A 57,671-nucleotide genomic window follows, 5' to 3' on the forward strand; every position below is an offset into this window, starting at 1 on the left:
TCGCTATAGAAGTCACTCCAAGACAGTTCACGTCCATCATGACGAGATGCGTAAAACGGAGATTTGTGAAGTGACAAGTAATGAAAAACAGAAAGTATATCTTGCTTTTTCAGATGCGCTATTAATTTGTCACGTGTATCTATATCCTTACAAATGATATAGAACATGTGTGCATTGTTAGTCGCATACTCCGGTATTAGGGGAAGTTTGATATGTCCTTGTTCTTTTAGTGGGAGAAGGTTTTCGAAGTATGTATCCCAGATCAGTTTCCTTTTGGACTGAATTACATCCATCTTCTCAAGTTGAGCATATAGGAAAGCCGCAATCAGATCGGACGGTAAAAAAGAACTGCCAACATCAACCCATCCGTACTTGTCTACTTCGCCTTTAAAGAATGCAGTTCTATTGGTACCTTTCTCCCAGAGTATCTCAGCCCGCTTTTCAAACTGCTTATCATTGATAACCAGTAATCCGCCCTCACCCGAAATTACATTTTTTGTCTCGTGAAAAGAAAAGGCAGCAAGATGTCCAATGGTTCCTAGAGGCTTACCTTTATAGTAACTGTCAATTGCCTGGGCTGCATCTTCCACAACAAACAGGCTATAGCGTTGGGCAAGCTCCATAATTTTATCCATGTCACAAGCAATACCAGCGTAGTGTACAACAACAATGGCTCGTGTGCGTGGCGTGATTAGCTGTTCGAGTGATTCGGCATCCATATTGGGATGGTCGGACTGGCTATCCGCAAATACTATTTTTGCTCCACGAAGGACAAAGGCATTGGCAGTTGATACAAACGTATAGGAGGGAATTATCACTTCGTCTCCAGGCTGTATATTTAATAGGAGGGAGCACATTTCCAGTGCATCTGTGCAGGAAGTTGTTAAAAGGCACTTGCTCGAGAATTTCTCTTCAAAAAAATGGTGACACTTTTTGGTAAAGTGACCGTTGCCCGATATCTGACCAATGTATATGGCCTGCTTAATATACTCCAGTTCATTGCCAACAAAGGCAGGCTTGTTAAAAGGTATTTTCATTTGAATCTAAGTCTGAATTTGTTAAGCGGAAATATACTGACGCCCGTATCATCGAATTGTGCATCCAATATCTTGATTAGCCCTGTGCTACAAACTACAACTGGTCTGTCGTTATCGAAAAAAATAATTTTGCCAGAATCCCTGTTCATTATGTGTACATCTGGATACAATTCAGCATCGTATATCCTGATTTTCTTCCCTTCAAGACGGGTAGACGCACCTAAATAAGGATAACCAACAGCATGTATAAATCGGACAATGTCGGATGAGTCTTGAGTCCAATCGATCCGGTAATCGTCCTCGTCTCTCCATAAGCTGTAGGTTGCTTGCGTCTCATCCTGAGGTATGAAAATAAGTTTACTTTCGTTCGCTACTGCTCTAAATATATCAGCGGTTACAGATGAATATAAATCGGAAATGATTTCAATCGCATCTTTGATTTTAATAGGATATTGAATGTTTACAGATTGCTGCGTTATAATTGGCCCGCGATCGTATTGATCTGATGCCTTTATTGCAGTTAACCCAATTGTTTTCTCGCCGTTGATTAATTGATTTACCAAAGGAGCAAAGCCTCTGTATTTGGGAAGAAGAGAATCGTGTAATACAATGAGTTCTGTATTTTCAGTTGGTATTAACCAACGCCAGGAGATTGCCAGGCTATATTTACTTGTAATTGTATAGTTTTCCTTTTTTCTGAAAAATTTGATCGTATTTTTTTCGCAGAGTGCAATGATCTCGCCCGAATAGTCGTTCTCAGTAGCCTTGTCTTCGCCAACAATAACAGAATCAAGAATACGGTGTAGATCCTTTTCTATAAGGTGTTCTAAAACCTTATACCCTTTATAGGTCATCAATAAAAGGGTAATCATTTACTGAATGTTAATGGTGTCTTTAACGATAAACAAAGGTCTGTCTTTGATTTTATCAAACGACTTTCCCAGGTAAAGTCCCAGCATGCCCAGAATCATAATGATCAAGCCACAAAGAAACCATATCGATATAATTAAGCTTGTATATCCAACCACGGTTATTCCTCCTGCTATATAGTTCACAAGTACATAACCCCCCATCATAGCGGAAATAAGTGAAATAAGAAAGCCAAGTTTTATAGTAAGTCGCAGAGGTTTATCTGAAAAAGATATAATAGTGTTCATCGCAAGTTTGATCAGCTTATTCCAGGAGTAGCTGGTTTGACCGTATTTGCGCTCGCTGTGTTCAACCCGTATTGCCTTTTTTGAAAAGCCCACCCATTGTATCATGGCAGGGAAGTAGCGGATTTGATCTTTCATGTCCAAGACAGCTTGTATAGCCTTGCGATGATATATACCAAAATTAGCAATAGAGCTGTCTTGTTTTGTTTCGGTAAGATATCCGAAGCAAGAATAGAAGAGCTTAGATGATAGTCTCTTGAAGAACGTATCCCTTCTCTCTTCTCTTTGTGCAAAGATGATTTGGTAGTCACCTTTTTTGACTTCGTCATATAGTCTTGCGATCTCTTCAGGCTGATCTTGCAGGTCACAGTCCATTACAACGACCCATTCACCTCTACATGAGCTAAGTCCGGCGGTAATGGCATAGTGTTGTCCAAAATTTCGGGACAGGTTAATTCCCTTAACTCTTTTATCCTGTAAAGCGATTTTATTGATCAGCTCCCACGAGTTCTGTGGGCACTGATCATTAACCAGGATAATTTCAAAATCAACAGAGATTTTCTCTAGTGTGTCAACTAAACGTTGATGCAATTCAATCACAAAATCTCTTCCCATATACACGGGAATAACAACTGAAATCATTTGATTCGAATTTTCTGAAAAGTAGATATAATTCCCGTTACTTTAAATTACTCTCGATTGAAGGTTTATAAGTTGCTGAGTTGTAAAGTCTTTTTGTTCCCGTGGGGGAAGATATAGTCATGAAAAAAAGTTTGAACTCTAAAGCTAGAATAGTCTGGAAAGGAGTAGACATAAAAAAAGTGAACACGAATTGCTTCAATGTTCACTTTTATGTGTCGGGGTGGCAGGATTCGAACCTACGACCTCTTGGTCCCAAACCAAGCGCGATACCGGGCTACGCTACACCCCGAGATGGTATCTTTCGTTTATCGAGGCGCAAAGATATACTTTTTATTGTTACCTCAATCAATTGAATCCAAAATGATTTGAATTCTTTTTTATTTTTTGTGATCCCGGCTGGAATCGAACCAGCAACCTACTGCTTAGAAGGCAGTTGCTCTATCCAATTGAGCTACGAGACCTTTTACTTTTTCTCTCTCGAACATCAACCTTCCCGAATGAGATCAGGATGTTCTATCCAATTGAGTTACGAAAAACCCTTCTATTTTTCGTGAGCTTTCCTTTCGGTAACTCTTTATCTTTTTCTCTTTCGAACATTAACCTTCCCGATTTTTCCGAGAAGCCTTTTGAAGTGCTTTGGTTATTCTGAATGACTGCGGTACATGCCCAGCAGCATTTTCGAAACCTTCTCATAGCGATCGTATAGATCCTGAGCCTGCGACAGTGGTATCGAGTTTAATTCTCCCAATACCTGTAAGATCGCCACACACTCAAATACAGCACTTCTTGCTATCGTGATGTAGTGCTTTTTATCAGCACTCGTCATACGGCCGGTTCCTTCCGCAAGATTTAACAAGATGTCCATGCAAGCTTTCTTCCACTGATCCTTGATATAGGGATCAAGCTTCTCGTTTGAGAAGATGATTTTCAGGGAATCCGTTACCAGATTTTTTGCGATCTGGTATACTTCTAGTTTTTCAAAATCAAACATGGTGCTGTTTTAGTCACATCACAACCGCGTTAGCGGAGAGGGGGGGATTCGAACCCCCGGTACCGGTTGCCCAGTACCGCAGTTTAGCAAACTGCTGGTTTAAGCCACTCACCCACCTCTCCAGGATTCAGCTTATCATCGGCCTTCAGGCTTAATCTTTTTTCAAAAGAAGCACATTTTGATTAAAAATGGCCCTTTTTCAAAAAGGAAGTGCAAATATATAAGTTGCCCGTAAACTATCGCAACGTGATCGAAAATTGTTTTTCAAAACCTGCTAATGTTATGAACTTTTTTAAGCTCAGCATTGGTGTGTCAATCTTGCTCTTGTCGCTATACCTCACGCTGACTTAACGTTATAACATTAAGAATGTATACATAAACTGATTTGTACAAGATAGCGATTATGGAGTGTTAATCTGTTGACTGCCAAGAAATTTCCTGCTCGTGACAATCAATAATAAACTCTCTTCTTTTCAGTTTTCAAGAGGGAACCAGTCAAGGTTGCAAAGCCTCCTACAAGTGCTCCGATAAATGCTGTCGCGAGCATGAGCCAGATTTTTTCTTTCACGGGAAAAATCAGCGCTACTTTTTGTGCGAGGTCTGCTGAAGCATTTACATCGATCACCCAGGCTTTGGTGAACCAGAGAAGTCCGATAGCGAGGAAGCCCGCCAGGAAATTCGCTTTCGATTTTAAAAGATATCCCATGATAAAGGCCGCAATGGCCAGGCTATACCACGGAAGAAATAACTCCGCTATATAGGCCAGGATAAATATAGCGATGACTTGAAGAATGAATTTCATTTCGCTGCAGGATTGAGATTAACTGTAATTGTTTTTTCTGCTTTGTTGTTCGCTGGTGATTGCAGAAAAAGCAGATTGTGATATTTACCAGAGCACCACGCATCGACCATATCTATATAGTGTGCACTTCCCGGGTTGCCCGATTGTCCGCCGGGATATACTCCCCATGCTTTAGCACCGGTCTTCTCCAGGCTCACTATCATTCTCCACGAAGGTCCATGTGTCTTGGAATGTGCATTAACGATGTCGTGGTTACCACCGGTGAGTACGTGCGCACTCAACGGTTCGAGTCGCAGTAAATGACCTATATAACTGTCTTTATACATCGACCACTTCACGGGTTCTTCTGCGTTACTTTTTGCAGCAGTGGTATCTTTTGATGCATGTTCCTGCTTCCACTTGTCGATGTCTTCAACACTTAGTGCAAAAGCTTTTCGGAGTACATCCCTTGCCGTCTCTTTTTCGGGCGTGCCTTGTATATCAAAGAACGTAAGGTCCGGTTTCTCCCTGATAAGCCGAATGGTGTTATAGGTTGTCGGGCGCGTGAGTGTGATTTTGTTCTTCTCCAGTTCATCCCAGATCAATGGCATCAATACATCCCACCAGGCTTCGTAGTATGAAGCTCCTTCGGAATCTTTATCATTGATATAGTTCCACGACTTTAAGATTTGAAATGCTTTTGCCTGTTTGGGGGAAAGGTTTGCTGAGTCCAATTGACTTAAAAACACCGGGAGACTTTCAGCTGCTTTCAAATTATAATTATCGTTTTGCAGCTTCATCATGTCTTCTATCGTGATACCTTTTGATTCATTCAATACCGTATTGATCCTTCGATTACGATACGCTTCATAATGCGAAGCCGTTATATAGTAAGGATACGTTGCATCCACCGGGTATTGATTTGCCGAACTCACAAAACCGCGCACCGGATTTTTATACTGTACATTCTGATCATTCGGAATATAAGCCTGCCATCCGTTGGAGGTTTTGCTGCCATCGAGTATAAATTTACCTTCGAAGATTCTGCGTACCGGAAATTTACCCTGAACACGCATTGCTATATCTCCGGCAGCGGATGCAAAGACAAAGTTCTGCGGAGGTGTTGAGAAATGATTCAACGCATCCAGATAATCGTTGTGATTTTTAGCACGATTCAATTTATAGAACGTCATCAGTTCTTCCGACTCATCGTGCGCCATCCACCGGAAAGCGTGTTGTACAAGATTATTCTCGGCATGGAAATCTTCATCGTACGTAATAGGCCCCCAATGAGTATATATTACCGTATCATAAAATATTTCTTTATCGCGGATCTTGATGGCTTCAACAACTTTTTTAGTATCAGTCCATTTGCCATCCAGCAAATACTTATCCTTCTTGTCATTCTCAAACTCAATAGCAAACCAATCCACGAGATCACGTTGAGCATTGGTAACACTCCATGCCACTGAATCAGTAAAACCGATAATGATAGCAGGGGAGCCCGGTAATGACGCGCCCATGGCATTGGTACCCGGTGCGTGTAACTGAACAATATACCAGAGCGAAGGCAGCGATAAATTAAGATGTGGATCACCACAGACAATAGGAGCACCCGTAGCAGTCTTGCGGCCACTCACAGCCCAGTTGTTACTACCCGTGGTAGGGTCGGAGGCAGGTAGTTTTTTAACATTGATATATTCATCCGGAACACTGTGTGGTATAGTATCAAACGCGATCGGTTTAAACTTCCACCCATTGACATTATCAACGATCGGATCGCCAATCGGTTCGCGGTCCGGGTATAGCAGCTCGACTACATCTTTGCCATATAGTTTTAACGCATTGCTCATCTCGATATCTTTATCGCCCATGCAAAGTGTTTTTGCCATGTTCTTGAGTAACAGTGCGCACTTTAAAGTAGTCCATGGCTCGGGTTTATAGTCGAGGAGTTTATACTCGAACGGCATTGTCTTATCCGTAAGTGAAGCAATGTATGCATTAACCCCCTCGGTATATTTCTCGATCATGGTTCGGGTAGTCGGGTTCTTCATCATGCCCGCCAAAGCTTTTTCAGCACCGTATACCATGCCGAGTCTTCGGTTGGAGCGATCACTCTCCAGCGCCACTTCTCCTACAATCTCCGATACTCTTCCTGCAGCAGCGTGCGTCTGAATTTCCATTTGCCACAGGCGATGCATTGCAGTGATATAGCCTTGGGCGAGGTAAAGATCAGCATCGTTTTCAGCGAAGATGTGTGGGATCATCAAACTATCGAATACAACGGTAACCTTACCCGTCAGACCGGGAATAGCAGGTTGTTCGGGTATACTATCGCCTTTTGCTTCGATGTTCTGCCAGAAGCCGTGAAAAGGATCGAGGAACCTGCCGAGTGGAGGAAGTCGATTTCCCTTCACAATATGGCTGTTATCCAAGAGGTAAATGAGTCCCGCAGTGATCAGAAAGCAGAGAAGGAACTTAAAAACTTTCATGTACAGTTTAGGTTTGAGTGCTTGAAAGTAAAAACCTTTTTCTAATTTTCGGAGCACAATTCCGTGAAAACTCAACAGTAAATCGTTTGAAACAGATTCTTGCAAGATATACCAAGGAACAGGTAAAGAAGGCTGGCACTATAAAAGCCATATTTTTTGATGTGGATGGCGTTTTGTCGGAAGGAAAGATCATCTATGACGAGACCGGCAAGGAGATCAAGAATTTTAATGTGAAGGATGGTCAGATCATCAGTCATCTGCGCAAAGCAGGCATCATTACAGGGGCTATTTCAGGACGAGAATCCGGAGCAACTACAAAACGTTGTGCTGAATTGAAGATTGACTTTTGTCACCAGGGTATTCTTGACAAAGCCTCAACATTCGAAAAACTGGTGAAGCATTATAAACTCAATGCAAAGGAAGTTGCCTTCATCGGGGATGATATTAACGATCTTGTTGTTTTCAGACTGGCAGGTTTCAGTGTTTGTCCGGCAGATACATTTCAGTATATAAAAGATGAAGTTGACCTGGTAACATTTGCCAAAGGCGGTAAAGGAGTATTGCGCGAAGTAGCAGACCTCGTGTTGTCGGCACGTGGTGAGTTTGAGAAGATTATTAAAGGGTAAATTATCAACATGGAAATATTCAAGGATAAAGTTCAGATCGCAGATAAAGTTATACTTGGTGGTAACAAGATGGTATTGTTTGCCGGCCCTTGTGCTGCCGAGAGTTACGAGATCTGTATCGGGACAGGAAGTAAAGTAAAAGAGCTCTGTGAGAAGCTCGACATTCAATATGTATTTAAGTCGTCATTCGATAAAGCGAATCGTACGTCATCAGGTTCGTATCGCGGACCATCGAAAGAAGACGGACTTGAAATTCTCGCGCGTGTAAAGAAAGAATTAGGTGTACCGATTGTAACTGATGTTCATGAATCGTATCAATGTGCAGAGGTTGCTGAAGTAGCCGATGTATTGCAGATACCAGCGTTCTTGTGCCGCCAGACAGATTTACTGAAAGCAGCTGCGCGTACCGGCAAAGCAGTAAAGATCAAGAAAGGTCAGTTCATGGCTCCAGAAGACATGAAGTATGCAGTTGATAAAGTGAGAGGCGAGAACAACAACAATGTATTTCTGACCGAACGGGGAGCAAGCTTCGGCTATCATACTTTGATTGTAGATATACGTTCACTCCCCATCATGCGTCAATATACTCCGGTAATTTTCGATGTTACACACTCGGTACAACAACCCGGTGGTAAAGGCGGATCATCCGGAGGACAACGTGAGTTCGCGCCCTTCCTCGCGCGTGCTGCAGCCGCAGCGGGTGTAGATGGTTTCTTCATCGAAACACACCCGAACCCGGAAGTAGCATTAAGCGATGGACCTAACATGATACCGCTTCACGAGATGGAAGAATTCCTGAAGATGCTGAAGCGTTATTGGGAGCTTGGGAAAGTTTGACGTTAGTCCATTATCAGTTAATCGTTTTCTTGAGGTTGAGACTTCGTTGAATGGGAAGTATATATTTCCTTTCATAATAAAGCTAAAATCCAGGAGCACAAAGGACGCGAAGAAGACACCGAGTAACACAAAGGAAATCCCTTCGTGCAGCTTTGTGCCTTCTTTGTGATTTCTCTGTGTTTCTGGATTTTTTCTGCGTCCATCCGCGAAATCTGCGGGCCCCTTCACTAACTGCTGTTTGTAAATCAGAAAAATTTCCACTTCATCTCCGAATATCCTTGTAGACTCGGCCATTCGTTCTACCTTTGCCAATACTCTACAAAGTTAGTGGTTTATGTGTCGATCAGATTCAGGTAATACTTTTTTTTACGCGCATCTTACTGCATGTCAGATAATTGACTGTTCATTCGAACACAATTGTAGCGCTTGTAAACACAGTTGTTGCGGGCAATAAAACCTGCCGCTGAATCATCTCCACCAAGTAACGATCACAAAAGCATTAATATCCTTGAATCACATTTATCCCATAAAAACAAAAGTAAGCAGACATCAGCGCGAACAATTGCTGCAACAGCGTCCGCTGCTGATCTGGTTTACAGGTTTATCAGGTTCCGGAAAATCAACACTCGCGGTTCAACTCGAAGCGCAACTGCACGATGCAGGATTCAAAACATACCTGCTCGATGGCGATAACATTCGTGCGGGACTGAACAAAGACCTGACGTTTACGGATGAAGGTCGCGTAGAAAACATTCGCAGAATAGGAGAGGTGTCCAAGCTGATGCTTGATGCCGGTATCATTGTACTGTCGGCATTTATATCTCCGTTTCATGCCGATCGCGAACAGGTAAAGAATATAGTAGGAAGTGAAAACTACCTGGAAGTATTTGTCGATACGCCCATTGAGATTTGTGAGCAGCGCGATGTGAAAGGACTATACAAAAAAGCACGAGCAGGTGAAGTAAAGAATTTCACCGGTATAGATTCGCCTTACGAGGCGCCTCAGAACCCTGATATAGCTATACCAACCCATCGCTATAGTGTTGAAGAATCGGTCGATCAGTTGATGAACCGTATTTTGCCGAGAGTTACCGCAGAATCGTAAAAGAGAGATATATAGTATAGAGATAATAGTAAACAACGAGATGAGCCACCAATATTATTTAAGTCACCTGAAAGAACTGGAAGCCGAGGCGATCTTTGTGATCCGTGAAGTAGTAGCCCAGTTTGAAAAACCTGCCCTGTTATTTTCAGGAGGGAAAGACTCCATCGTGCTGGCATACCTGTCACGTAAAGCTTTTGCTCCTGCGCGTATACCCTTCCCGTTGGTACACATTGATACCGGACACAACTTCCCGGAGACCATGGAGTATCGCGACTGGCTCGTAAACGAGTTGGGAGTTAAACTGATTGTAGGTTCCGTACAGGAAAGTATAGATAAAGGTCGTGCAAAAGAAGAGACCGGCTATAACGCAAGCCGTAACTCGCTGCAGACGGTAACGCTGCTGGATACCATCGAGCAACATAAATTTGATGCTGCTATGGGTGGTGCCAGACGCGATGAGGAAAAGGCACGCGCGAAAGAACGCTTCTTTTCACACCGCGATGAATTTGGACAATGGGATCCGAAGAATCAGCGCCCGGAGTTATGGAATCTCTTTAACGGACGTAAACATATAGGCGAACACTTCCGTGTATTCCCAATTTCCAACTGGACAGAAATGGATGTATGGCAATATATACACCTTGAAAATATACCCATCCCGAAATTATACTATTCACACGAACGTGAAGTGATCATCCGCGATGGTGCTATACTTTCAACATCACCGTGGTTAAAACTGAAACCGGATGAAGTACCGATGAAGATGACGGTGCGCTTCCGTACCTGTGGCGATATGCCGATAACAGGTGCTGTTGTATCGGATGCCGATACAGTAGAAAAAATTATTGCTGAAGTAGCAGCGTCACGCAAAACAGAACGCGGCACGCGCGCAGATGACAAACGCTCTGAAACAGCCATGGAAGACCGTAAGAAGTCAGGTTACTTTTAATCACTCAAATCATCTGAAGAAAAATGAATTCGTATTTAAATAATCAGCTGCTCCGATTTACAACTGCAGGTAGTGTAGACGATGGAAAGAGTACATTGATCGGACGTTTGCTATACGACAGTAAATCTATATTTGAAGATCAACTGGAAGCCGTGGAGGCATCAAGCGCACGCAAAGGGTTTGACTATGTAGATCTCTCATTACTCACAGACGGTTTGAAGTCCGAGCGTGAGCAGGGTATAACCATCGATGTAGCGTATCGTTATTTCGCTACACCCAAACGTAAATTTATTATTGCCGATACACCGGGCCATATACAATATACCCGTAACATGGTAACGGGCGCGTCTACGGCAAACCTTGCACTCATTCTCATAGATGCACGCAAAGGATTGGTAGAGCAAACGTATCGTCACTCCTTCATAGCATCGTTGCTGAAAATTCCGCACATCATTGTTTGTGTAAACAAGATGGACCTGGTGAATTATAGCGAAGATGTATTCGACAAGATTGTGGAAGAGTATAAAGCGTTCTCATCTAAACTCGAAGTATCCGATATACAGTTCGTGCCGATCAGCGCACTCGCAGGCGACAATGTTGTGAATCGCTCCGAGAACATGGCGTGGTACCAAGGTGCTACATTATTGCACATGCTGGAGACAGCACATATCGAAAGCGATCATAATCATATCGACAGCCGCTTCCCGGTGCAGTATGTAATTCGCCCGCAGTCTAAAGAGTATCATGATTTCAGAGGATATGCTGGACGTGTGGCCGGTGGTATATTCAGACCAGGCGATGATGTAGTGGTGTTGCCTTCCGGGTTTCAATCGAAGATCAAGGAAATATATACCGGTAGCGAAGTGTTGGAAGAAGCATTTGCACCGATGTCAGTAACCATCACGCTGCAGGATGAAATTGACATCAGCCGCGGTGATATTATAGCGAAGCCTAACAATCATCCGCAATCCGAACAGGATATAGACCTGATGCTTTGCTGGATGAACCAGAAACCGATCAATCTCAATACGAAATTCTATGTACGCCACACCACGCGCGATGTAAAAGGTGTGTTGAAGGAGATTCAGTATAAACTTGATATCAACAACCTGCACCGCGTAGAGAACGTTGATCAACTGGTAATGAACGACATTGCCCGTGTGAAAATACGCACAGCGCAACCGTTGTTTTTCGACAGCTACCGTAAGAACCGCATTACAGGAAGTGTTATCCTGGTAGATGAAGGAACGAATGAGACAGTAGCTGCGGGAATGATTGTATAAATTGTAAATTTCCGGATGGATATTCATAATTCGCTGCTGACATTAGCCATTCGCGCATCAGAAGAAGCCTGCAGGGAAATCTTGCAGGTATATCATTCCGGAGATTTTCAAGCTGAATCGAAAGGCGATAACTCTCCGCTAACGCGTGCCGATAAACAGGCACATCATGTTATTGCATCTATACTCGAAACGTCCGGGTTGCCTGTGCTGAGCGAAGAAGGTAAAGCTATACCATACGCGGAACGCAAAGACTGGCAATACTTCTGGATGGTTGATCCGCTGGACGGCACCAAAGAATTTCTGAAACGCAACGGTGAATTTACAGTAAACATTGCGCTCATTCATGAAGGTATAGCCGTGTTGGGAGTTGTTGCTATACCCGTTACCGGTGAAGTGTTTTATGCTACACAAGGTAAAGGTGCGTTTGTAAAACGTGCAAACGGAGTTATGCCACTGGCCAAACGTTTGCCGGTTGATCTGAAACAACCTCATTTACGGGTGGTAGCATCGCGTTCGCATATGAACGATGAGACAAGAACATTCATTGAAGCACTTCAGGAACCCACACTCGTATCGCAAGGCAGCAGTTTAAAATTCTTATTGCTGGCCGAAAACAAGGCCGATGTATACCCGCGCTATGCACCTACCATGGAATGGGACACCGCAGCAGCGCATATCATTATGAACGAAATCGGACTCAAAGTTCTTCAACTCCACGAACGGGAAGAACTCGTATATAATAAAGAGAACCTGTTGAATCCGCACTTCCTGGTGCGATAGGCACACCGTTGTATCCATAGCGCAAGCCTTCTGGCTTGCCGTTGATAAAAAAAATGTTGTTAAGAACTCGTCCTTCCTCGTAATGTTGACATAATAACCTGAACACCGCATCTTTATAGTACGCCTCGCGTTTGGAAGAGCACGGGCATGCCGAACAGGCTATGAGACAATAGTCAGCAAAAATCACACGTATAAAGGTGAAAGCATATTCTGAAGAGGACTTGATCAAATACCTGAAAGAAGGTCACGAAAGTGCTTTCCGGATTGTGTTTGACCAATACTACCGTCCGCTGACACTTTTTGCGATGAAGTATATTGGTGATGTGGAGGAATCGAAAGAGATCGTCCAGGAATTTTTTATCCGCTTCTGGACCAAACACGATGCCATCAACATTCGCTTTTCACTTAAAACATATTTATACCACGGAGTACGCAATGCGTGTCTCAATTTTATAGAGTCCAATAAAGTTGTGCAGCGCCACATGCGCGACTATAATAAAGCCGATCTCTCCAGTGATAATCCGCTTGAGCGCATACTGGTTGCCGAGCAGGAGGAACTTTTCATGCAGGCCATCGATCGCCTGCCTGAAAAATGTCGTGAAATATTTTTCCTCAGCCGTATGGAGAAACTATCCAATCAGGCTATAGCCGATCAGTTGCAACTTTCTGTTAAAACGGTGGAAGGCCAGATATCCATAGCATTAAAACGATTACGCGATCTTCTCATCTCTGTTTTTATGCTGCTGTTTTCGTAGGCGGAAAAATATTTTTATAATTTTTTCTATCGCGTTTAAGGGTTGCTGTAAAATTTCCTGTCTATAGGGCGATTTAATTTTTACCCAAGCCTTAACCCTATGCATCAATTTTACTCCGGACAAAAGTATTTCAGGTGTAGTAAGCAGTTTACGTGTAGCCTCCTGGTTGGCCTGGCGTTTTTGTTCTGTGCTACCGTGCAGGTATATGCACAGCAGGTAACGTTCTACGAAAGCTTCGATGAGACCGATGTAGGTGAGTTACCCGAAGGCTGGACGACCTGGCAAAACGGAGGAGGAGCGCAGATATACTGGGCTGTTTTCAAGTATAATCCGTTTGGTGTTGAAAAATATGTGATCTCTAATATAGAGCCCGGTCGCGATGGTATGACCGATGAAGACTGGCTGATCACGCCACAGATCACACCGGCAGAAGGTGATTACCTGATGTTCGACAGCCGCAGATCTTTTTTTGATACAGGTGATAATTTCGAAATACGAATATCAACCACTACCAACAAAGCCCCGGAGGCATTTACCGAAACACTCGCAACCTATACGGAAGCCGAGATGCCTTTTTACGTAGAAAAGCTCCGCGTTGATCTTTCAGAATATAAAGGTATACCGATACATATAGCATTCGTTCATATCTCAAATGTAGGCTCCGAAGCTGAGTCTGGTATATGGTTTATGGATGATGTGGAGGTACGCCCCATTCAGGCGGCCTATATTGATGATACGTATTTTCGTCAGGCTACATCTCCGCCACAACCTCCGGTAAAGCTTGGTGATGTTGCTTTTCCCGGCATTGTAGAATTTGCCGTGAATGGCGATTACGACAATGTTGATCTTACGTCCATCACCTTTACAACCGAGGGAACAACTGACGTTTCCCTCATTAAGGAAGTAAAGGTATACTATACTACCGATGAGTTTGTGTCTATTGACGATCTCATCGCAGGACTGGTGCCGATGTTCGGTTCACTCGAAAATCCAACCGAAACATTTGAAGTGACAGGGAATGTATCGATGGAATTGGAAAATCTCCATTTCTTTTGGATAGTATATACGCTGGATGATACGCGTGAACTCACCTTCCCGTATCCTCAGATCGATATTACCTTCGAAAAATATATAGCGAACGGGCAGGAATATATACCTTCTGTGCGAACGTATTTCGGAGCCATTGATGTAGTACCGCCAACAGTAGTGAACGATAATTTTGTTGACGCCATTGAGATTACACCGGATGTTGAACGCTATGGCTCTTCAACGTATCCCGCTACATACGAACCCGAGCACGATGTTATAGCCTACTGTCACAACAACGGTTATGAAATGATCCACTCCGTGTGGTGGCACTTTACTGCTCCCGGCAACGGACTGGTTACTGCTGACCTGGCTGAATCGCGATTCAATACCATCGTAGCATTCTTCGATGAGAACATGAATCAGGTAGCGTGTAACGATGACATTAACAGCAACCAGCAACAATCGCGCATCACCGATTATGCGATGAGGAAGGGACAGAAGATATATATCCGCGTAAGCGACATAGGTGGATTTGGCGGTACATCGTATCATGAGTCTGGTGTTGTCATTATGGATTTTACATTTTCGGCACCGGTTGGCACGGAAGACGATTATCGATCAATCGCTCTATCAGCACCGTATCCCAACCCGGCATCAACTACCGCTTCGTTTGACCTTGAGGTACAAAAGCCGGGCGATATCACCATCGATATACAGGACATGCTAGGAAAGCGCGTGATGGAGCAGCAGACGAAATATAGTGCCGGTAAACACACGGTTACGTTCGATGCTTCCGCGTTGCGTCCGGGTACGTATGTAGTTCGTGTGGAAGGACATGGTACGCATCAAACCCGGAAACTGATTATTACCCGATAGAATATATACTATAACGAAAAGCTAAATCTGTTACCCTAACCGTATTGTATGCAAGTGAACAACGATGATGAACGCAAATGGTACCTGGCCACCAAAGTATTAACGAGTGGACTGGATGCAACTGAACAAGCTGAATGGGAGACATTGAAAAACGATCTCACTTTTCAGCAGGAATTTACGTTGATTGAAAAGTACTGGAGTAAACTGGATACCCTGCCGTATCAGCAGATCGATCCGGAAAAAGACTGGAAGATTGTTCGTGATCGAGTTCAGCAACAAGTGCCGTTGCAGCGCCAGCGTGTAGCCATGCCGTGGCTTCGCTATGCTGCCATCATTGTAGTATGCATGGCCGTTTCGTTCTTCGTGGGATCTCGTATGAGGAATGGCTTGTTTTCAAGTGGAAGTCAACAACTCACTACGATTGAAGCACCAGCCGGTTCGAAAACCTATATAACATTGCCCGATAGCTCCCGAGTGTGGTTAAATGCCAAGAGTAAAATTTCATTTGATGAGAACTTTGGTATAGATAACCGATACCTGAAACTGGAGGGTGAGGCTTTCTTTGATGTTGTGAAGAAGAAAACTCCCTTTCGTGTAGAGACACCGTTGTATACAGTAGCCGTATTGGGAACCGCCTTCAATATTAAAGCCTATAGTGATGATGACCATGTGAGTACAACGCTTGTACGTGGACTGGTAAACATTGAGTACACAACTCCGTTTGGCGCAACGCAGATCATGCAACTGAAGCCTAATGAAAAGATAATTGCCTCCCGTACAGATTCGGGCGATGCTTCTGCTAAAAACTATATATTCAATCACGAGCGTGGTATAGATGCCGAGAATGAGACATCATGGAAAGACGGCTGGCTCTCTGTGAAGGGAGAATCGTTGCGTGAACTTGCCCGTAAGATCGAGCGCCTGTATGATGTAAAGATAAATTTTGAGAACGAAGAACTTAAAACGTATCGCTATACCGGTCGCCTGCGCCAGTTGAGTCTTGAGCAGGTGTTAAAAGCGTTGTCGCTGACTTCGCCGGTAGAATTTACGATTGATGAAAAAAATGTTACCCTGCGGGAGAATCAATCCACCAAATCAAAATACCGCTCGCTGCAAGCCCCCTGACTATATATATACTAAATGAACCTAAACCCAATGGACATGAGCATTTTATACTACCATTGTACCTGACAGGTACCACCATAAAATAAAAGGGGACCAAAAGATGCTGTCACATCTTCTGATCCTGAAGGACTGGTAAACAGTCTGCCGCGCTTTTTCAAGCGAAGGCAATACTCCTTTTTGTTAACCAAATCCCATTTAATTCTATGAAAAAAAATAGATACGGCCAAGTCTGTGTCCGGTCGGTATTGAATAAAATAACGGTGGTTATGAAAATCTGGCTTTTTATATTGATTCCTGTTGGTGTAGCAATCGCCTCCAATGTCCATTCGCAGGATCTGAGCATCGAGCTGAAAGATGTAACACTGCGCGAAGCATTTCGCGCCATTGAGAAGGAGTGTGATTACTCGTTCTTCTTCAACGATTCGTTTGCAGACCTGAACAAAAAAGTTTCTGTCTCAGCACGCAATGAATCGCTTCAAAGCATACTTGTGAAGTTACTCGCATCAACCAACCTTACCTATAAAATTATGGAGGGCAACCTGATTGTGATTGCTCCGAAGAATGCACCGGAGCCAATCGTAATCAGGGGAAGGGTTACCTCTGCTACAGACAAGCAACCTTTGCCCGGTGTAAATGTAACGGTGAAGGGTACACCTCGCGGAACCATTACCAACGCCAACGGTGAATATAGTATAGAAATCGAGAAAGGCGCTACGCTTACATTCTCGTTTATAGGCTATGCCCCGGTAGATATAGTGGTGGGTAATCAAAATACAGTAGACGTAGCGTTGAATGAAGACATCACAACACTGAAAGAAGTTTCAGTCGTATCAACCGGCTATCAAGTGGTAGATGAAAGATTGTTTACCGGTTCTGTAGTAAGTCTCTCGGCACAGGATATCAAGACAGAAGGTACTGTTGATCTGAGCCGTATGTTGCAGGGACGCGCGGCTGGTGTATCGGTGCAAAACGTATCGGGTACATTTGGTGCAGCGCCCAAGATTCGCGTTCGCGGTGCTACTTCGATTACCGGTGATAACAAACCACTGTGGGTGATCGATGGTGTTGTATTGGAAGATGTAGTAAATGTATCGGCAGAGCAGTTAACGACAGGTGATCCGAGTACACTGATTGGTTCTTCAGTAGCAGGACTCAATGCCGATGATATAGCGAACATCACTATTCTGAAAGATGCATCTGCCACCGCGTTGTATGGTGCGCGTGCAAAAGATGGTGTGATTGTGATCACCACGAAGAAAGGCCGTGTGGGTAAACCGCAGATAACCTATAGCGGTAATTTTTCAACATACTTGCGTCCAACCTACAATGACTATAACATTCTTAACTCGGTCGATCAGATGTCGGTATATGCGGAAATGGAACGTAAGGGATTACTGAACCATGCAGACGTTGCTAATCTTCCGAACGGTGGTGTATATACCAAGATGTATAACGTCATCAACGATTCGTATAACAACGGCTCAGACGAATTTGATGTCCCAAACGAAGATGCTGCCAGACGTGCCTTCCTACAACGGTATGCCCAGGCAAACACAGACTGGTTCGATATACTTTTTGATAACTCGTTCGTACAGGAACATTCGCTTGGTGTATCCGCAGGTTCGGAAGCTTCGCAGCTATATTTCTCCACCAGTTACTATAATGATAATGGATGGTCGGTTGCTGACAATGTAAAACGCTATACTGCGAATGCTCGTGGTAATTTTAAGATATCGGACAAAATGAGCTTGGGAATTATAGCTACCGGTTCTGTACGCGATCAGCGCGCACCCGGAACTGTATCACGACAGACCAACGTTGTATCCGGTGGCTATGATCGCGACTTCGATATAAATCCGTTCAGCTATGCTTTGAATACAAGTCGCGTGTTAACAGCTTATGATGAGAACGGAAATCTCGAATACTTTACACGCAACTACGCACCGTTCAATATTTTGAATGAAGTACAGAAGAACTATATCGATCTTAATCAGCTTGACTTTAAACTACAGGGTGAATTCAGTTACCAGGTGTTGAAAGAATTGAAGTATGATTTTATAGGTTCAGCCCGTTCGGTAACAACAGTTACAGAACATAAAGTAGAAGAAGGTTCTAATATGGCGGAAGCGTATCGTGCCGATGGATCACAACTTATTCGCCTCGGAAATAAATTTCTGTATGTCAATCCCGATTATCCGAATGTAGATCCGGTAGTGGTGTTGCCGCAAGGAGGTTTCTATAATCGTACCGATGATAAAATGGCGAGTTACTACTTCAAGAATCAACTCACCTGGAATCATACCTTCAACAGTATACATAGTGCCAACCTCGTGGTAGGACAGGAGATACGACAAGTGGATCGTCAGACTTCCTATAGCAATGGGTATGGCTATCAATATAGCAGAGGTGGTGTTCCCTATACCGACTATCTCATTCTTAAGCAGCAGCTCGAAGGTAACTTCAATTACTTCGGCATGGGCAATGGCTTTGAACGATACGCGAGTTTCTATGGAGGCGCTACGTATTCTTATAATAGTAAATATGTACTCAATGCAACGGTGCGTATGGATGGCTCAAATCGTTTGGGCGAATCGCGTACAGCGCGGTGGTTGCCTACCTGGAATGTGAGTGCTGCATGGAACGTAGATACCGAGCGCTTCATGGAAGGCATGCAGAGTATAGATTTCCTCACGGTGAAAGCTGGTTATGGTTTAACAGCAAATACTGGAAATGCAAATAACGCCTCCGTTGTATTTCGCAGTGCTACTACACGCAGACCCTATCTCAATGAAGGTGAATCACTCATTGGTATAGAAAGTCTCGAGAACTCAGATCTCACCTGGGAGAAGCAATATGAACTGAACGTTGGTTTCAATACAGGACTCTTCAACAGGTTTGTGATCACGGCTGACTTTTATAAACGCAATCAATTTGATCTTATCAGCATCATCAAGACATCCGGTATAGGTGGCGAGCCCTACAAAGCGATCAACTATGCCGATATGAAATCACGCGGTGTTGATCTTACGATTGGTGCCACTATTTTTAATCGCACTGACTGGGGGTGGAACACAAATTATGTATTCAGCTATAACAAGAGTGAGATCACTAACCTGCGAAATGAGCCGCGTATTTTCAACCTTGTATTCCCCGAAGGTGGTGCGATGGAAGGATACCCGGTACGCGGATTATTCTCTGTAAAATATGAAGGACTCGATCCGGAGTCGGGGATGCCGTTGTTCATTAATCATGATGGCAACCTGAGTTCGGATGTTTTTCTGCAAAGCTCCAATATACAGCATCTGCAATATGAAGGCTCTGTTGATCCAACGGTAACAGGTGGTCTGTCCAATATATTCCGGTATAAAAATCTGTCGTTAAATATATTTCTTACCTATCAGGCCGGTAACAAGATTCGTTTGAATCCTGCTTTCAAAACACGTTACTCAGATCTCGATGCCATGCCGCGTGAGTTCCTTGATCGCTGGGTATTACCGGGAGATGAACAGCATACCAGCGTTCCATCTATACTGGACTATACTTCACTTAGCAGACTCGGGGCTATATATCCGTATAATAGCTATAACTATTCAACAGCACGCGTTGTAGACGGTGGCTTTGTTCGCATGCGTACCATATCCCTTACGTATACACTTCCTTCGAAATTATTTGCCAATACCGGACTGAACAATGCATCACTTACATTGACCGGAACCAATCTGCTTTTGCTCTACGCAGACAAGCGACTCTACGGACAGGATCCTGAATTCTATTCATCAGGTGGTGTAGCCATGCCGGTGCCGAAGCAGATCACGGCAACTATAAAGATCAACCTCTAACCGAATGAATATAGCTATGAAGAAATATATATACAGTTTGATGGTGGTTGGCATCGCGGTAAGCGGATGTGAAGATTTTCTGTCCAAAGTACCGGACAACCGTACGATACTTGATTCGAAAGAAAAGATTGCCGAGCTTCTTGTTACCGCATATCCGGAAGGAAATTATATACCCTTCTGCGAAGCAATGTCGGATAACGTAGAGGATAACCCCACGCAATCGCAGGATGCCCGTAACACAGATCCATACTTCTGGCGCAACGTGAACGCTACTGCTCAGGATACACCGGAGAATTACTGGAGCTCCTGCTATACTGCCATTGCCGCAGCCAACCATGCGCTGCGTGCCATTGCACAGGCCGGTGATTTACCGGAATACAACGCACAGAAAGGCGAGGCGCTGGTAGCACGTGCCTATGCACACTTTATGCTGGTAACGCTGTTTTCAAAAACATACGAGCCTGGTACGGCTGCGTTCTATCCCGGTATACCATATGTAACCGAACCGGAAACAGAGTCCTTGAAAAAGTATGAACGACACACCGTGGAGTATGTATATAACATGGTTGAGAAAGACCTCACCGAAGGTTTACCGCTCATTGATGATGAGAGCTATGTAACGGACGATGCAGATGCCAACGGTGTACCGCGCTATCACTTTACCCGCGCTGCTACACATGCATTTGCTTCGCGATTCTATTTGTTCAAAAAAGATTACGCTAAAGTAATTGAACACGCCAGCCAGGTTTTTCCGAATGGTGACTTTGCTTCGAACCTGCGTCCGTGGAATACAACGTACCGGACATACGCCATGAATGAGCTGATCACAGCCTATACACGATCATCAGAAAAGACAAACCTGTTGCTCTGCGAGACATTGTCCGATTGGGCTTTCTCCTATAATACACTGAAATATACCACTGGTGTAAATACCAAGGCCGCTATATTGGATAACAACCCCATGCAAGGGAATTATGCTTATTGGGTATACTATAGCTCGTCCACACAGGTATACTTTGTGCCCAAGTTTAAAGATCACTTTGTGCGTACAGGAACGAATGCAAACACCGGTTTCACCTATACCATCGTTCCGCTCTTTACCGCAGAGGAAGTATTGCTGAACCGGGCCGAAGCCTATACTATGCAAAATAACCTGCAGGCTGCACTGGATGATATGAATATACTCGTGAGCAAGCGTATTACCGACTATGTGCCGCAGTATCATAACCTCAACGCCAACAAGATTTATAATTTTTATAAGGAGAGTATAAATCAGAAAGCAACGCTGCTGGCTGTGCTGGATCTGCGCAGGGCAGAGTTCATTCACGAAGGATTGCGCTGGTTTGATATACTTCGTCACGATTTAACCGTGACACATCGCATTCGCGATGGCGAAAGTATACAGCTTACTGCAGGCGATCCGCGGAGAGTATTGCAGTTACCGGCAGAAGCCATCTCGCTGGGTGGACTTGAACCTAATCCACGATAAGTAGTCTTAAAATCCCAAAAGAATTATGGCCTATAAAAATATACTTACACTCTTTATACTGCTGGTGCTTACCGGTTCAGCTTGTAACGATCCGTACAACGATATCGATGGGAAAAATCCAGACTATGTTACCAACGATAACGAACGCCAACCTACCGAATTGGACAATTGGCTGCGCAGTAATTTTACCGTGCCCTATAATATACAGGTAAAGTATCGCTGGGACAATTCTGAACTTGATCCCTATAAAAACCTGACGCCTCCTGCCGTGAACAAGGTGCAAGGTGTAATGGATGTGGTGAAGAAAGTGTGGATCGAAACCTACAACCAGGTTGCCGAGTCCAACTTCATCAAAGAGTATTGTCCTAAACAGTTTGTGCTGGTGGGCAGTGCCAACTATAATTATGATGGATCGATGACGATTGGTACAGCCGAAGGCGGCCGCAAGGTTGTATTGTTTGTTGTAAATGATTTCAACCCGGCCGACAACGGTAATATCAAGCAGTTGATCCACACCGTGCAGCACGAGTTCGGACATATACTCAACCAAAATATAGCCTATCAACCCGAGTTTAAAGAAGTAACAGCCGGTAATTATACAGCGAACTGGAGCTCGGTATCACTCGCTGAAGCGCGGGCACGTGGCTTCATCACCAGCTATGCCATGGCCAGTACAGACGAAGACTTTGTAGAGATGATTGCCACCATGTTGGTAGAAGGTAAAGAAGGGTATGAACGAATTCTTGCCTGCGAAACTAATGCAACCTCGCGCGCATTGCTGAAACGCAAAGAACAATATGTAGTGGAGTATTTCCAGGAAAAGTATAAAATTGATTTTTATGCCTTGCAAACCAAAGTGCAGGAGTCGATCAATGCCATTGCACCGGGTGATCCTGTGGAGGAACCAACACCGCTTTTTGATATATGGGGATACGATAAAGACTCTACCGCTATACGTTTTGATTTTAACTTCTATAGTTATCCTTCCGGATTTGCTACAGCGTTCTTTACAGACTTCAATTTACTGGCACGGAAAGGATATGGATTGGACACATACTTCCGGTTGTTCTACTCCGCTGAAAATCAAATGACGTTGCAGTTGCATTACCATACCAACGGCCCCGGTGAACGCATATACTATGTAGCAAACTATTACTTTGAAGTATACCATGGAGAGAACGATGTATTTGGTTTTGCCTACGTAGGAAATGATGAGAACGGACGGATGCTGGCGGAAGACTACGGTGTCTATAATGTCCTGGATTTCTTTGCAGGGTATACTTACAAGATCGAGTGGGAGCGGACCTCATGTCCGGGCAGCAACCTGGTAGGCTTCTATCCTGCGAGCACTCCGAACGAAGGGTATACGTACGGTATACTGGGTAATTAATAACAACGATCACAACGTGTATGAAAATGACAAAACGATCACTCAATATACTGCTGGCAACTGCAATTACACTGCTTACAGCTGCCTGTGATAATGGCTATGAAACAATCTTCAATGAGTCTCCTGATGAGCGTGTAGAGCAGGCGTTGAATGAGTACAGTGCGTTGATCAACAGTGCGCCTTACGGCTGGAAAGCTTCTCTGTATACCGAAGCCGGTGCCGGATACTTTTATTACCTGGACTTCCAGGAAGATGGTAATGTAAACATGATATCCGATTTCAATACCACAACTGCCGGCAATAGCATGGCTGGTACATGGGTATTGAAAGCCCTGCAGAAGCCTACACTGACGTTTGATACATATTCCTATATACACATGCCGGCTGATCCGGATGGTAATGTGAACGGAGGCACCACGGGCGAAGGATTGCTTTCGGATTTTGAATTCACGTTTGTGCGGTCAGCAGGTGATAGCGTTATCATGAAAGGATTGAAGCACAAGACGGAGCTATATCTGGTTAAAGCAACGGAAGACGAAACAACGGCTATTCTCGGCGATGATATACTCCATATTCTGCAAAGTACCAACGGCTATATAGCAGACAATGCCGGGTTGAAACTCCAGTTGCCCGGAAATATAGTGGTGCCGGTAGCAATTGATGTGGCCCATAAGTTATTTGCTGTGCAGTACCTGTCAACAGACGGAACGAAGATCGAGACATTTATAGCACCGTTCACATTTTCGCTGCAGGGCATTGTATTGAAGACTCCCGCATCCGTTAATGGAAATACATTCCGTGAACTTTATTGGAATGACGATGAGCAAGTATATGTAGCACAACTTGCAGCACCAACAGAACTTTTCAACGATACTGAGCCATTCCTTTTTCATCCATCCGTGCCGCTGCACAGCGTAATAGGACAACGCTATAAGAAAGTATATCTGCCGGAAAACCCGGAAGAAAACAGGTTGCCCGGACAGTCGGATGCTTTTGTGCAGGCTTATAACGAAGCTGCGGAAGGCATGTTGATCGGTCCGTATCAACTTACGTTACACGATATGGCCTTCAGCTTTGATGCGATTAATAAACTGATGTATTACGATGTGATCATCGCGCAGACCCGCGATGGCGTAACAAGCCGGTTTCTTGCGCAGTTCGTATACTCGTATACGATTGATGAGACAGGACACGTAAAGTTCACAGCCATTGGCGGGAACAACAATGCCCAGGTAATTGCTTTCGATCTTCGCGTTATCCTGCAGCACTTTGAAGATGATACCTTCAAGTTGGAATATATAGCCGGAGGATTCGAACTCATCAGCGGCTTTTATAGTCAGGAGAAACCGGAATATTCTTTCGCGGGATATCTCGGTAATTAATATACAATTGACTCAATACACTATTTATAAGATACTTACCAATTCCGGTAGGTTTAGGTTAATGGGAGTCTGTCTGGTGTAAAGCCGGGCAGACTTACTTGAAAAACAATTCTATGAAATCAAGATATATACTTATGATTCTGCTGTCCGGCATGCTGATTTATACCGGGTGCAGCAGCGATGATGAACCAGAAGCATCCATCACAGAACAACAAATCGAAAAGCTGAAAGGCTCCTGGAGGGCCACAACGGTAACCCTTGACGAAGTTCAGCAAGACGATTACGATGCATTTACACTCGCTATCACGGTCAACACGGCTACCAGTGTACACTATGCCATAACAGGTAATCCCGACTACAGTCCATGGGTATCTGAATTCGGGGGACGCTTTTCATTTGACGAACGCGATCCTACAGCATACCTCATTCGCGAAGATGATGTAAGCATACAGTATAGTGTAACGGGAACGACCCTGGTGATGGAATTTACTTACGAAGATGAATCAGCAGGTGGGAGACAGTCCTCTGTATCCGGTAATTGGAAGTTTACGTTTTCCAAAGTCCAATAGTAAAAAAATAAGTATATATATCAGAACTGTCGCTTGAGCGATGACTTGCGAACGATCAGCGTTGTCTTCAGAATTTTAGTCTCGGGTATAAAACAATCCGAAGTATCGTTCATTTGTTTGAATAAAAGATTAACAGCGGTTTTGCCAATTTCTGCCATCGGTTGAGCCAGGGTCGTGAGGCCAGGTTCAACCAGTGCAGAGGTGGGTTCATTGCTGAAACCTACAACCGCGAGCTCGTCCGGTATACGAATGCCTTTTTCTTTCGCTACCTGCATCGTAGCAATCGCAGCCGGATCATTCAGGGCAAACAATCCATCCGGACGATCCGGTACATCCAGCAGATGCTGCGCACAATGCAACGCACTTTCCGGATTCAGATCATGGTATATAATGAGCGATTCATTCAACTCCATATCATGATGCAGTAGTGCGTCTTTATACCCTTGCAGCCTGTCGCGGCAAATCTGTAAATTCTGTGGTCCTGCTATATGGGCAATGCGTTTACAGCCGTTTTGAATCAGGTGCGTTACGCCCTGATAAGCACCATCATAATCGTCCACAATAACTTTGGATGCACAGACATCCGTAGTAACGCGATTGAAATATACTATAGGAATGCCGGCACGTTCAAATTTCTTGAAGTGATCAACGTTCGGAGTCTTTCCCGTGAGAGATGCCAATATACCATCCACCCGGCTCGACATGAGCACATTGGTATTGTCGATCTCCGTTTGATACGATTCGTTTGACTGGCAGATCAGCACATGGTAGCCAGCAGGGTTTGCTATCTCTTGTGCGCCAATAATTACATACGGAAAAAAACTGTTGATGAACTCCGGCACGATGATACCAATCGTGAGACTTTTACTTTTGGCAAGTCCGTACGCAAGCAGGTTCGGTTGATAGTCGAGTTTCTTGGCTACATCAAGTACGGCCTTGCGTGTTTCCTCATTAATGTCAGCGTGTCCATGAAGGGCACGCGATACAGTTGATTTTGAGATCTGAAGCTCGCGCGCTATATCTACAATCGTAGGTTGATGTTTCCGGGAAGAATTGGTAGCAATAGAGATCTCTGCAGCGGGAAGTGTAAAATAATAATCACACCGGGCGCAGTAATAGCGCTGCTTTCCGCGTATAATTCCCGCCTTCGCAATGGCGTCAACTTCGCTGCATTTAACACATTTGATCATCGCCGGAACTGAATATTTCTGAAAAAATAGTCATCTCGAAACATACTTGCAAACCGTTGCAAAGTCAGTCATCCCGTACTCAAAAAATATCGTGACCGGTTGCGAAAGCGTTCCCGGTACTTCCTGTTTCCATATTTCAATCGTTTGATATTGCGCGGAAGGGTGCAACTGGTATTTTTCCGACACCAAATCAAATGCCTATGAAAAAATTGTTTACCCGGTCCACTTACTTCATGGTAACGATGACCATGCTGTTGAGCTGGTCAGATCTATGCGCACAAACCTTTGCCGTAAAAGGAAAGATAATGTCAGAGACAGGCGATCCGCTGCCTGGTGTGAACGTGCTTGTAAAAGGTACTTCAAAAGGAAGTGTTACTGATTCAGACGGTCAGTATGCATTAGACAACGTAACGGCTACAGATATACTCGTCATCTCCTTCATAGGGTATAACACTGAAGAGATTGTAGTCGGAGGAAGGACTTCAATTGATGTTAATCTCACGCCTGATGTACAAACCCTGAGTGAAGTTGTGGTTGTCGGATACGGTACCCAACGCAAAGTGGAAACAACGGGGGCCATTGCTTCTGTAAAAGCCGAAGATATAATTCAGACTCCGGTAACAAACGTAGCACAAGGCTTGCAGGCGCGGATGGCCGGAGTACAGATTACACAAAATTCATCCGCTCCCGGTGGTAACATCAGCGTACGCGTACGCGGTACAAATTCGATCAACGGAACATCCGAACCGCTATATATAGTGGATGGTATACAGATCTCCAACAGCGGAGGCGTTAACGAAGTGAGTCCGCTGTCGACTATAAATCCGAGCGATATTGAATCGGTAGAAGTATTGAAAGATGCATCGGCCACGGCTATATATGGATCGCGTGGTGCGAATGGTGTTGTGCTCATTACCACCAAGCGCGGTCAAAGCGGATCTACGCGTGTTATGTACGATGGTTACTACGGAGTGCAGGAAGTAACGAAGACAATTGATGTGCTGAGTGCATCCGAGTTTGCACAGCTTGAAAACGAAATATATAAGAGTGCTATATATGCTGATCCGGCTGCGGAAGGGCAAGGCGTAAATTACCAGGACCTCATTTTCCGCAAGGCACCTATTCAGAATCACCAGCTTTCGATCAGCGGTGGAAATGATAAAACACAACTCGCGCTATCTACCAATTACTTCAACCAGGATGGTATTATCATCAACTCAAACTTTACGCGCTACTCGTTGCGATTGAATCTCGATCACCGCATCAGTGATCGTATAAAATTCGGAACCAGTATACTGGGCAGTTACTCCATTAACAAAGGTATCACTACAGGTTCTACTGATATAGATGCAGGTGCAATTCTTAACAGCATTGTCGGTGCAGCTATAGGAGCACCACCAACCCTGCAACCGTATCGTGCAGACGGAACGATATATCCGTTCGGAGAGCAGCGCGATGGACGTTACCGCGAAGTAACCAACCCGTTGGGACTTGCAGAAATATTGAATCGCACAGCCGTGAAACGCACCCTGGTAAATCTATACGGTGAAGCCAAGCTACTGGAAGGACTGACGTATCGCGCTTCCTTTAACGTTGACTTGCAAAGTAACCTGAACGATTATTACTCGCCACTCTATATCATTTCTAAAAATGACTTGAATGCCAATTCAGGTACAGCGTCCAAAATGAATTCGAATAATACGGTATTGCTGCATGAAAGTATACTAACATACTCGAAGACATTCTCAGAACAGCATTCATTGAAATTCACAGGTGTATTTGCTACACAAAGCAACCTGTATAACATGAACCGCATCAACGCCAATGGTTTCCCGAATGATGCTACCAAAAACGAAGCGTTGCAATTGGCGGCTAACCGTACCGTTAGCAGCAGCCGCTCTTCCGAACGTCTGGACTCTTATATGGGACGTGTGAATTATGGTTTTAAAGACAAGTACTTCGTAGACTTCACAGCACGGGTTGATGGTTCAAGTAAATTCGGTGCGAATCATAAATATGGTTTCTTCCCGGCCGTAGCAGCCGGATGGCGCATCATTGAAGAGAGCTTCATGCAGAAGGTGAGCGTGTTCAGTGATCTGAAACTCCGCGGTAGCTATGGATTAACAGGTAACTCAGGAGCACTCAGCGCGTACCAATCACTGGCGACAGTTTCTTCATCTGGTAGCGATTATCAATTTGATCACGTATATACTACCGGTATAAATCCGGATCGTATTGCCAACCCCGATCTGCGGTGGGAGAAATCAACACAGCTTAACATTGGTCTTGATATAAGTGTGCTGGAGAACCGACTGAATTTCACAGCCGATGTTTATAAGAAGAATACCAAAGACCTGCTCTATGTAAAATCCCTGCCATTGTCGTCCGGGTATAGCAGTATTACCGGTAACTATGCAGAGCTTGAAAATAAAGGATTGGAACTGGCCGTGAATGCCCGCGTACTGGACGCTGCCGTGCAATGGAACGTATCGGCCAATGCTACATTCAACCGGAACAAAGTACTCGACCTCGATGGCGGAACAACAACGGAACGTTTCGTTACCAACTACACCATTCTGCGCGTAGGCTCTCCGTTGGGATTGTTTAAAACGTACCTGTATGATGGCGTATACCAGACAGGCGAAGCATTTCTGCCAGGATCAGACGGACGCACCGGTGGTCCGAAAGTAAAAGACTTCAGTGGCGATGGTACCATTACCGCTGCCGACCAGGTATTAACAGGTAATCCAAATCCTGATTTCATTTTCGGGTTCTCGTCCAACCTGCGCTATAAGAATTTTGACTTCAGCATTTTTCTCTCCGGTAGTTATGGCAATGATATCTATAACCTGAGCCGCTATTCATTCGAGAATCCATTGGGACAGCGCAACCTGTTAAAGGAAACAGCCGACCATTGGACAGCCGATAATCCGAACAACGAATATGTAGGTGGTTACCCCGGTGGACGTTTGCCGATCAGCGATCGCTTTGTAGAAGATGGTTCATACCTGCGCTGCAAGAATATATCGCTTGGCTATACATTGCCCGAGATCAAAGGCATCAACCGTGCAAGAATATATATCAGTGCCAACAACCTGTTCACCGTTACCAACTATAGCGGTTTCGATCCGGAAGTAAACTCCTTTGGAGGATCCAATACGGCCATCGGTGTGGACAACCTGGTATATCCCGCAGCTAAAACATTTCTGGGTGGTGTTCAGATTACTTTCTAGGCAGGGCTATCTATCATAATCGAACGAACATGAAAAAAAATATTTATACTCCCATCATCGTTCTGCTTGCTACACTTACTTCCTGCGAGCTTAACGAAACTGTATACTCTTCGATCTTTACAGAGAACTTCTATAAAACTGCTCAGGATGCTGAAGCCGCCATGACTGCGGCTTACGATCCGATTGGTGATATGTATAGCGGCCCGGCAGCCGTACTCATATCCGATTTCAGTGCCGATCAAACCTATCCGCGTGCCGTGGTGGGCAGAAATACATTGACATTGTTCTCGTACGATGCAAACTATACAACGCAGAAAAGTTTCAGCAGAACATTTGAATCGCCTCAACAGGTTTGGTCATCCAGCTATGATGGCATTGAAAAAGCAAACTGGATCATTGCGAAAGTTCCGGCCACCACGATGGATGAGACACGCAAAAGTCAGATATTGGGAGAAGCTTACTTCCTCCGCGCGTTTTACCACTGGATGCTTACCAAGAATTTTGGTGATGTGATTGTGAAGACAGAACCGAGCACGACTGAGAAAGAAGCATACGCTGAAAAGAAAACGCAGGCCGAAGTATACGAACAGATCTATGCTGATCTCGACCAGGCACTGGCCACATCATTGCCTTCGTATCCGAATGTTACCAAGGGCAGACCTTCAAAAGAGGTAGCCTCTGCGTTGTATGCCAAGGCTGCCTTATACAACGGTGATTGGGACATTGCTCTTCAAAAGGCGAAAGACGTGATCACGTCCGGTAAATATACTTTGATGGAGGATGTGCGCGATGTATACAGACCGGAAAAGGAAGATATAGCACGTGCCGAAAACATGTGGGCGTTTGAAGCGGAGACAACTACACCCGGGCGGTCACACCAGTTGCTGGGACTCTACGGCCCTCCCGGAAGTGCTGCTCCGGCCTATGGTAAAACTACATTTGGTTCACTCTTCGCGTACCAGGCTTTCTTTAATTCTTTTGATCCGTTGGATGAACGAAGACTTCTGCTGGACACAACCTATGTTGATAAGACTGGCAAGACCGTGCCACAGAAAAGTGTAACACCCATAACACAAAAAGCTGTGCTTGTGAAAAAATACCAGGAAGCCAATAATGTAGGCAGTAACACTTCGTGCAACATTGCTATTTTTCGTCTTGCTGATATATACCTGATTGCAGCCGAAGCCGAGGCACGGGTTAACGGAGCAACCACCGATGCTTATGATTTTATACAGGCTGTACGCGATCGTGCCGGACTCGATGATCTGCCATCGGGGTTAACGCAAGATCAATTCATTGAAGCAGTGTTACAGGAACGGTCGTGGGAACTCTTCGGAGAAGGCGACCGCTGGTATGATCTTACACGCACGGATAAATTTCTGACGGTGATACCGACTGCTGTGAATGATGTATTCCCAACCAGACCGGTACAAGCGAAAAATAAATACTTCCCGATTCCGCAGGACGAGATCAATGCGAATCCACTCATTCAACAGAATGATCCCTGGAAATAGTTTGACATATATAGGTTGATATAAATGAAGCAGCAAGGTAAAGGCATGGTAACAGGAAATATAGTAGGGATGGCTGAACGTTCAGGCTTCCTGCTTACCATGTTGCTGCTTATTGTCATGGTTACACAAGCGCAACAGCAACAACTGTTTTTAATTGCCGGGCAGAGTAACGCAGTAGGGCAGGGCGATGCAAATACATCCATACGATGTAAGCCCGGCACCGCGTATGAGTACAGTGTAACAGCAGATTCTCTTTTCTCGCTGCAAGACCCCACCGGTTATAGCGAACTGAACTTTGAAAGAGCGCGAACCGGAAGTATAGTACCTGCCTTCGCCTCGGTATATAATCAACTTACGGGGAGTAAAGTTATTATTATATCCGCAGCACGTGGAGGGAGTTCCTGTCATGCGAAAGCAGAGCTCGAGAATTATGGGACATGGTCAGCTACTGGTAGATTACCCTTGTTCAACGGAACGCTCGAAAAAGTGAATGGTGCATGTAAAAAGACAAAGCTTCCGTTAAGCGGAATAATCTGGTTGCAGGGTGAGCGCGATGCCAACGCGATCAATACGCAGCAACTTACACCGGAGGAGTATAAGCAGGCACTACAGGATGTGATTATACGGTTCAGAAAAGCATTGTCCTGGCAAGTACCTTTCTATATTGTGCTGACAGGCTATTATAAAGATCACGCCAATTATGGTTTTGATTGCGTGCGTGCTCAGCAGGAACGAGTAGCTACTGAAATTCCAGACACTTATATAGTATACCGTGATACCAACGTATTTATAGAAAAGGGATGGATGAAAGATGCAATCCACTATAACCAGGAAGGACTGAACGCGATCGGCAGTGCCATTGCCACGGTAATCAGTAAACAAGTAGACAAACAGATTAAGTATAACAAATGATGAGATTGAGGATATATAGTTTAGTAGCAGGTATCGTGTGGTGGTTCAATGCAAGTACCACGTTAGGGCAAGGTATAGTACGCGAAACACCACTACACGGTGAATGGTCTTTTGCGCTGGATCCGGTAGATATAGGGGAGAAGCACAAGTGGTTTGCTGCCGACTTCAAACCGAGCCGGTGGGATAAAGTTACCGTGCCGCATTGCTATACCATCGACAAGCGTTATCACTATTATACCGGTACCGCATGGTATAATAAAAAGATCAGTAAGGTAGATGTGCCGGAAGGTTATCGCGCTTTCATTCGGTTTGAAGCTGTCTTCTATAAGGCACACCTTTGGCTCAATGGCAATAGCGTAGGTGAGCACGAGGGCGGATATACTCCGTTCGAATTTGATATCACCGAATTACTCGCCAATGAAAATATTTTTGCACTGCGTGTAAACAATGCGTGGGACACAACAACTATACCGGGGGCCAAGACAAGGCCTGATCCTGAATCTACCAGTACAGGTCAACTATTCCCGTGGATCAACTATGGCGGTATAAATCGTGTGGTCAAATTGATTATACGGCCCGCGGCTTATCAACAGAACGTACGTATTGTTGCTACACCTGATCTCGTGAAGAAAACAGCCTCTGTTAAACTCGATATATACCTTCACAACGCAGCGTCAAAAAATATAGCGAAGGGTGAAGTAAAGGTTAATATCTATCAGGAAGGTAAGCGTATTCCTGCCAAGTTTAAAGTTGCAGGCCAGGACGTGGCAGGTGGAGCAAAGGGTGTCATTACGCTGGATGGTACACTCGCGGCAAAAGATGTAAAGCTGTGGAACCAGGATGAACCGAATATATACCAGGCAGAATCCATTGTTGGAAACGACACCGTTCGCACAACATTCGGTATACGCAAAATCGAAATCAAAGGTACCAGTCTGTTGCTCAACGGAGAGCCTATCCGCATGGGAGGTTGTAATCGTCCGCTGGATTTTCCCGGACATGGTTCGATGGATCCCGAGGCTGTTCTGGAGAAAGATCTTACACTCATCAAGAACGGAAGCATGGAGCTGTCACGCATCAGTCACTATCCCGTGTCTCCCGCTTTACTTGACTGGGCCGATCGTCATGGACTGCTGATCATTGGTGAAGCTGGTAACTGGCAAATGACTCCGCAGCAGATGTCTGACCCGACAATGCAAAAAAAATTCCAGGCACAGATGCGTGAGATGGTAGAGCGCGATTGGAATCATCCTTCTGTTATCGCGTGGAGCGTTGGAAATGAATACCCTTCAAATACCGATGCAGGTAAAGCATGGACAAAAGATATGTATGCCTATACCAAGTCCATTGACCCTACACGCCTCGTTACGTTCGCCAGCATGTTTGTCTTCCGCGACATCATTAAGAAACCGGAGGACGAAGCATCGCAGTATGTAGATTTTGTAAGCGCCAATATATATGGTGGACACCTCAAGCTCTTGCAGCATGTGCATGAACTATATCCGGACAAACCGATATATATAAGTGAATTTGGTTTGCGAACAGACGGTGTAAAAAGCGAAGAGGAGCGTGTAGAGCATTTGAAAAAAGCCGTTGAAGATTTCAGGAAGTGTGATTACCTGATCGGTGCATCCGTCTGGACATTCAATGACTACGAGAGTTCCTTTCCGGGCACAAATGCCAATGGCTATCGTCCGTGGGGGCTTGTTTCTCCCGAGCGCGAATTGCGTGGTATGTATCTCACCTGGCAGGAAGAGTTTTCTCCGGCAGTAGTAACTGCGTCTCGTAAGGGTAACAACATCACTGTTCAGGTAACGGCACGAAAGGATTTTCCGAGCTATACCTTGCGAAAGTATAAATTGATTGTAAGCGGTAAAGAGTATGGCATCGATATATTAAAACCGGGCGAGCAAAAGTCATTTGATATACCCGTATCATCTGCAAACGAGGCCGTCATGCTGGAGCTTCAGAAGCCCGGAGGTTTTGTAATTTTTAAGAAGTCCGTAAATCCATAAGAAGATGCTCAGGATAATCGTCATATTATCTTTTCTGATCATCGTTACAACGGGTGGTACATACGCACAGCGCATTACCATGCCTGCATTCTTCAGCAGCAACATGGTATTGCAGCGACAGAAGCCTGTTGCATTCTGGGGATCAGCACCGGCAAAAGCCTCCTTCGCGGTGACGTTCAACGGCAGGAAGCAAAAAGTAAAAGCTGATGCCAATGGACAATGGCGCGTGCTATATCCGGCCATGGAAGCGGGCGGGCCCTATACATTTACGGTACATGCCGATAGTTCATTTACATTTACAAATATACTCCTGGGAGATGTGTGGATATGCTCCGGACAATCAAACATGGAATGGCCGATGCTGAAGACATTCAATGCATCGTATGAGTTACGCCATGCGAGCTACCCGGAGATACGTTCGTTTACAGTGGAGAGAAACGTAGCGTCTTCACCGTTGCGTGACACTGCACCGGCTTCGTGGCAGGTATGCACGCCACAGCAAGCAGCAGCATTTACAGCCGTAGGATACTTTTTTGCCCGGGAGTTATACCAGCAATTAAATGTACCGATCGGTATAATTCATAGCTCCTGGGGAGGTACCTCCATCGAGGCGTGGACAAGCGGTGACGCTTTGTCCAAACACCCGGACTTTCGTGGCAAGGTAGATACCTTCCGCCTGGCCGTGAAGCAGCAACGATCTGTAGAAACGCTTGAAAAGAGAAACACGCATGTAAATACACAATATTGGCAAGACCTGCAAAAACGTGATCGTGGCTTTACCGAGGCCTGGTATAGTATAAAAGATGCCGATAGTCAATGGACAGAATTCATAGCTCCCGATTTCGGAGGAGATCATGTATTTGTTCATTACTCCGGATCGATCTGGCTTCGAAAGACTTTCCGGCTTACGAAAGATATAGTCTCGCGCGACCTCGTGCTGAATCTCGAAACGCTAAATGATTATGACATAACATACTGCAACGGCATCGAGATCGGAAGAAATATTACGTGGGCACCGGCACGAAGAATATATATAGTGCCGAAGGTGATTTTAAAGCCGGGTGAAAATACGATTGTGATGCGTCTTGATCATCAGCCGGGTAACGGTCTTTTCCGCACACATGATCCTGCTGATCTGAGGTTGTATGAATTGATCCAGTCGGATGATGCGATAGCCATACCGTTGGAAGGCGCGTGGGCGTACAGATTCGGATTGCCTTTAAAAGAATATCCTGCCAAGCCAGTACTGTCTCCGGTAGCATCACAGGTAAGTGTACTCTACAACGGAATGATCGCACCGTTTACCGGCCTTGGTATAAAAGGGTTTACCTGGTATCAGGGCGAGAGCAATGCAGGACGAGCCTACCAATACAGGAGTTTATTACCGCTGATGATAACGGACTGGCGCGCGCAGTTTCAGCAAGGCGATGTTCCTTTCCTCATTGTGCAAACATCCGCGCATGGTAAACTTACCGAGCAACCTGTTGACAACACGTGGGCAGAGTTACGCGAGGCACAGGCTATGGCACTGACACTTCCCAATACAGCAATGGCGGTTAGCCATGACGTTGGCGACCCGTATGATGTACACCCTACACAAAAGCAGGTTGTTGGAAAACGGTTAGCACTGGAAGCGTTGAAAGTTGCCTACGGAAGAAGCGATCTATATACTTCGCCACGCTATCAATCCTGCGAAATAAAGGGAGACACAGTCATTATATACTTTACCAACACCAACGGTTTACAGGTTCGTGGTACGCAGTTGAAAGGATTTTCCATCGCGGGTACTGATCAAAAATTTGTATGGGCTGATGCCGTTATTCGTGGTGATAACACAGTATATGTATATAGTAAAGAAGTACAAGATCCCGTGGCCGTTCGTTACGGCTGGGCAGGCAGTCCGGTGGAAAGCAACGGAGCTAACTTATATAGTATAGATGGATTTCCGGCAATGTCCTTTCGAACGGATGTGTGGGATGGTATAACGTTAAATAAAAAATAGAATGCTAAAATCTGAACAAGCTTTATCGCGGTCGTTTCTCCGCAAAGATATACAGGCTGACCTGGTGGTGATCGGTGGAGGCTTATCCGGTACATGTTGTGCTATAACGGCAGCACGTGCAGGATTGAAAGTTGTACTCGTGCAAGACAGGCCGGTGCTCGGGGGTAATTCTTCTAGTGAAGTGCGGCTTTGGGTGTTGGGAGCGACTTCGCACATGGGGAACAATAATCGCTGGGCGCGCGAAGGTGGCGTGGTGGATGAGCTCCTGGTGGAGAATATGTATCGTAACAAGGAAGGCAACGCTGTTATTTTTGATACCGTGTTACTCGACAAAGTAGTCAGCGAGCCGAACATCACATTGTTGCTCAATACTACGGTAATGGAAGTACACAAGAAAGATGCAGACACCATTGCATCGGTACGCGCCTACTGTAGTCAGAATGCAACGGATTATAGTATAGCCGCACCGTTGTTCTGCGATGCATCTGGTGATGGCGTGGTTGGTTTTTTGTCAGGTGCAGCTTTCCGAATGGGAGCGGAGTCAAAGGAGGAGTTTGGTGAGTTGTTCGCACCTTCAGCCGAGTATGGCGAGTTGTTGGGACACTCGATATATTTTTATACGAAAGACATAGGGACGCCTGTTTCGTTTGTGCCGCCCTCGTATGCGCTGGACGATATCACTAAAATACCGAAGTATAAAAAGTTTTCCGCGAAAGAACAGGGCTGCCAGCTGTGGTGGATTGAATATGGCGGACGTCTCGATACGGTGCATGACACTGAAATGATCAAATGGGAACTTTGGAAAGTTGTATATGGCGTCTGGAACTATATCAAGAACTCCGGTAAATTTCCGGAGGCGCGGAACCTGACGCTCGAGTGGGTTGGGACAATTCCGGGTAAACGGGAGAGCCGCAGATTCGAGGGCGACTATATATTGCACCAGCAGGACATTGTTTCACAGCGTGCGCATAGTGATGCAGTTGCTTTTGGAGGATGGTCGATTGACCTTCACCCGGCTGATGGTGTCTTCAGCGAAAAGCCGGGCTGTAACCAATGGCACAGTAAAGGTATATACCCGATACCGTACCGCTGCTACTATAGCAGGAATATCAACAATCTTTTTCTGGCAGGGCGCATCATCAGCGTGAGCCACGTAGCGTTTGGCTCCACGCGTGTGATGGGAACAAGCGCGTATGGCGGACAAGCGATCGGAATGGCTGCTGCGCTTTGCATCGAAAAAAACGTACAGCCGCGTGAGATTATAAAGCAGAACTATATTCCAGAACTACAGCAACGACTGGCTTCTATAGGGCACTATATTCCCGGTGTACAATTTTCAAATACGAAGGACCTGGTTCGTACTGCATCGATTCGGGCATCCAGTGAATTAACATTAACAGAGTTGCCGGAGGCAGGGATGTTGAAAAAACTTGATCCGGCCGTAGCCCAGCTTTTGCCTCTGGACAAAGGCAGGGTTCCTGATCTTAACTTGCATGCTGTAACGGAGGTTGATACAATCCTGGAAGCGGAACTATATATCAGTCACCAACCTGGTAATTTTACTCCGGATGTATTGTTGGAAACAGTACCGGTGCCGTTGAAACCGGGAAAGAACTGTGTACCGCTTACGTTCAAAACGATACTGGCTGAAAAGACCTATGTCTTTATCGTGTTCCGGAAGAATCCGGATATATACCTGAACTTTTCTCAGCTCCGCATTACGGGTATACTTTCTGTATTCAATCACATTAACGAAGCCGTTTCGAATTATGGAAAGCAAATGCCACCACCGGATATAGGAGTTGACGCTTTTGAATTCTGGTGTCCGCAACGCAGACCGGAAGGACATAACGTAGCATTAAAGATCAATCCGGGGTTAGCGTGCTTTCAGGCAGAGAATATCCGCAATGGTATAGATCGCCCGGTGAAGCAGCCCAACGCCTGGGTGGCTGACTTGAAAGATACTGCGCCCAGCATTGAACTTACCTGGAAAGAAGCCGTCATGATCTGTGAAATCGTGATCAAGTTTGATACAGATTTTGATCACCCGATGGAGACTGTGCTAATGGGACATCCGGAATCGGTAATGCCTTTTTGTATTCGTAGATTCACGTTGCGTGATGAGCAGGGTAATATCGTATTCCGCAAAGATGATAATTACCAGACTATAAATCGCATCACGTTAAACAACGCAGTACATACACGCAAATTAACGCTGGAAGTAAGTCATCCATCCACGAACATTCCGGCATCTGTATTTGAAATTCAATGTTATACTTCCTAAAGAAAAATGACTGTGAGAAGATCTATATGTACCATCGTAATGGCAGGCTATGCGGTATTAGTTATAAGCTGCCAGCAACCCGTTCAGCTTCAGAACGACCAGTTAACCATTAAATGGTCAGGGGGAGATGAAGCGAAGATTAGCGAGATCATTGTACAAACAGATTCAAATCAATCGTCACGGGTTACGCCTTCCGGAGAATATACCTTGTTGTACAGCCAGGGTAAACCCGATAGTATACCGACTATATTTAAAACCGTTACGGGCGTATCGTTTCCGGAGCCGATCTTCAAATACCAGATTGACCATTGGAAACGTTCTACATCTCCTGTAACACTCAATACTGCAGGTGAAGCTTTTCATTTTTATCCGGCCGTTGATAGAGCAAGTGAAAGTGAAATATACTTTAGCAAAGAACTACCGGTGGCATCCATAACAGCGTCATGGAAACTCGACCCGGTATATACATCAGATATCGTGGTAACACAACGTCTGATAGCCAAACAGGATGGATATTACTCACTTGCTACACCTTCCTTAACAACGATACCAATCGAAGAAGTCGCATGGGCTACAGTGCCCGGATATTTCCAGGGCAGTCAGTTGCAAGATAATTTTGTACTGGCTTATGCGTATGGACAAGGCATTCCCAACCTTCCTGTCGTATACCCCGAGCGTTGTGCGAGTACACTATCACCGATAGTCACTTCAAAAAATGGTATTACCGTTTCAGTTTCACCAGCTCCGGGTGTTGCGCGTGATCCCTGGGAGAGCGATCATAAAACACACGAGGAGTGGAAGCTTGGCTTATCGCACATGAATCGGAAAGGCGCAATATCACCGACACTATACTACCCGGTGCTGGGAGAACCTTTATCCAAACTTAAAGCAGGAGATACATTGCAATACGAGTTCAGGTTTAGTGTTACGAAAGGCGATTGGTATAAAAATCTGAAGCATACTATAAACGATAGTTACCACTTTGATGAGCAACTCGCATTACGGGAGAATAAGGAATCGCTCATCAACCGCATTCATGCCATGAGACATTATCTCACCGACAGTAAGACATCACTCTGGAATATAGAGTCATTCGAAGGTAAAAAGATAGGAGGGCAATCGTATCTCGGAGGTGTTGTCGGTTCTTCCGGTGATGCGATGAAAAATTCAGATTACGGAGCGATGTGGATGCTTGCCAATGCAACGGATGATCCTATATTAAAGAAGCAGGTATTGCCGTATGCATTAAACTTTAAGCTGGTGCAGCAGCAAACGGAGCCAGGCTTTTTCCGCGGTGCTGCTATAGGACAATATTACCTGGCCAAGCGCAAGAAGTTTGTAGAAGAGTGGGGAGAGTTTGTAGAGCCGGTGAGTCTCACATACTATACTATGCTCGATGACGGAAATATACTCTTGTTTGAGCCTGATAATAAAGAACTTCAGCAACGGTTGCGTCTGGGAGCGGAATTGTTATTGCAATGGCAGAAGCCGGATGGAAGCTGGGAAGTGGCATACGATCGTCATACCGAGCAACCGATCTTTACCGATATAAAAGATCTCCGGCCTACCTTTTACGGTTTACTGGTAGCGCATCGTATCTTCAAGGAGCAGCGTTACCTCGATGCCGCTCGTAAAGGAGCGGATTGGTTAATTGAGAAGGGAGTAAAGCAAGGTCACTTTATAGGTGTATGCGGTGATGCACGCTATGCTCCTGATTTTGCCACCGCGCAGATAGCCCAGGCGTTGCTTGACTTATACGAAGTTACCGGTGATACGAAGTATAAAGATGCAGCCCTTGAAGCAGTGCGTTTTTATACTACATCCATCTATACTCACCCGGTGGCCAGTGAAAAAATTAAGACAGTAAAGAATGTTGAGCGTAAAGACTGGGAGATAACACAATCCGGGTTGAGCTTTGAGCACGGTGGTATTATGGGATCGGCACAACGTCATGGCCCTATACAACTGGCGAGTCATGCAGGATTGTTTGTGCGTATATACCAGTTAACGGATGATTCATTGTTTCTGGCCATGGCGCGTTCAGCCGCTATAGGTCGCGATGCATTTGTTGATCAGGCAACGCATGTAGCATCGTATTACTGGAATGCGATGAGCAATGGAGCAGGCCCATATCCGCATCATGCGTGGTGGCAGATCGGTTGGATCACCGATTACCTGTTGGCAGAGGCGGAACTTCGTTCGAATGGTGAAATAGATTTTCCGAGAGGGTTTGTTACTCCGAAAGTAGGCCCGCATCAATCATACGGTTTTGCTCCCGGCAAGATATATACCGATCCGGCCAATCTCATCATCCGTGACGGACTGGTAGTATCCGACAATCCAAACATTGAAACACTGACTGCACTTTCAGTAGACCACAAAAGTCTGTTCATTATAATGATGAACGACATCGGTCGCAAAGTAACAACAACGGTAGGGGTAGACGTCACGAAGCTCAAAACAGGTCTGCAGATCAAAGACGCCACAGACTTGCAAACCGGAACACCCGCCACCCTGAACCAACGGACAAAGTTCCAGCTAAGCCCCTACGGAATTACAGTTCTAAAACTAAGGCTCGAATAAGGTATATTTCATTCAGAATCTTCTAATCTTCTAATTTTCCAATCTTAAAATCAATATGGCGCAATTGGACTTTGTGGTGATGGCTGTTTTCGCGTTGCTGATCTTTGCAATCGGACTGGCTTTTACGCGTGTAGGCAGCAAGAATAGCCAGGCATTTTTTGAAGCCGGTGGTGAGACACCGTGGTGGATTAACGGACTGTCGTTATTCATCAGTTATTTTTCAGCGGGTACATTTGTGGTGTGGGGTTCGATCGCCTATAAGCATGGTTTGGCCGCTAACGTGATCCAGTTGACCATGGCTATCAGTGGTTTGCTTACAGCGATGTTTATAGCAGCCCGCTGGAAACGCACCGGCACACGTACGGCCGCTGAATATATAGGGCTTCGTTTCGGTACACGGGCACAGCAATTTTATACCTATCTCATTCTAGTCCTGAGCCTGGTAAATACAAGTGCAGTATTGTACCCGGTAGGGAAGATGGTCTACGTAGCGACACCATTGTCGTTGAATACCTGTATCATCATCATCGGTATCATCATTGTACTGTATACTGCAGCGGGAGGATTGTGGGCGGTGCTCGTAACCGATGTGGTACAATTCATTATCCTGATGGCGGCCGTGCTCATTGTTATACCGGCCGCGCTGGGTGATGTGGGAGGATTTCAAAGCTTTGTACAAAAAGCACCTGCTGATTTCTTTGAGCCTTTCAGCAATGACTATACGGCAGGGTTCATGCTTGCGTTCATTGGCTACCAGACGGTATATATAGGCGGCAACTGGGCTTATGTGCAACGTTATACCAGTGTATCCAGCGAGCGCAACGCGAAAAAGGTAGCGTACCTTTTTTGTATACTATATTTAGTAAGTCCGGTTATCTGGATGTTGCCACCGATGATCTATCGCGTAATCAATCCGGGCTTACAGGGACTAGAACCGGAAGGCGCGTATATGATGCTATGTCAGAAAATATTACCAGCAGGGTTGATAGGACTTGTATTGTCGGGAATGATCTCGGCAACATCCAGTAAAGCGAACACTACGATAAATTTGGCGGCAGTTGTTTTCGCGAATGATGTATACAAGAAAATTATTCATCCGGCAGCGTCCGATAAAACATTGGTATTGATCGCACGCATTTTTACGTTGTTGTTTGGTGCGGGTACCATTGTAGTGGCCATGCTCGTGCCGCTGGCCGGTGGTATAGTAGAAGTTGTACTCAGTATTGCCGCTATAGCCGGAGGTGCTTTGTTTGCACCGATGATCTGGTCGCTGTTCTCAAAACATCTGACTACAATTTCGGTTATCACAACAACGGTGGTGGCCTTGTCGGTAAATCTGTTCTTCAAGGTGATCGTCCCGGTTATCGTTCACATCAAGCTGAGCCGGACCGTTGAAACTGTGATGGGCGTAGGTATACCACTGGTGTTACTCGGACTGTTTGAAGTATATTATAGAAGCCGTAATCAGGTTGACCCGGGAGCGCTCGTACTGGAAGAACATATCCGTAAAGCTTCCCGTACCGGTCATGCGCACCAGCATGATCATCAGGAAGCCGCGCGACAGAATCGTTTCGGTGTGAGTGTTATCGTGATCGCTTCCTCCTTTGTCGGTCTCGGTATATTTGCGCTTGGCTGCGCCTCAGGTACAAATTATACAGTGATGATGGTAGGCGGAGTTGTATTCATCGTGTCGATCGCATCGCTCCTCCGGATACGGATCGGGGCAGCCACGGCAGTGAAGGAAAAAGCAGTACCATCCGTAAAATCCCCGGTTTAAAACACCGATGCTGAACATCGAGCATTAATTTTTTCAGAAAAAAGGTCTAAACCTGCGAAACATTAATTTACTTAACACCGTTAAGTTTGTTATCTTTGCAGAACGTATGACCATTGCATCCAGAAAAGAACGGCAAAAAGAGGAGCTGAGAACCAAAATTCTTCAGACTGCGAAGGAACTGTTCATGGAGCACGGTTTTGAACAGACATCAATTCGTAACATCGCGGAGCGGATTGAGTATTCGCCCACAACCATCTATCTTTACTTCAAGGATAAAGATGATATTTTTCACGCGCTTCACCTGGAAGGATTTAGACTTATCAACCAGTATTTCAGAGCGCTTGAACATGTCGCTGACCCGTTCGAACGTCTCAAGGCAATCTCGCGTGCCTATATTAATTTCGCTATTGAGAATGGAGAATTTTACGATTTGATGTTCATCATACGCTCCCCGATCAATGCCTTAAAGAAAGAGGACGATGCCAAGTGGGAGGAAGGGATGCGCGCCTTTGGATTCCTTATTAATACAATCAAAGAATGCATACAGAAAGGCTACTTTACGGGAATGGATCCTGAAATATTGGCCTTCACCGTGTGGTCCATGGTGCACGGTGTCTGCTCGCTGGAGATACGAAACCGTTGTGATGTGGTAAGCGAGCTGAATCGCGAGAATCTCGCTACCAAAGCCTGCGATACAATTATTCAAATATTGGAGCGTATGCATCCAAAATCCCTACAATAAATTTTTTTGCTTTTCGACTTAACAGTGTAAACTAAAATATCAATGAAATCTTTTTTCCTTGAAAACATCCCCCGAAAGCTTTCCGCAGTAGCTCTGCTCGTACTGCTCACGGCTGTTCTTTATGCACAACCCGTGCTGGAGAATTATGTGCAGGAAGGCCTGAAAAGCAACCTGGTGTTGCAGCAAAAGAACCTCTCGCTGCAGCAGGCACAACAATCTTTACGGATTGCCCGCAGTTATTTTCTTCCATCGGTTACATTATTAACCGATTATACTTCCGGTGAAGGAGGTAGAAGTATAAGTATACCGATCGGTGACCTGCTCAACCCGGTATATACTTCGCTGAATCAAATGACGCAAAGCGATGCGTTCCCGCAGGTAGAGAACGTCAAGCAGAATTTCTTTCCGCATAACTTTTATGATGCACGGGTGCGTACGTCTGTTCCGATCATCAACACCGATCTATACCTTAATCGTACGATACAGTCGCAGCAGGTCATGTTGAAAGAGTATGAAGTGGAGATATATAAACGCGATCTCGTACTCGATATCAAAGCGGCTTACTTCAACTACCTCTCGGCTGTTGCTGCGGTAAAGATTTATGAAAGTGGTCTGACACTGGTAAATAAAAACGTAGAAGTGAACGAGTCGCTGCTGCGCAATGGAAGAAGTTTACCGGCAAACTATCTCCGCTCGAAGAGTGAAGCAGAGCGCGTCCGGTCTGAATTGAACAGTGCGCAGAACAAAGCGGTGAATGCTCAAAAGTATTTTAACTTTTTACTGAATAAAGATCTCGAAAGTAATATTGAGACAAATGTTACTAATCTCGCATCCGTCCCAACACCTGATACTACAACAACATCGTTTCACAAGCGTGAAGAATTGCAGCTGCTCCAGACAGCGCGTGAAATAAACCTTTCAACATTGCGTATGAACAAACTTAACCGCATGCCGAAAGTAAATGCATTTCTGGATCTCGGTTCGCAGGAGTCTGATTGGAAATTCAACAGCGACTCGCGGTATTACCTCGTAGGTGTGCAGCTAGCCCTACCGTTGTTTCAGGGTTTCCGGAACAATATGACGATTCGCCATACGCGCCTTGAAGTTCAAAAGACCGAATTCAATTTACAGAACACTACGCGCCAGGTACAACTCGCGGCATCGGTAGCACGAAACGATTTACACACTACCGTGCAGAATTACCAGGCGGCACAGGAGCAACTTAAATCGGCACAGAGTTATTTCAACCTCATCGATAAAGGATATCAGCAAGGTGTTAATTCGCTGATTGAATTCCTGGACGCACGCAATCAACTGACATCATCGCAGTTGCAACTAAACCTTCGCCAGTTCGAAATGCTAACGGCTGAAGCGAAACTCGAACGCGAAACAGCATCCTATATACTTCCTCAATAATTATCTATACTCATGAAAAATTTCACAAAACATTTTTCGATAACTGTGTTGGTTATCACCCTGCTCATGCTGGTACTGCAAGCTTGTACCGATAGCAAAGGCAAAGAAACTGCTATACCTTCTGCAACGGAACCTATACCGGTAAAAGTAATGTCGCTCCAGAAGTCTTCAGATACACGCGTGATCCATACTTCCGGACAAGTTACTACTGACGATGAGACTGTACTGGCTTTCAAGATCGGTGGTGTCATCAATACGGTACTGGTAAAAGAAGGAGACAAAGTAAAGAAAGGACAATTGCTGGCAACGCTGAATCTTACCGAGATCAACGCACAAGTGGCACAGGCGCAACATAATTATGAAAAGGCGCAACGCGATTTCAAGCGGATCACGAATCTGTATCGCGATAGTGTTGCTACGCTTGAGCAATTACAGAACACAGAAACAGCCCTTGCTGTAGCAAAAGAACAATTGCAGGCAGCAACGTTTAACCGAAGCTTCGCCCAGATACATGCACCGGAGAGCGGTTACGTGCTACGTAAATTTGTAAATGCTGGTCAGGTAGTAAGCATTGGCGACCCTATACTGGTAACCAACGGTGCGGCTACTGGAAACTGGATCTTAAAAGTAAATGTAAGCGACAAGCAATGGAGTGCCGTAAGTCTTCACGATAAAGCAGAAGTACATATAGACGCATTCGCGGACAAGACATTCGAAGGAGAAGTAACCAGAAAGTCGGAGACATCGGATGCGCTGACCGGTACATTTACAATGGAACTTCAACTGAAGAACAACGGTGCGCGCCTCGCTACCGGGATGTTTGGATCTGCTGTTGTAACGACCGGAAATACACTGACCTCATGGAGTGTTCCCTACGAAGCTGTACTGGATGCAAATGATAACGAAGGTTTCGTATTCATTACTTCCGACCGTAAAACCGCCCGCAAGCAACCTGTGCTCATCGAATCATTCAACGGTACGACTATACGCATCAGCAAAGGACTTGAAGATGCTGAAGCACTCATCGTTTCCGGCAGTGCTTATCTCACGGATCGTTCTCCCATCACCATTCTGAAGTAACGCTTTATGAAAATATCAGAATACGCAGTAAAAAATTACCAGTTTACATTGGTAATGTTCCTGATGGCCGTGGCATTGGGTGTAACCACACTCTTTACCATGCCCCGCAGTGAAGACCCGGAGATAGAATCTCCACAGTATACGGTTATTGTGGTATACCCGGGAACGAGTCCGATGGACATGGAAGAACTGGTGGTTGATCCGATTGAAGAAAAGATCAACGAGCTGGAAGATATGAAACGCATTCGCACAAGCATCAGCGATGGACTTGCCGTGTTTCGCGTAGAGTATAAATATGAAAGTGATCCGGATGAAAAATACCAGGAGCTGGTGCGCGAGATTAACAGTCTGCGTCCGGAGTTACCGCGTGATATATTCAGTCTCGAGATCAATAAGCTTCAGCCATCCGATGTAAACATTGTGCAGGTGGCGCTTATCTCTGAGAATGCATCGCGCGCTAAATTGAAATTTCATGCAGAGGCATTGAAGGATGAACTCGAAAAGATATCGGTGCTGAAGAACGTAGAAGTACAGGGATTGCCGGAACAGATTGTCCGCATCGAGCTGCGACTGGAGAAGATTGCACAGATGCATATACCGCTCGATGCTATTACCGGTAGTTTGCAAAGTGAGATGGCTAATATTCCGGGTGGCAGTGTGGTGGCAGGTTCAAAATCATTCAGCATCAAGACGAGTGGTAATTATAAAAACCTCGAAGAGATCAGGAACACCATTGTATATTCTGCCAATGGAAAAAATATACTCTTAAAAGATGTAGCCGATGCCTATACCGTATTTGATGAGACGAAGCACATAACACGCCTTAACGGTCACCGTTGCGTATTTGTAGTAGCCGCACAGAAACCAGGACTCAACATTACCAACACGCAGAAAATATATAAACCGGTGCTGGATAGCTTTGCTGCGAAGTTGCCTGCCAATATAGATATGGTACACCACTTTGATCAGGCCGATAACGTGAACGGGCGTCTTGCTGGGTTAGGGAAAGATTTTCTGATCGCTATATTTCTGGTGTCCATAACATTGTTACCGCTCGGATGGAGAGCCGCTACGATTGTGATGATCTCCATTCCGTTATCACTTGCTATCGGACTGGTGTTGCTGAACCTCTTTGGTGTAAGTCTGAACCAGTTAAGCATTGTAGGACTTGTTGTAGCATTAGGACTCCTGGTTGATGACAGTATAGTGGTTGTTGAGAATATAGAACGATGGATGCGCGAAGGACATTCCCGTCTTGACGCAACGCTGAAGGCTACACGCCAGATTGGACTTGCCGTAGTAGGATGTACGGTAACGTTGATCATTGCCTTTATGCCCCTGGTATTTTTACCGGAAGGAGCCGGTGATTTCATTCGCGGACTTCCGCTTGCTGTGATTATGGCGGTGCTTGCTTCTATGCTGGTTTCCATTACCGTAATTCCATTCTTGTCGAGCAGAATTTTAAAAAGTCACGAGCATGCTGAAGGAAATATATTCCTGCGCGTGATGCAGAAAATGATACACGGAAGTTATTCACGCCTGCTGGATAAAGCGTTGAAACACCCGGTTATAACCACCATCGTGGCCGGTATAATTTTCATTGGCTCCATGCAGTTGTTCCCGGTTATCGGATTCGGGCTTTTCCCGGCTTCAGAAAAACCTCAGTTTATAATCAATACCATAACTCCGCTGCAAACCAATATTGAAAAAACAGATTCAGTGTCGCGCTATGTAGAAGAGGTTGTGCGCGAAATTCCGGAAGTAAAATACTTTGCCTCGAATGTAGGGAAAGGTAATCCGCGCGTATACTATAATGTTGTGCAGGAGAATGAACGCACCGATTTTGCACAGACTTTTGTTCAACTGGAAGAACATACTTCTCCGGACCGAAAGCTGGAGATCATCAACCAGCTTCGCGATAAATTTCATCAATACCCGGGCGCAAAAATAGAAGTTAAAAATTTCGAGCAAGGTCCACCGGTAGTGGCACCTGTAGAAGTAAGATTGTTTGGTGATAACCTCGATACCCTGCGCACATTGGCAGCACGTGTTGAAAATCTGATGAAGCAGACAGAAGGAACACTCTATGTAAATAACCCGATAAGTAATCTGAAGAGTGATATGCGCGTGGTGATCAACCAGGATAAAGCCCGCATGACGGGTATAAATACTGTCGATATAGACCGCACCATACGTCTTGCTGTAGCGGGATTGAACATGGGTAATTTCTCCGATGCCGAAGGAGAGGACTACGATATATACCTGACTACTCCGAAAGATGAACACGCCACACTGGCGTCATTGGACAATCTCTTTGTGAATACAAGACAAGGTGCACCCGTACCGTTGGATCAGATCGCAGCCTTGAAACTGGAAGCATCTCCGCTGAGCATCGATCACTATAATAAAGTAAGAACCGTATCAGTGTCTTCTTTTGTGAGAAAAGGATATCTGAATGACAAAGTGATCAGCGATGTTGTTGGTAAAATGGAAAGTCTCAAACTTCCTGATGGCTATAGCTATAGCATGGGTGGCGAAGTGGAGGCCAGCAACGAATCGTTCGGAGGTTTAGGATCAATCATTATCGTTACCGTATTCATGTTTGTGGCTGTGCTGGTCTTGATGTTCAAGACATTCAAGAGTATGCTTATCGTGTTAAGTGTTATACCGCTGGGCATGGTGGGTGCATTACTCGCGTTACTCATTACCGGTAATCCGCTTTCATTTGTTGCCATCATTGGTCTCATTGCACTGGCAGGTGTAGAGGTAAAAAATTCAATCCTGCTGGTTGATTTCACCAATCAATTGAGACAACAGGGTAAATCTGTAGATGAAGCCATTCGCGAAGCCGGTGAAGTACGTTTCTTGCCGATCGTATTAACGTCACTCACAGCCATCGGAGGATTGCTGCCTATAGCATTATCAACCAATCCACTCATCGCACCACTCGCCATCGTTCTCATCGGAGGACTCATCAGCTCAACACTACTCTCGCGCATCGTCACGCCCGTAGTGTATAAGTTGATACCACCACGTGTAGAGTAGCTTGCGAGCTACAAGCTACGAGCTGCCAGTTCGTGTATCGATTGGTTATGCGGTTGCTCCGGTAAACGTATATCTATCGATACACGATCCAGCAGCTATATTTTTTTCTCGAAGCTAGTAACTCACGGCTCCTAGCTTACACCAGTGAGATAAGTATAGTTCAACGTAAAACTATACCAACAGACAATCCTCCAGCAGCTAGCAGCCCTTTCTCGCAGCTCATAGCTCGTAACTTTTCCTTTCGGGCGTGGTTTTTTTTCTTTCTTGCAGAAACTGAGAAATAATTGTAAATCATTAAGCAAAAGAGAGAATCCGCATGTCAACAGAAACAAAAAAACTTCAGGGGCAGGTAGCCATTGTTACCGGGGCCAGTTCAGGTATAGGAGCCGGTGTTGCCAAAGCACTGGCTGTAAATGGTGCCGCGGTGGTTGTGAATTACTCCAGCAGTGCCGATAAAGCCGAGGAAGTATTGAAGGAGATTAAGGATGAAGGTGGTGAAGGCTTTATTATAAAAGCCGATGTGAGCAAGGAAGGTGATGTGCTGAAGATGTTCAGTGAAACAATCAGGCGCTATGGCACGGTTGATATTCTCATCAACAATGCTGGTCTTCAGAAAGACGCGAAGTTTCATGACATGACCCTGGATCAGTGGAATCATGTTATTGGTATAAATCTCACCGGACAATTTCTGTGTGCGCGCGAGGCGATCAAAGAGTTTATGCGAAGAGGTATTGTGCCGGGGCGTTCCAAGTCGGCCGGTAAAATTATCTGCATGAGTTCGGTTCATGAAGTTATACCGTGGGCAGGTCACGCAAATTATGCAGCATCGAAAGGTGGTGTTATGATGCTGATGAAAACCATTGCACAGGAGTACGCACCGATGAAGATACGCGTTAACAGTATCGGTCCCGGTGCTATTCGTACCCCTATAAATTATGCTGCGTGGCAAACACCACAAGCCTATAATCAGCTGCTGAAGCTTATCCCTGCCAAGCGCATAGGGGAGTCTGATGACGTAGGGCGTGCTGCCGTATGGCTGGCTTCTGACGATGCCGAATATGTAAACGGAATAACTTTATTTGTGGATGGCGGCATGTTGTTATACCCGGGATTTGAAGATAACGGTTAATCTTTTGAATTTTACACGTGGATTGAACTGTTATTATTAACTACTCATATACCTTATGACGGAAGAAAAAGTACGCCTTCAGGAAGATAACGCCAAGCAAAAGAACTGGAAGAAATTTGGTCCTTATCTGACGGAACGGCAATGGGCAACGGTGCGTGAAGATTATAGTGCTGATGGAAATGCCTGGGAGTATATTTCGCACGATGCAGCGCGCAGCAAAGCATACCGGTGGGGAGAAGAAGGGATCGGGGGAATCAGTGACGACCGGCAGTTACTTTGCTTCGCACTGTCATTCTGGAACAAGAAAGATCCGATTCTGAAGGAACGCATATTCGGTCTCACGAGTCACGAAGGCAATCACGGTGAAGATTGCAAGGAGCAGTATTATTACCTCGACAGCACTCCGACTCACTCGTATATGAAGATGCTGTATAAATATCCGCAACGCGAATTTCCGTATAGTCTGTTGAAAGAAGAGAATAGGCGCAGAAGTAAGACCGAGCCGGAGTATGAGTTGATGGACACGGGTATATTCAACGATAAAAAATATTTTGATATATACATCGAGTATGCCAAGGCTGATGTCGATGATATACTCATCAAGATTACGGTACACAACCGAGGTCCGGAGAATGCACCAATTCACATCGTGCCGCAGATATGGTTCAGAAATATATGGCAGTGGAGTCATGGTGTGCGCAGACCCGAGATGTACCTGGACGATGCCGGTATCATTCAGATCAATCATGTTGATTTAGGTCGATACTATCTTTTTGCAGAAGGCAAATCGGAAGCAATCTTCTGTGAGAATGAAACGAACACTGCGCGGCTCTATAATTTTGCTACATCGGGTACATTTAAAGATGGTGTCAACGATTATATAGTAAACAACAAGAAGGGGGTGGTGAATCGTTTTCCGCGCGGTACAAAGGCCGCGATCAATTACGATGTGGTGGTACCTGCAGGTGAATGCGTAACGAAGCGATTACGTCTCGTAAATAAATTCAACGCAGCTCCCTTCGATGACTTTGATACCGTTTGGCAAACACGCGTTAAAGAAGCGGATACATTTTACCAGGAGCTGCAGCAAAATATACCAGACGAAGATCAGCGCGATATACAGCGACAGGCGCTGGCGGGTATGCTGTGGGGAAAACAATTCTACTACTACGATGTATCGCGGTGGCTGAATGGTGATCCCGGACATCCGGCTCCTCCGGCACAACGAAAGAAGATACGGAACCAGGAGTGGATGCATTTGAATAATGAAGATATTATTTCAATGCCCGACAAGTGGGAGTATCCGTGGTACGCTGCATGGGATGTTGCGTTCCATACTATACCGCTCGCACTGGTCGATTCTGAATTTGCAAAGCAGCAGTTACTGTTGTTTACGAAGGAATGGTATATGCATCCCAACGGACAATTGCCTGCGTATGAATGGTCGTTTAGTGATGTTAATCCACCGGTGCATGCGTGGGCAACGTACCGGGTATATAAAATGGACGAGAAGCAGAATGGTAAAGGCGACCGCAGATTTCTCGAAGAAGTTTTTCATAAACTCCTGCTCAACTTTACCTGGTGGGTAAACAAGAAAGATCACGAAGGCAACAATATTTTCCAGGGAGGATTCCTCGGTATGGATAACATTGGTGTGTTCGATCGCAGTGCTCCATTGCCGGCAGGGGAGTTCATTGAGCAAACCGATGGTACTAGCTGGATGGCGATGTTCACGCTGAATATGCTGCGACTGTCACTGGAACTTTCAAAGGAGAATCCAACGTATCAAAGTCTCTCTACAAAATTCTTCGAACACTTCCTGTACATCGCAGGGGCTATGCGCAATATTGGTAATGAAGGTATCGACCTGTGGGATCAGGAAGATGAGTTCTTCTACGATGTGCTGCATACTTCCGATGACAAGAACATCCGGATGAAAGTGCGTTCGATGGTGGGATTGATTCCGTTGTTTGCAGTGGAGATATTGGATGAAGAGGTCTTTGAATCGAATCCTGAATTTACTGAACGCCTCGAGTGGTTTTTGAAATACAGACCAGACCTCGCGAATTTGATTTCGCGCTGGGCAGAGAAGGGCAGGAAAGAGCGACATCTGCTATCGCTATTGCGTGGTCACCGGATGAAACGTATTCTGAAACGAATGCTCGATGAGACAGAATTCCTTTCACCGTATGGTATACGTGCATTATCAAAAGTATACGATGCCAAGCCTTACAAATTTAACAGCAACGGCACAGAACTCTCGGTGAAATATATACCGGGCGAAAGCGATTCAAGCATGTTTGGTGGTAATTCAAACTGGCGCGGTCCTATCTGGTTCCCGGTGAATTTCCTGTTGATCGAATCGCTTCAGCGCTTTCATCAATACTATGGTGAAGACTTTAAAGTAGAGCACCCCACAGGCTCCGGACAGATGCGTACACTCTATGAAATATCAGATGATCTTTCCGCGCGACTCGTTAGTATTTTTACGAAAGATCACGAAGGCAAACGCGCTGTATACAATCACGACAAGCGTATGCAACTCGATCCCGACTTCAATAAGTACATTTTGTTCTATGAATATTTTCATGGCGACAGTGGGAGAGGTGTTGGTGCATCGCATCAAACCGGATGGACCGGGTTAGTTGCCAAGCTTATTCAGCGCATGAACAGCTGATGCATCAATGAATATATACCGGAAAGTATATACAGCAAAACAGGTATATATTATAAACGAAAAAACCGATAACGTCCCGTCTGGAATTATCGGTTTTTAATCCTAACCTGCCTACCTGTAGGCAATAGATGCTCGAATATAGAAAATATTAAATAGCAATCCATTCAATCAGAAAATATTTATGGTATTCACATCGTTGTGTCTGATGGAACTATATATATGTTTAACCGTTTGATGAAGCGTTGTAGAAAATGCTTCTCATCACAACAAAATAACCGACACTAAAAAGTCGTGCCATACTAGTTCAGGCAGAGACCTCTATATATAAAGAGTGAATCAACCTCAAGAAAAAATCAGACACTTCTATCTTCTAACCATTAGCCTTTTATCCCCCTGTTTCTTACGTCTTACTTCTTACTCCTTACTCCTGATTCCACCAACCGCATCCCCTCAACACCTCTCATCACGTCCGCGTGTGCGATTACTTACTTTTTAGTAGATTACAAGTTATAAATTACAACCCCAACCTCCATTACTATCGGTATGAAACGCTCTACGTATTGTTTAGGTCTCTTCATGTTGTTACTCATCAGCACAACAGCATGGTGCCAGAAGAAAGATCAGGATCTTTTTAGCAGAACTTTCATCACCAGTCAGATGAAGAAAGTATGCGACTGGCAATTGAATAACCCGGTAACGATCAATGAAAAAAATGAGAACGATTGGGCCCGCGCTGCATTTTATACAGGCGTGATGGCAACCTACCAAACGACTCAGGATGAAAAATATCTGAAGGCTGCTATTGCGTGGTCAGAATCATTCGATTGGAAATTGGCCAAGCGCTTTCGTCATGCGGATGATCATGCTAAAGGACAGACGTATCTCGAAATATATACTTTGAAGAAAGATCCGAAGATGATCGAAGACACGCAGAATACATTCGACTCGTTGATACTGACTGCAAAACCAGGTCGTGAAGATTGGTGGTGGTGCGATGCATTGTACATGGCACCTCCGGTATTGGCAAGATTGGCGGCCGCAACCGGTGATACAAAATATCTGAACTACCTCAACACAATGTTCTGGGACACCTATGATTTTTTATACGACAAAGAAGAAAATCTTTTCTATCGTGATAAAAGCTATTTCAACAAGAAGACACCTTCCGGCAAGAAAACATTCTGGGCAAGAGGTAATGGCTGGGTAATGGGAGGCACCGTACGTGTGCTGCAATATTTACCAAAGGATAATCAGGAGTATAGCCGGTACGTTACATTGCTGCAAACAATGGCTGCTTCTGTAAAAAAGATACAGAGTAAAGATGGTTTATGGAGACCGAGCTTACTCGATGAAAACGAAGTGCCTCATCCGGAAACCAGTGGCTCGGCATTTTTCTGTTATGCATTAACATGGGGCATCAATAATGGTATACTGGATAAGAAGGAATATCTGCCCGTAGTACAAAAAGCCTGGAAAGGATTGAACACCTATGTAACCCCCGAAGGTAAATTACAATGGGTACAACCAATCGGTGCTGCCCCTGACAAAGTAACCATCGACAACAACCAGGAGTATGGATCGGGCGCATATTTGCTGGCGGCAAGCGAACTCTACAAGTTGAGTAAAAAGTAGCTGCGAGCTTTGAGCTGCGAGAGAAAATTGGAAATTGACTGCTGGCTGCAAGCTGCTGGTTACAGGAATTCAGATTTGACGATTCGCGTTAACGCGAATCGTTTTTTATTTATAGTCTAACGAACAAAAAAATGGATCGTGCATTTATCCTGCAGCCAGCAGCCCCTTCCATTCTCGCAGCTCAAAACTCGCAGCTAAATTTTGAAGACCCGCTTGCTTCATGCAAATTGCGCCTTGAAACAAGTTAAGATGTCTCGTATTTCGTGTGGAATTGACTTCGGTACTTCCAATTCCAGTATAGCCCTGGCCAGTAATAGCCAGGTAAGTCTTGTGCCTGTAGAAGGTTCGCATGTAACCATACCCAGTGCTATATTTTTCAATCAGGAAGATAACAAAGCATTTTACGGTCGCGCGGCTGTTGCTATGTTTTTGGAAAGACATGAAGGACGTTTCATGCGCAGTCTCAAACGCGTACTCGGCACATCGCTGATGAAGCAGGGGACGCTCGTGAATGGCAAGCTCATGAAGTTCGATCGCATCATTGCTTCTTTCCTTCGAAACATCAAGACAAAAGCGGATACAACTGCGGAACATCCTATCGAACATGTGGTGATGGGACGACCGGTGCATTTCGTTGATAACGATCCGGCTTCGGATGAACGCGCAGAGCAGGAACTTCGCGCTATAGCATTAAGTATCGGTTTCAAATATGTAGACTTTCAGTTTGAACCCATCGCGGCAGCCTTCGCGCATGAGGTAAAGATCAATGGTGAAAGACTGGCTCTCGTAGCAGACCTCGGGGGCGGTACATCTGATTTTACGGTGATCCGCTTATCGAACAAGAACACGCGCAAGGTAGATCGATCAACAGATATACTGGCCAATACCGGTGTGCGTATTGGCGGTAATGATTTCGACCGTGATCTGAGTCTCGCAGCCATTATGCCCGAGATCGGGTATAAAAGTACATACGGTGAAAAGCATCTTGAAGTACCGTTGAAACCCTATCATGATCTGGCAGAATGGAGTAAAGTAAATTTCCTCTATACTCCGAAGATCATGACGCAAATGAGACAGTTGCTGAACAGCTCGCACGATCGTAAACGTTTTTCACGATTGCTGCAGATACTCGAACAGGAAACAGGTCATGCTGTACTCGCAGCAACGGAAGAAACTAAAATTGCATTAACAGCAGCGAACGTTTATCACACGCCCTTCAACTTCCTGGAAGAAGGACTATATATACCAGTAATGCGCGAGCAGTTTGAAGAAGCGATCCGCCTCGAAGTAGCACGTATACTTGACTCGGTGACGCAATGCCTGCGCGAAGCTGGTGTACAGAAAGAAGATATAGATCTTGTTATACTCACCGGTGGTTCAACCGAAGTACCACTTATACAAGCACAGTTCAGGCAACTATTTCCCAACGCAGCACTCGCAGATGAGAACAAACTTTCGAGTGTGGGCCTTGGCCTTGCATACGACAGCCAGAACCGGTATCAGTAAAGGGCTACAGGGTATGAACATTGCAACAGCGTGGATTGTTTTTCAGTGTGATGGCGCTAATACCAAATGGAGTATACATTTTTCAGGAGGTGTCCTATAGATGAAGCGAGCCTGAGTACCGTGAAAACATTTCCTGGAGTACGGTGTGGAAAGCATCACAGGATTTCTATTTTTATGAAACGATGACCATAATTGTCGACCAACGTTAACATTGAATAGACCAAGTGAAGCAATGCGTAGTAATCATTTAACAGCGCTTTGCGTTATAGAAAGGATTCCGAAATCTGAAAAAATATACCTATGCGATACATTTCATCCTCATACACCCGATACCTGCTGGCGATAGCGATCGTTTTCTTACTTGCCACCTGCAAGGATGACGAAGTTGAACCTTCCAATACCACAGCAACCACGGAGGAAAATGAATATGTCAATAACTGGATACTGGAGAACATGAAGTTCTGGTACCTGTGGAATGACAAGATCCCTGCGAACCCGGATCAGACAAAAGCTCCGGCTGATTTCTTTGAATCATTACTCTATACCTCCGAAGACCGTTTCTCCTGGATACAGGAAAATTACCAGGAGTTGCTCAACTCGCTGCAAGGCGTAAGCAAAGAGGGCGGGTATGAATACAGACTATACCGCGAGAGTTCTTCCAACAGCAACGTTATCGCACAGATCGTATACATCAAGCCATCGTCACCTGCCGAACAGGCGGGACTGAAACGTGGTGATGTGATCACACACATCAACGATCAGCAAATGACATTGTCCAATTACCAGACATTGATCGGTTCGATCGGAGCGAATCACACATTACGTTATCGTCCGTTGCTGATTGAGGAAGAGAAATTCGATACAGAAAAAACTGCGTCAATAACAACCGTAGAATATCAGGAAGATCCGAACTATATGCACACCGTTATTGAAAGCGGTGACCACAAGATCGGCTATTTCGTCTATAATTTCTTCGCTGTAGGACCTACCAGTACCAGCACTACATACGATGATGAGATGGAATCTGTCTTCGCAGATTTCAAATCACAGGGTATAACGGATCTTGTACTGGATCTTCGGTATAACAGTGGAGGCTCAGAAACATCTGCCAATAACCTGGCGAGTCTCATCGGTACCGGTGTAACGAGCAGCAATGTATTCCTGAAGCGTGAGTATAATGAAGATGTGGAGAATGAAATCATTAACGATGCTTCGATGGGAGAAGCGTACCTCACCAGTAATTTTAAAACAAAAGCATCGAATGTAGGCAGTCAGTTGCAGAACAGCAGGCTTTATGTGCTGGCGAGTTCACGCACAGCTTCTGCCAGCGAACTCGTGATCAACGCACTCAAGCCCTATATGGACGTATTCATTGTTGGTGATACTACCTATGGAAAGAACGTGGGCTCTATATCGTTATACAAAGAGAACGACTCTAAAAATACCTGGGGTATGCAACCGATCGTAGTAAAAGTATACAACAGCCTCAATCAGTCTGATTACTCCAAAGGCTTTGTACCTAACATACTCAATGTAGACAACAGCCTGTATATATACCCGCTGGGGGATACACGCGAAAACCTATTGAGCCTCGCGCTGCAGCAAATTACCGGACAGGCAACAGGTGGAAGATTGGCTAATCGTGAGAAGAAACAGTTTATAGGTTCTTCGCTGGATGAAAAGGCACGCGGCTTTACATTGAATGTTGATCAGGTTGATATCAAAAAAGTGATTGTGCATTGATCACTTCAAACTATACCGGTTTACAACGGGATGCCTGTACGGCATCCTTTTTTGTTTTTA

The 57,671-nt window shown here is 45.0% G+C and carries 38 protein-coding genes and 3 tRNA genes (1 of these 41 running past the window's edge); 31 read left to right on the forward strand and 10 right to left on the reverse strand.

Features of this window, described 5'->3' with window-relative positions:
• From rffA to ACFQ21_RS18585, 9 genes are all read right to left on the reverse strand, one after another.
• A protein-coding gene (gene rffA, locus ACFQ21_RS18545) for a dTDP-4-amino-4,6-dideoxygalactose transaminase (protein ID WP_377580941.1) crosses the window boundary here: on the reverse strand, nucleotides 1-1,037 show its 5' portion. It extends 88 nt beyond the left edge of the window; the window shows 1,037 of its 1,125 coding nt (coding positions 1-1,037); its start codon is at nucleotides 1,035-1,037; its stop codon lies off the left edge, out of view.
• The gene (locus tag ACFQ21_RS18550; RefSeq protein WP_377580944.1) at nucleotides 1,034-1,909 is read right to left on the reverse strand and encodes a methionyl-tRNA formyltransferase; all 876 of its coding nucleotides are present in this window, start codon (nucleotides 1,907-1,909) and stop codon (nucleotides 1,034-1,036) included. The genes rffA and ACFQ21_RS18550 overlap by 4 nt, the downstream gene beginning before the upstream one ends.
• On the reverse strand, nucleotides 1,910-2,833 hold the full coding sequence (locus ACFQ21_RS18555; RefSeq protein ID WP_377580947.1) for a glycosyltransferase family 2 protein: 924 nt from the start codon (nucleotides 2,831-2,833) through the stop codon (nucleotides 1,910-1,912).
• 215 nt (nucleotides 2,834-3,048) lie between these two features.
• A tRNA-Pro gene (locus ACFQ21_RS18560) sits at nucleotides 3,049-3,122 on the reverse strand.
• A 98-nt stretch (nucleotides 3,123-3,220) separates the two neighbouring features.
• Nucleotides 3,221-3,294 (reverse strand) — tRNA-Arg (locus ACFQ21_RS18565).
• Nucleotides 3,295-3,473: 179 nt separating this feature from the next.
• The gene (locus tag ACFQ21_RS18570; protein WP_377580950.1) at nucleotides 3,474-3,824 is read right to left on the reverse strand and encodes a four helix bundle protein; all 351 of its coding nucleotides are present in this window, start codon (nucleotides 3,822-3,824) and stop codon (nucleotides 3,474-3,476) included.
• Nucleotides 3,825-3,857: 33 nt separating this feature from the next.
• A tRNA-Ser gene (locus ACFQ21_RS18575) sits at nucleotides 3,858-3,946 on the reverse strand.
• 329 nt (nucleotides 3,947-4,275) lie between these two features.
• A complete protein-coding gene (locus ACFQ21_RS18580; RefSeq protein ID WP_377580953.1) occupies nucleotides 4,276-4,626 on the reverse strand; it encodes a hypothetical protein in 351 nt (116 codons plus the stop codon).
• On the reverse strand, nucleotides 4,623-7,097 hold the full coding sequence (locus tag ACFQ21_RS18585) for a penicillin acylase family protein (protein WP_377580955.1): 2,475 nt from the start codon (nucleotides 7,095-7,097) through the stop codon (nucleotides 4,623-4,625). Before ACFQ21_RS18585 ends, ACFQ21_RS18580 begins: the two co-directional genes overlap by 4 nt.
• An 86-nt stretch (nucleotides 7,098-7,183) precedes the next feature.
• On the opposite strand from ACFQ21_RS18585, the gene ACFQ21_RS18590 reads away from it, so the two are divergent.
• From ACFQ21_RS18590 to ACFQ21_RS18655, 14 genes are all read left to right on the forward strand, one after another.
• Nucleotides 7,184-7,723 (forward strand): KdsC family phosphatase, encoded by a 540-nt coding sequence (locus ACFQ21_RS18590; RefSeq protein WP_377580959.1) that lies wholly within the window; start codon nucleotides 7,184-7,186, stop codon nucleotides 7,721-7,723.
• A gap of 9 nt (nucleotides 7,724-7,732) precedes the next feature.
• Entirely contained in the window at nucleotides 7,733-8,560 is an 828-nt protein-coding gene (kdsA, locus tag ACFQ21_RS18595) for a 3-deoxy-8-phosphooctulonate synthase (protein WP_377580962.1), read from the forward strand.
• A gap of 508 nt (nucleotides 8,561-9,068) precedes the next feature.
• Nucleotides 9,069-9,665, forward strand: coding sequence for an adenylyl-sulfate kinase (cysC, locus tag ACFQ21_RS18600; protein ID WP_377580964.1), 597 nt, complete (start codon nucleotides 9,069-9,071; stop codon nucleotides 9,663-9,665).
• A 40-nt stretch (nucleotides 9,666-9,705) separates the two neighbouring features.
• Nucleotides 9,706-10,614, forward strand: a complete 909-nt coding sequence (gene cysD / locus ACFQ21_RS18605; RefSeq protein ID WP_377580967.1) for a sulfate adenylyltransferase subunit CysD — start codon at nucleotides 9,706-9,708, stop codon at nucleotides 10,612-10,614.
• Between the two features lie 23 nt (nucleotides 10,615-10,637).
• Entirely contained in the window at nucleotides 10,638-11,897 is a 1,260-nt protein-coding gene (cysN, locus tag ACFQ21_RS18610; RefSeq protein WP_377580970.1) for a sulfate adenylyltransferase subunit CysN, read from the forward strand.
• A 15-nt stretch (nucleotides 11,898-11,912) separates the two neighbouring features.
• Entirely contained in the window at nucleotides 11,913-12,677 is a 765-nt protein-coding gene (gene cysQ, locus ACFQ21_RS18615) for a 3'(2'),5'-bisphosphate nucleotidase CysQ (RefSeq protein ID WP_377580973.1), read from the forward strand.
• 197 nt (nucleotides 12,678-12,874) lie between these two features.
• Nucleotides 12,875-13,432: an RNA polymerase sigma-70 factor gene (locus ACFQ21_RS18620; RefSeq protein WP_377580976.1), complete on the forward strand. Its 558-nt coding sequence runs from the start codon at nucleotides 12,875-12,877 to the stop codon at nucleotides 13,430-13,432.
• Nucleotides 13,433-13,531: 99 nt separating this feature from the next.
• Entirely contained in the window at nucleotides 13,532-15,337 is a 1,806-nt protein-coding gene (locus ACFQ21_RS18625) for a choice-of-anchor J domain-containing protein (protein ID WP_377580979.1), read from the forward strand.
• A gap of 48 nt (nucleotides 15,338-15,385) precedes the next feature.
• On the forward strand, nucleotides 15,386-16,462 hold the full coding sequence (locus tag ACFQ21_RS18630; protein ID WP_377580981.1) for a FecR family protein: 1,077 nt from the start codon (nucleotides 15,386-15,388) through the stop codon (nucleotides 16,460-16,462).
• A gap of 266 nt (nucleotides 16,463-16,728) precedes the next feature.
• On the forward strand, nucleotides 16,729-20,301 hold the full coding sequence (locus ACFQ21_RS18635; RefSeq protein ID WP_377580983.1) for a SusC/RagA family TonB-linked outer membrane protein: 3,573 nt from the start codon (nucleotides 16,729-16,731) through the stop codon (nucleotides 20,299-20,301).
• A gap of 16 nt (nucleotides 20,302-20,317) precedes the next feature.
• Nucleotides 20,318-21,790: a RagB/SusD family nutrient uptake outer membrane protein gene (locus ACFQ21_RS18640; protein WP_377580985.1), complete on the forward strand. Its 1,473-nt coding sequence runs from the start codon at nucleotides 20,318-20,320 to the stop codon at nucleotides 21,788-21,790.
• A 25-nt stretch (nucleotides 21,791-21,815) separates the two neighbouring features.
• Nucleotides 21,816-23,180 (forward strand): zinc-binding metallopeptidase, encoded by a 1,365-nt coding sequence (locus ACFQ21_RS18645; protein ID WP_377580987.1) that lies wholly within the window; start codon nucleotides 21,816-21,818, stop codon nucleotides 23,178-23,180.
• 20 nt (nucleotides 23,181-23,200) lie between these two features.
• Nucleotides 23,201-24,562, forward strand: coding sequence for a DUF4302 domain-containing protein (locus ACFQ21_RS18650; RefSeq protein WP_377580989.1), 1,362 nt, complete (start codon nucleotides 23,201-23,203; stop codon nucleotides 24,560-24,562).
• Between the two features lie 113 nt (nucleotides 24,563-24,675).
• Nucleotides 24,676-25,131, forward strand: a complete 456-nt coding sequence (locus ACFQ21_RS18655) for a hypothetical protein (RefSeq protein ID WP_377580991.1) — start codon at nucleotides 24,676-24,678, stop codon at nucleotides 25,129-25,131.
• A gap of 20 nt (nucleotides 25,132-25,151) precedes the next feature.
• Here the strand turns inward: ACFQ21_RS18655 and ACFQ21_RS18660 are convergent, their stop codons facing one another.
• Nucleotides 25,152-26,321, reverse strand: coding sequence for a LacI family DNA-binding transcriptional regulator (locus ACFQ21_RS18660; RefSeq protein WP_377580993.1), 1,170 nt, complete (start codon nucleotides 26,319-26,321; stop codon nucleotides 25,152-25,154).
• Nucleotides 26,322-26,521: 200 nt separating this feature from the next.
• On the opposite strand from ACFQ21_RS18660, the gene ACFQ21_RS18665 reads away from it, so the two are divergent.
• From ACFQ21_RS18665 to ACFQ21_RS18745, 17 genes are all read left to right on the forward strand, one after another.
• Nucleotides 26,522-29,554 (forward strand): SusC/RagA family TonB-linked outer membrane protein, encoded by a 3,033-nt coding sequence (locus ACFQ21_RS18665; protein ID WP_377580995.1) that lies wholly within the window; start codon nucleotides 26,522-26,524, stop codon nucleotides 29,552-29,554.
• A gap of 29 nt (nucleotides 29,555-29,583) precedes the next feature.
• The gene (locus ACFQ21_RS18670) at nucleotides 29,584-31,068 is read left to right on the forward strand and encodes a RagB/SusD family nutrient uptake outer membrane protein (RefSeq protein ID WP_377580997.1); all 1,485 of its coding nucleotides are present in this window, start codon (nucleotides 29,584-29,586) and stop codon (nucleotides 31,066-31,068) included.
• Between the two features lie 24 nt (nucleotides 31,069-31,092).
• Nucleotides 31,093-31,980 carry a sialate O-acetylesterase gene (locus ACFQ21_RS18675; RefSeq protein ID WP_377581000.1) on the forward strand — a complete coding sequence of 296 codons (888 nt, stop codon included), beginning with the start codon at nucleotides 31,093-31,095 and terminating at the stop codon, nucleotides 31,978-31,980.
• Complete coding sequence (locus ACFQ21_RS18680; protein ID WP_377581003.1) at nucleotides 31,977-33,995, forward strand: glycoside hydrolase family 2 protein; 2,019 nt, start codon at nucleotides 31,977-31,979, stop codon at nucleotides 33,993-33,995. Before ACFQ21_RS18675 ends, ACFQ21_RS18680 begins: the two co-directional genes overlap by 4 nt.
• Nucleotides 33,996-33,999: 4 nt before the next feature.
• Nucleotides 34,000-35,997: a sialate O-acetylesterase gene (locus ACFQ21_RS18685; protein WP_377581006.1), complete on the forward strand. Its 1,998-nt coding sequence runs from the start codon at nucleotides 34,000-34,002 to the stop codon at nucleotides 35,995-35,997.
• 1 nt (nucleotide 35,998) lies between these two features.
• Nucleotides 35,999-38,281 carry an FAD-dependent oxidoreductase gene (locus ACFQ21_RS18690; protein WP_377581008.1) on the forward strand — a complete coding sequence of 761 codons (2,283 nt, stop codon included), beginning with the start codon at nucleotides 35,999-36,001 and terminating at the stop codon, nucleotides 38,279-38,281.
• 12 nt (nucleotides 38,282-38,293) lie between these two features.
• On the forward strand, nucleotides 38,294-40,864 hold the full coding sequence (locus tag ACFQ21_RS18695) for a glycerophosphoryl diester phosphodiesterase (RefSeq protein WP_377581011.1): 2,571 nt from the start codon (nucleotides 38,294-38,296) through the stop codon (nucleotides 40,862-40,864).
• A 55-nt stretch (nucleotides 40,865-40,919) separates the two neighbouring features.
• Nucleotides 40,920-42,641: a sodium:solute symporter family protein gene (locus tag ACFQ21_RS18700; protein WP_377581014.1), complete on the forward strand. Its 1,722-nt coding sequence runs from the start codon at nucleotides 40,920-40,922 to the stop codon at nucleotides 42,639-42,641.
• A 106-nt stretch (nucleotides 42,642-42,747) separates the two neighbouring features.
• Nucleotides 42,748-43,383, forward strand: a complete 636-nt coding sequence (locus ACFQ21_RS18705) for a TetR/AcrR family transcriptional regulator (RefSeq protein WP_377581016.1) — start codon at nucleotides 42,748-42,750, stop codon at nucleotides 43,381-43,383.
• A gap of 42 nt (nucleotides 43,384-43,425) precedes the next feature.
• A complete protein-coding gene (locus ACFQ21_RS18710) occupies nucleotides 43,426-44,799 on the forward strand; it encodes a TolC family protein (protein WP_377581018.1) in 1,374 nt (457 codons plus the stop codon).
• Between the two features lie 12 nt (nucleotides 44,800-44,811).
• Nucleotides 44,812-45,879, forward strand: coding sequence for an efflux RND transporter periplasmic adaptor subunit (locus tag ACFQ21_RS18715; RefSeq protein WP_377581021.1), 1,068 nt, complete (start codon nucleotides 44,812-44,814; stop codon nucleotides 45,877-45,879).
• Between the two features lie 6 nt (nucleotides 45,880-45,885).
• Nucleotides 45,886-48,924 (forward strand): efflux RND transporter permease subunit, encoded by a 3,039-nt coding sequence (locus ACFQ21_RS18720; RefSeq protein WP_377581025.1) that lies wholly within the window; start codon nucleotides 45,886-45,888, stop codon nucleotides 48,922-48,924.
• A gap of 316 nt (nucleotides 48,925-49,240) precedes the next feature.
• Nucleotides 49,241-50,053 (forward strand): SDR family oxidoreductase, encoded by an 813-nt coding sequence (locus tag ACFQ21_RS18725; RefSeq protein ID WP_377581028.1) that lies wholly within the window; start codon nucleotides 49,241-49,243, stop codon nucleotides 50,051-50,053.
• Between the two features lie 55 nt (nucleotides 50,054-50,108).
• Entirely contained in the window at nucleotides 50,109-52,730 is a 2,622-nt protein-coding gene (locus tag ACFQ21_RS18730; RefSeq protein WP_377581031.1) for an MGH1-like glycoside hydrolase domain-containing protein, read from the forward strand.
• Nucleotides 52,731-53,273: 543 nt separating this feature from the next.
• The gene (locus ACFQ21_RS18735; RefSeq protein WP_377581033.1) at nucleotides 53,274-54,362 is read left to right on the forward strand and encodes a glycoside hydrolase family 88/105 protein; all 1,089 of its coding nucleotides are present in this window, start codon (nucleotides 53,274-53,276) and stop codon (nucleotides 54,360-54,362) included.
• Nucleotides 54,363-54,611: 249 nt separating this feature from the next.
• Nucleotides 54,612-55,868: an Hsp70 family protein gene (locus ACFQ21_RS18740; RefSeq protein ID WP_377581036.1), complete on the forward strand. Its 1,257-nt coding sequence runs from the start codon at nucleotides 54,612-54,614 to the stop codon at nucleotides 55,866-55,868.
• A gap of 300 nt (nucleotides 55,869-56,168) precedes the next feature.
• Entirely contained in the window at nucleotides 56,169-57,611 is a 1,443-nt protein-coding gene (locus ACFQ21_RS18745; protein WP_377581038.1) for a S41 family peptidase, read from the forward strand.
• The last annotated feature ends 60 nt before the right edge of the window (nucleotides 57,612-57,671 follow it).

Origin of the sequence: Ohtaekwangia kribbensis (genome assembly GCF_042676245.1) — a bacterium.
GTDB classification, from domain to species: Bacteria; Bacteroidota; Bacteroidia; order Cytophagales; family Cyclobacteriaceae; genus Ohtaekwangia; species Ohtaekwangia kribbensis.

Excerpts from the sequence above, each read along its gene's own strand:
- ACFQ21_RS18550 (WP_377580944.1), bottom strand. The coding sequence starts at position 1,909 with ATGATTACCCTTTTATTGATGACCTATAAAGGGTATAAGGTTTTAGAA.
- ACFQ21_RS18555 (WP_377580947.1), bottom strand. The coding sequence starts at position 2,833 with ATGATTTCAGTTGTTATTCCCGTGTATATGGGAAGAGATTTTGTGATT.
- ACFQ21_RS18570 (WP_377580950.1), bottom strand. The coding sequence starts at position 3,824 with ATGTTTGATTTTGAAAAACTAGAAGTATACCAGATCGCAAAAAATCTG.
- ACFQ21_RS18580 (WP_377580953.1), bottom strand. The coding sequence starts at position 4,626 with ATGAAATTCATTCTTCAAGTCATCGCTATATTTATCCTGGCCTATATA.
- ACFQ21_RS18585 (WP_377580955.1), bottom strand. The coding sequence starts at position 7,097 with ATGAAAGTTTTTAAGTTCCTTCTCTGCTTTCTGATCACTGCGGGACTC.
- kdsA (WP_377580962.1), top strand. The coding sequence starts at position 7,733 with ATGGAAATATTCAAGGATAAAGTTCAGATCGCAGATAAAGTTATACTT.
- cysD (WP_377580967.1), top strand. The coding sequence starts at position 9,706 with ATGAGCCACCAATATTATTTAAGTCACCTGAAAGAACTGGAAGCCGAG.
- cysN (WP_377580970.1), top strand. The coding sequence starts at position 10,638 with ATGAATTCGTATTTAAATAATCAGCTGCTCCGATTTACAACTGCAGGT.
- cysQ (WP_377580973.1), top strand. The coding sequence starts at position 11,913 with ATGGATATTCATAATTCGCTGCTGACATTAGCCATTCGCGCATCAGAA.
- ACFQ21_RS18625 (WP_377580979.1), top strand. The coding sequence starts at position 13,532 with ATGCATCAATTTTACTCCGGACAAAAGTATTTCAGGTGTAGTAAGCAG.
- ACFQ21_RS18630 (WP_377580981.1), top strand. The coding sequence starts at position 15,386 with ATGCAAGTGAACAACGATGATGAACGCAAATGGTACCTGGCCACCAAA.
- ACFQ21_RS18635 (WP_377580983.1), top strand. The coding sequence starts at position 16,729 with ATGAAAATCTGGCTTTTTATATTGATTCCTGTTGGTGTAGCAATCGCC.
- ACFQ21_RS18640 (WP_377580985.1), top strand. The coding sequence starts at position 20,318 with ATGAAGAAATATATATACAGTTTGATGGTGGTTGGCATCGCGGTAAGC.
- ACFQ21_RS18645 (WP_377580987.1), top strand. The coding sequence starts at position 21,816 with ATGGCCTATAAAAATATACTTACACTCTTTATACTGCTGGTGCTTACC.
- ACFQ21_RS18650 (WP_377580989.1), top strand. The coding sequence starts at position 23,201 with ATGAAAATGACAAAACGATCACTCAATATACTGCTGGCAACTGCAATT.
- ACFQ21_RS18655 (WP_377580991.1), top strand. The coding sequence starts at position 24,676 with ATGAAATCAAGATATATACTTATGATTCTGCTGTCCGGCATGCTGATT.
- ACFQ21_RS18660 (WP_377580993.1), bottom strand. The coding sequence starts at position 26,321 with ATGATCAAATGTGTTAAATGCAGCGAAGTTGACGCCATTGCGAAGGCG.
- ACFQ21_RS18665 (WP_377580995.1), top strand. The coding sequence starts at position 26,522 with ATGAAAAAATTGTTTACCCGGTCCACTTACTTCATGGTAACGATGACC.
- ACFQ21_RS18670 (WP_377580997.1), top strand. The coding sequence starts at position 29,584 with ATGAAAAAAAATATTTATACTCCCATCATCGTTCTGCTTGCTACACTT.
- ACFQ21_RS18675 (WP_377581000.1), top strand. The coding sequence starts at position 31,093 with ATGAAGCAGCAAGGTAAAGGCATGGTAACAGGAAATATAGTAGGGATG.
- ACFQ21_RS18680 (WP_377581003.1), top strand. The coding sequence starts at position 31,977 with ATGATGAGATTGAGGATATATAGTTTAGTAGCAGGTATCGTGTGGTGG.
- ACFQ21_RS18685 (WP_377581006.1), top strand. The coding sequence starts at position 34,000 with ATGCTCAGGATAATCGTCATATTATCTTTTCTGATCATCGTTACAACG.
- ACFQ21_RS18690 (WP_377581008.1), top strand. The coding sequence starts at position 35,999 with ATGCTAAAATCTGAACAAGCTTTATCGCGGTCGTTTCTCCGCAAAGAT.
- ACFQ21_RS18700 (WP_377581014.1), top strand. The coding sequence starts at position 40,920 with ATGGCGCAATTGGACTTTGTGGTGATGGCTGTTTTCGCGTTGCTGATC.
- ACFQ21_RS18705 (WP_377581016.1), top strand. The coding sequence starts at position 42,748 with ATGACCATTGCATCCAGAAAAGAACGGCAAAAAGAGGAGCTGAGAACC.
- ACFQ21_RS18710 (WP_377581018.1), top strand. The coding sequence starts at position 43,426 with ATGAAATCTTTTTTCCTTGAAAACATCCCCCGAAAGCTTTCCGCAGTA.
- ACFQ21_RS18715 (WP_377581021.1), top strand. The coding sequence starts at position 44,812 with ATGAAAAATTTCACAAAACATTTTTCGATAACTGTGTTGGTTATCACC.
- ACFQ21_RS18720 (WP_377581025.1), top strand. The coding sequence starts at position 45,886 with ATGAAAATATCAGAATACGCAGTAAAAAATTACCAGTTTACATTGGTA.
- ACFQ21_RS18725 (WP_377581028.1), top strand. The coding sequence starts at position 49,241 with ATGTCAACAGAAACAAAAAAACTTCAGGGGCAGGTAGCCATTGTTACC.
- ACFQ21_RS18730 (WP_377581031.1), top strand. The coding sequence starts at position 50,109 with ATGACGGAAGAAAAAGTACGCCTTCAGGAAGATAACGCCAAGCAAAAG.
- ACFQ21_RS18735 (WP_377581033.1), top strand. The coding sequence starts at position 53,274 with ATGAAACGCTCTACGTATTGTTTAGGTCTCTTCATGTTGTTACTCATC.
- ACFQ21_RS18740 (WP_377581036.1), top strand. The coding sequence starts at position 54,612 with ATGTCTCGTATTTCGTGTGGAATTGACTTCGGTACTTCCAATTCCAGT.
- ACFQ21_RS18745 (WP_377581038.1), top strand. The coding sequence starts at position 56,169 with ATGCGATACATTTCATCCTCATACACCCGATACCTGCTGGCGATAGCG.